The 56,085-nt window shown below is 70.6% G+C and carries 53 protein-coding genes, 7 tRNA genes and 1 pseudogene (1 of these 61 cut by a window edge); 44 read left to right on the top strand and 17 right to left on the bottom strand.

What is annotated here, in order from left to right:
- Positions 1-413 precede the first annotated feature (413 nt).
- Complete coding sequence (gene cobA / locus AB0D59_RS16150) at positions 414-1,685, top strand: uroporphyrinogen-III C-methyltransferase (RefSeq protein ID WP_362565235.1); 1,272 nt, start codon at positions 414-416, stop codon at positions 1,683-1,685.
- Between the two features lie 64 nt (positions 1,686-1,749).
- Complete coding sequence (locus AB0D59_RS16155; protein WP_362565237.1) at positions 1,750-2,568, top strand: RNA methyltransferase; 819 nt, start codon at positions 1,750-1,752, stop codon at positions 2,566-2,568.
- A gap of 6 nt (positions 2,569-2,574) precedes the next feature.
- Here the strand turns inward: AB0D59_RS16155 and AB0D59_RS16160 are convergent, their stop codons facing one another.
- Complete coding sequence (locus tag AB0D59_RS16160) at positions 2,575-3,897, bottom strand: protein kinase (RefSeq protein ID WP_362565544.1); 1,323 nt, start codon at positions 3,895-3,897, stop codon at positions 2,575-2,577.
- 196 nt (positions 3,898-4,093) lie between these two features.
- Between AB0D59_RS16160 and AB0D59_RS16165 the strand changes: the two genes are divergently transcribed.
- From AB0D59_RS16165 to AB0D59_RS16180, 4 genes are all read left to right on the top strand, one after another.
- A complete protein-coding gene (locus AB0D59_RS16165) occupies positions 4,094-4,381 on the top strand; it encodes a hypothetical protein (RefSeq protein ID WP_351320234.1) in 288 nt (95 codons plus the stop codon).
- Positions 4,382-4,576: 195 nt separating this feature from the next.
- Positions 4,577-4,753 (top strand): hypothetical protein, encoded by a 177-nt coding sequence (locus AB0D59_RS16170; RefSeq protein ID WP_362565239.1) that lies wholly within the window; start codon positions 4,577-4,579, stop codon positions 4,751-4,753.
- Between the two features lie 453 nt (positions 4,754-5,206).
- Positions 5,207-6,130 carry a phosphotransferase gene (locus AB0D59_RS16175; protein WP_362565241.1) on the top strand — a complete coding sequence of 308 codons (924 nt, stop codon included), beginning with the start codon at positions 5,207-5,209 and terminating at the stop codon, positions 6,128-6,130.
- Between the two features lie 142 nt (positions 6,131-6,272).
- Complete coding sequence (locus tag AB0D59_RS16180; RefSeq protein ID WP_362565243.1) at positions 6,273-6,572, top strand: zf-TFIIB domain-containing protein; 300 nt, start codon at positions 6,273-6,275, stop codon at positions 6,570-6,572.
- A 93-nt stretch (positions 6,573-6,665) separates the two neighbouring features.
- On the opposite strand, the gene AB0D59_RS16185 is transcribed toward AB0D59_RS16180, so the two are convergent.
- The 5 genes from AB0D59_RS16185 to AB0D59_RS16205 all read right to left on the bottom strand — a co-directional run bounded on the left by AB0D59_RS16185 (position 6,666) and on the right by AB0D59_RS16205 (position 7,154).
- Positions 6,666-6,737 (bottom strand) — tRNA-Val (locus AB0D59_RS16185).
- Between the two features lie 34 nt (positions 6,738-6,771).
- Positions 6,772-6,843: transfer RNA gene (locus AB0D59_RS16190), tRNA-Val, on the bottom strand.
- 53 nt (positions 6,844-6,896) lie between these two features.
- Positions 6,897-6,968, bottom strand: a tRNA-Val gene (locus AB0D59_RS16195).
- Position 6,969: 1 nt separating this feature from the next.
- Positions 6,970-7,043, bottom strand: a tRNA-Cys gene (locus AB0D59_RS16200).
- A gap of 38 nt (positions 7,044-7,081) precedes the next feature.
- A tRNA-Gly gene (locus AB0D59_RS16205) sits at positions 7,082-7,154 on the bottom strand.
- Between the two features lie 178 nt (positions 7,155-7,332).
- Between AB0D59_RS16205 and AB0D59_RS16210 the strand changes: the two genes are divergently transcribed.
- The 3 genes from AB0D59_RS16210 to AB0D59_RS16220 are packed head-to-tail and all read left to right on the top strand — an operon-like array spanning position 7,333 to position 10,073.
- Positions 7,333-8,376 carry a chorismate-binding protein gene (locus AB0D59_RS16210; RefSeq protein WP_362565244.1) on the top strand — a complete coding sequence of 348 codons (1,044 nt, stop codon included), beginning with the start codon at positions 7,333-7,335 and terminating at the stop codon, positions 8,374-8,376.
- Positions 8,373-9,194, top strand: a complete 822-nt coding sequence (locus AB0D59_RS16215; RefSeq protein WP_362565246.1) for an aminodeoxychorismate lyase — start codon at positions 8,373-8,375, stop codon at positions 9,192-9,194. The genes AB0D59_RS16210 and AB0D59_RS16215 overlap by 4 nt, the downstream gene beginning before the upstream one ends.
- A gap of 54 nt (positions 9,195-9,248) precedes the next feature.
- Positions 9,249-10,073 carry a GNAT family N-acetyltransferase gene (locus AB0D59_RS16220; protein ID WP_362565248.1) on the top strand — a complete coding sequence of 275 codons (825 nt, stop codon included), beginning with the start codon at positions 9,249-9,251 and terminating at the stop codon, positions 10,071-10,073.
- 38 nt (positions 10,074-10,111) lie between these two features.
- Here AB0D59_RS16220 and AB0D59_RS16225 read toward each other — a convergent pair whose 3' ends face one another.
- The gene (locus tag AB0D59_RS16225) at positions 10,112-10,633 is read right to left on the bottom strand and encodes a DsbA family protein (RefSeq protein WP_362565250.1); all 522 of its coding nucleotides are present in this window, start codon (positions 10,631-10,633) and stop codon (positions 10,112-10,114) included.
- 296 nt (positions 10,634-10,929) lie between these two features.
- On the opposite strand from AB0D59_RS16225, the gene AB0D59_RS16230 reads away from it, so the two are divergent.
- Positions 10,930-11,376, top strand: coding sequence for a hypothetical protein (locus tag AB0D59_RS16230; protein WP_362565252.1), 447 nt, complete (start codon positions 10,930-10,932; stop codon positions 11,374-11,376).
- A gap of 255 nt (positions 11,377-11,631) precedes the next feature.
- Positions 11,632-11,784, top strand: coding sequence for a hypothetical protein (locus AB0D59_RS16235; protein WP_167450005.1), 153 nt, complete (start codon positions 11,632-11,634; stop codon positions 11,782-11,784).
- Between the two features lie 155 nt (positions 11,785-11,939).
- On the opposite strand, the gene AB0D59_RS16240 is transcribed toward AB0D59_RS16235, so the two are convergent.
- The gene (locus AB0D59_RS16240) at positions 11,940-12,500 is read right to left on the bottom strand and encodes a CGNR zinc finger domain-containing protein (protein WP_362565254.1); all 561 of its coding nucleotides are present in this window, start codon (positions 12,498-12,500) and stop codon (positions 11,940-11,942) included.
- A gap of 263 nt (positions 12,501-12,763) precedes the next feature.
- Positions 12,764-13,177, bottom strand: a complete 414-nt coding sequence (locus tag AB0D59_RS16245; RefSeq protein WP_004002642.1) for an SsgA family sporulation/cell division regulator — start codon at positions 13,175-13,177, stop codon at positions 12,764-12,766.
- 191 nt (positions 13,178-13,368) lie between these two features.
- On the opposite strand from AB0D59_RS16245, the gene AB0D59_RS16250 reads away from it, so the two are divergent.
- The 12 genes and pseudogenes from AB0D59_RS16250 (at position 13,369) to AB0D59_RS16305 (ending at position 24,167) form a co-directional block, all read left to right on the top strand.
- Positions 13,369-13,833, top strand: a complete 465-nt coding sequence (locus AB0D59_RS16250; protein ID WP_362565256.1) for a TIGR02611 family protein — start codon at positions 13,369-13,371, stop codon at positions 13,831-13,833.
- A gap of 76 nt (positions 13,834-13,909) precedes the next feature.
- Positions 13,910-13,981: transfer RNA gene (locus AB0D59_RS16255), tRNA-Val, on the top strand.
- A 1,186-nt stretch (positions 13,982-15,167) separates the two neighbouring features.
- Positions 15,168-16,454 (top strand): extracellular solute-binding protein, encoded by a 1,287-nt coding sequence (locus AB0D59_RS16260; RefSeq protein WP_362565257.1) that lies wholly within the window; start codon positions 15,168-15,170, stop codon positions 16,452-16,454.
- Between the two features lie 11 nt (positions 16,455-16,465).
- Positions 16,466-17,428, top strand: a complete 963-nt coding sequence (locus AB0D59_RS16265; protein ID WP_362565259.1) for a sugar ABC transporter permease — start codon at positions 16,466-16,468, stop codon at positions 17,426-17,428.
- Positions 17,425-18,282 (top strand): carbohydrate ABC transporter permease, encoded by an 858-nt coding sequence (locus AB0D59_RS16270; protein ID WP_362565261.1) that lies wholly within the window; start codon positions 17,425-17,427, stop codon positions 18,280-18,282. Before AB0D59_RS16265 ends, AB0D59_RS16270 begins: the two co-directional genes overlap by 4 nt.
- Positions 18,283-18,286: 4 nt before the next feature.
- On the top strand, positions 18,287-18,874 hold the full coding sequence (locus AB0D59_RS16275) for a hypothetical protein (protein WP_362565263.1): 588 nt from the start codon (positions 18,287-18,289) through the stop codon (positions 18,872-18,874).
- 105 nt (positions 18,875-18,979) lie between these two features.
- A complete protein-coding gene (locus AB0D59_RS16280; RefSeq protein WP_362565265.1) occupies positions 18,980-21,718 on the top strand; it encodes a Tat pathway signal sequence domain protein in 2,739 nt (912 codons plus the stop codon).
- Positions 21,719-21,839: 121 nt separating this feature from the next.
- Positions 21,840-22,286 carry an SRPBCC family protein gene (locus tag AB0D59_RS16285; protein WP_362565267.1) on the top strand — a complete coding sequence of 149 codons (447 nt, stop codon included), beginning with the start codon at positions 21,840-21,842 and terminating at the stop codon, positions 22,284-22,286.
- 39 nt (positions 22,287-22,325) lie between these two features.
- A tRNA-Val gene (locus tag AB0D59_RS16290) sits at positions 22,326-22,400 on the top strand.
- 144 nt (positions 22,401-22,544) lie between these two features.
- Positions 22,545-22,949, top strand: coding sequence for a nuclear transport factor 2 family protein (locus AB0D59_RS16295; protein WP_362565269.1), 405 nt, complete (start codon positions 22,545-22,547; stop codon positions 22,947-22,949).
- 40 nt (positions 22,950-22,989) lie between these two features.
- A pseudogene (locus tag AB0D59_RS16300) lies at positions 22,990-23,478 on the top strand (C4-dicarboxylate ABC transporter); the annotation flags it as partial.
- 272 nt (positions 23,479-23,750) lie between these two features.
- Complete coding sequence (locus tag AB0D59_RS16305; RefSeq protein ID WP_362565271.1) at positions 23,751-24,167, top strand: ester cyclase; 417 nt, start codon at positions 23,751-23,753, stop codon at positions 24,165-24,167.
- 93 nt (positions 24,168-24,260) lie between these two features.
- Here the strand turns inward: AB0D59_RS16305 and AB0D59_RS16310 are convergent, their stop codons facing one another.
- On the bottom strand, positions 24,261-24,986 hold the full coding sequence (locus tag AB0D59_RS16310; RefSeq protein WP_362565272.1) for a 3'-5' exonuclease: 726 nt from the start codon (positions 24,984-24,986) through the stop codon (positions 24,261-24,263).
- 169 nt (positions 24,987-25,155) lie between these two features.
- Here AB0D59_RS16310 and AB0D59_RS16315 point away from each other — a divergent pair, with 169 nt between their 5' ends.
- The 3 genes from AB0D59_RS16315 to thrS all read left to right on the top strand — a co-directional run bounded on the left by AB0D59_RS16315 (position 25,156) and on the right by thrS (position 29,032).
- Complete coding sequence (locus AB0D59_RS16315; RefSeq protein ID WP_362565274.1) at positions 25,156-25,722, top strand: DUF4365 domain-containing protein; 567 nt, start codon at positions 25,156-25,158, stop codon at positions 25,720-25,722.
- The gene (locus tag AB0D59_RS16320) at positions 25,719-26,945 is read left to right on the top strand and encodes a hypothetical protein (protein WP_362565276.1); all 1,227 of its coding nucleotides are present in this window, start codon (positions 25,719-25,721) and stop codon (positions 26,943-26,945) included. Before AB0D59_RS16315 ends, AB0D59_RS16320 begins: the two co-directional genes overlap by 4 nt.
- Positions 26,946-27,055: 110 nt before the next feature.
- Positions 27,056-29,032 (top strand): threonine--tRNA ligase, encoded by a 1,977-nt coding sequence (thrS, locus tag AB0D59_RS16325; RefSeq protein ID WP_362565278.1) that lies wholly within the window; start codon positions 27,056-27,058, stop codon positions 29,030-29,032.
- A 30-nt stretch (positions 29,033-29,062) separates the two neighbouring features.
- Here the strand turns inward: thrS and AB0D59_RS16330 are convergent, their stop codons facing one another.
- Entirely contained in the window at positions 29,063-29,746 is a 684-nt protein-coding gene (locus AB0D59_RS16330; protein WP_362565280.1) for a potassium channel family protein, read from the bottom strand.
- Positions 29,747-29,813: 67 nt separating this feature from the next.
- On the opposite strand from AB0D59_RS16330, the gene AB0D59_RS16335 reads away from it, so the two are divergent.
- A complete protein-coding gene (locus AB0D59_RS16335; RefSeq protein WP_362565282.1) occupies positions 29,814-30,377 on the top strand; it encodes an HIT domain-containing protein in 564 nt (187 codons plus the stop codon).
- A 110-nt stretch (positions 30,378-30,487) separates the two neighbouring features.
- Here AB0D59_RS16335 and AB0D59_RS16340 read toward each other — a convergent pair whose 3' ends face one another.
- Positions 30,488-32,131, bottom strand: coding sequence for a hypothetical protein (locus tag AB0D59_RS16340; RefSeq protein ID WP_362565284.1), 1,644 nt, complete (start codon positions 32,129-32,131; stop codon positions 30,488-30,490).
- A gap of 231 nt (positions 32,132-32,362) precedes the next feature.
- Positions 32,363-34,561, bottom strand: a complete 2,199-nt coding sequence (locus tag AB0D59_RS16345) for an elongation factor G-like protein EF-G2 (RefSeq protein ID WP_362565286.1) — start codon at positions 34,559-34,561, stop codon at positions 32,363-32,365.
- Positions 34,562-34,841: 280 nt separating this feature from the next.
- Here AB0D59_RS16345 and pgsA point away from each other — a divergent pair, with 280 nt between their 5' ends.
- The 14 genes from pgsA (at position 34,842) to AB0D59_RS16415 (ending at position 47,890) form a co-directional block, all read left to right on the top strand.
- A complete protein-coding gene (gene pgsA, locus AB0D59_RS16350; protein WP_362565288.1) occupies positions 34,842-35,519 on the top strand; it encodes a phosphatidylinositol phosphate synthase in 678 nt (225 codons plus the stop codon).
- Positions 35,516-36,424 carry a phosphatidylinositol mannoside acyltransferase gene (locus tag AB0D59_RS16355; RefSeq protein WP_362565290.1) on the top strand — a complete coding sequence of 303 codons (909 nt, stop codon included), beginning with the start codon at positions 35,516-35,518 and terminating at the stop codon, positions 36,422-36,424. The genes pgsA and AB0D59_RS16355 overlap by 4 nt, the downstream gene beginning before the upstream one ends.
- Positions 36,421-37,581, top strand: a complete 1,161-nt coding sequence (locus AB0D59_RS16360) for a glycosyltransferase family 4 protein (RefSeq protein ID WP_362565292.1) — start codon at positions 36,421-36,423, stop codon at positions 37,579-37,581. The genes AB0D59_RS16355 and AB0D59_RS16360 overlap by 4 nt, the downstream gene beginning before the upstream one ends.
- 376 nt (positions 37,582-37,957) lie before the next feature.
- A complete protein-coding gene (locus AB0D59_RS16365) occupies positions 37,958-38,521 on the top strand; it encodes a hypothetical protein (protein ID WP_362565294.1) in 564 nt (187 codons plus the stop codon).
- Positions 38,522-38,648: 127 nt separating this feature from the next.
- The gene (pdxS, locus tag AB0D59_RS16370; RefSeq protein ID WP_362565296.1) at positions 38,649-39,554 is read left to right on the top strand and encodes a pyridoxal 5'-phosphate synthase lyase subunit PdxS; all 906 of its coding nucleotides are present in this window, start codon (positions 38,649-38,651) and stop codon (positions 39,552-39,554) included.
- A complete protein-coding gene (pdxT, locus tag AB0D59_RS16375; RefSeq protein WP_362565298.1) occupies positions 39,554-40,156 on the top strand; it encodes a pyridoxal 5'-phosphate synthase glutaminase subunit PdxT in 603 nt (200 codons plus the stop codon). The genes pdxS and pdxT overlap by 1 nt, the downstream gene beginning before the upstream one ends.
- Positions 40,157-40,208: 52 nt before the next feature.
- Positions 40,209-40,961 carry a YebC/PmpR family DNA-binding transcriptional regulator gene (locus AB0D59_RS16380; protein WP_351707251.1) on the top strand — a complete coding sequence of 251 codons (753 nt, stop codon included), beginning with the start codon at positions 40,209-40,211 and terminating at the stop codon, positions 40,959-40,961.
- Between the two features lie 149 nt (positions 40,962-41,110).
- Positions 41,111-41,650 carry a crossover junction endodeoxyribonuclease RuvC gene (gene ruvC / locus AB0D59_RS16385; protein ID WP_351707248.1) on the top strand — a complete coding sequence of 180 codons (540 nt, stop codon included), beginning with the start codon at positions 41,111-41,113 and terminating at the stop codon, positions 41,648-41,650.
- Positions 41,647-42,252 (top strand): Holliday junction branch migration protein RuvA, encoded by a 606-nt coding sequence (ruvA, locus tag AB0D59_RS16390; RefSeq protein ID WP_362565300.1) that lies wholly within the window; start codon positions 41,647-41,649, stop codon positions 42,250-42,252. Before ruvC ends, ruvA begins: the two co-directional genes overlap by 4 nt.
- 27 nt (positions 42,253-42,279) lie before the next feature.
- A complete protein-coding gene (gene ruvB / locus AB0D59_RS16395; RefSeq protein ID WP_362565302.1) occupies positions 42,280-43,347 on the top strand; it encodes a Holliday junction branch migration DNA helicase RuvB in 1,068 nt (355 codons plus the stop codon).
- Between the two features lie 401 nt (positions 43,348-43,748).
- The gene (gene yajC / locus AB0D59_RS16400) at positions 43,749-44,288 is read left to right on the top strand and encodes a preprotein translocase subunit YajC (protein WP_362565304.1); all 540 of its coding nucleotides are present in this window, start codon (positions 43,749-43,751) and stop codon (positions 44,286-44,288) included.
- A gap of 141 nt (positions 44,289-44,429) precedes the next feature.
- Positions 44,430-46,232, top strand: coding sequence for a protein translocase subunit SecD (gene secD, locus AB0D59_RS16405; RefSeq protein ID WP_362565306.1), 1,803 nt, complete (start codon positions 44,430-44,432; stop codon positions 46,230-46,232).
- 3 nt (positions 46,233-46,235) lie between these two features.
- Positions 46,236-47,345 (top strand): protein translocase subunit SecF, encoded by a 1,110-nt coding sequence (gene secF, locus AB0D59_RS16410; protein WP_362565307.1) that lies wholly within the window; start codon positions 46,236-46,238, stop codon positions 47,343-47,345.
- Positions 47,342-47,890 (top strand): adenine phosphoribosyltransferase, encoded by a 549-nt coding sequence (locus AB0D59_RS16415; protein WP_362565309.1) that lies wholly within the window; start codon positions 47,342-47,344, stop codon positions 47,888-47,890. The genes secF and AB0D59_RS16415 overlap by 4 nt, the downstream gene beginning before the upstream one ends.
- A 112-nt stretch (positions 47,891-48,002) precedes the next feature.
- Here AB0D59_RS16415 and AB0D59_RS16420 read toward each other — a convergent pair whose 3' ends face one another.
- The gene (locus AB0D59_RS16420; RefSeq protein ID WP_362565311.1) at positions 48,003-48,320 is read right to left on the bottom strand and encodes a hypothetical protein; all 318 of its coding nucleotides are present in this window, start codon (positions 48,318-48,320) and stop codon (positions 48,003-48,005) included.
- 316 nt (positions 48,321-48,636) lie between these two features.
- Between AB0D59_RS16420 and relA the strand changes: the two genes are divergently transcribed.
- The gene (gene relA / locus AB0D59_RS16425; protein ID WP_362565313.1) at positions 48,637-51,177 is read left to right on the top strand and encodes a GTP pyrophosphokinase; all 2,541 of its coding nucleotides are present in this window, start codon (positions 48,637-48,639) and stop codon (positions 51,175-51,177) included.
- 73 nt (positions 51,178-51,250) lie between these two features.
- Here relA and AB0D59_RS16430 read toward each other — a convergent pair whose 3' ends face one another.
- Entirely contained in the window at positions 51,251-52,480 is a 1,230-nt protein-coding gene (locus AB0D59_RS16430) for a DUF349 domain-containing protein (protein ID WP_362565315.1), read from the bottom strand.
- 135 nt (positions 52,481-52,615) lie between these two features.
- Complete coding sequence (locus tag AB0D59_RS16435; RefSeq protein ID WP_362565317.1) at positions 52,616-53,437, bottom strand: peptidylprolyl isomerase; 822 nt, start codon at positions 53,435-53,437, stop codon at positions 52,616-52,618.
- Between the two features lie 178 nt (positions 53,438-53,615).
- Here AB0D59_RS16435 and AB0D59_RS16440 point away from each other — a divergent pair, with 178 nt between their 5' ends.
- Together AB0D59_RS16440 and hisS are read left to right on the top strand one after the other, a co-directional pair.
- Positions 53,616-54,323 carry an MBL fold metallo-hydrolase gene (locus tag AB0D59_RS16440; RefSeq protein WP_362565319.1) on the top strand — a complete coding sequence of 236 codons (708 nt, stop codon included), beginning with the start codon at positions 53,616-53,618 and terminating at the stop codon, positions 54,321-54,323.
- Between the two features lie 12 nt (positions 54,324-54,335).
- Positions 54,336-55,598, top strand: a complete 1,263-nt coding sequence (gene hisS, locus AB0D59_RS16445) for a histidine--tRNA ligase (RefSeq protein ID WP_362565321.1) — start codon at positions 54,336-54,338, stop codon at positions 55,596-55,598.
- 30 nt (positions 55,599-55,628) lie between these two features.
- Here hisS and AB0D59_RS16450 read toward each other — a convergent pair whose 3' ends face one another.
- Positions 55,629-56,085, bottom strand: partial view of a response regulator transcription factor gene (locus AB0D59_RS16450; RefSeq protein WP_362565323.1) — the 3' portion only. 167 nt of this gene lie beyond the right edge of the window; the window shows 457 of its 624 coding nt (coding positions 168-624); the start codon falls outside the window, past its right edge — the gene reads right to left on this strand; its stop codon occupies positions 55,629-55,631.

Raw genomic sequence — 56,085 nt, forward strand, 5'->3', positions numbered from 1 at the left:
CCTGGTCTGTGCGGGGCGCTCTGCGCGGACGGGAAGCCGACCTGGTCTGTGCGGGGCGCTCTGCGCGGACGGGAAGCCGACCTGGTCTGTGCGGGGCGCTCTGCGCGGACGGGAAGCCGACCTGGTCTGTGCGGGGCGTTCCGCTCGGACAGGGAACCGGCCGTGGTCTGTGCCGTCGGTTCCGCGCCGACCGGGGAGTTGGCCGAGGTCCGTGCGGGTGCCTCAGGGGCCTGAGGCGGGTGCCTTACGGGTCTGAGGGGCGCCCCCGGGGGGAACCGGGTGGGCACGGACCGCGCACCCTCACCCGGCCACCCTGCCCAGCCCCGGGGCAGCTGAGCCGCCGCAACCCCGCGCCCCGTAAAATCTGCACGTCAGGGCATCGCACCACCGCCACACCAGGGAGCCGCACCCTCATGGCCGAACACCCCGCCTACCCCGTAGGCCTCCGCCTCGCCGGCCGCAAGGTGGTCGTCCTCGGCGCCGGCCAGGTCGCCCAGCGCCGCCTCCCCGCGCTCATCGCGGCCGGCGCCGCCGTCACCCTCGTGTCTCCGGAGGCCACCCCCTCCGTCGAGGCCATGGCGGACGCCGGCGAGATCGCCTGGGTGAAGCGCCCCTACCAGGACGGCGACCTCGGCGAGGCCTGGTACGCCCTCATCGCCACCAGCGACCCCGACGCCAACACCGCCGCCTCCGCCGAGGCCGAGCGCCACCGCGTCTGGTGCGTCCGCTCCGACGACGCCGACCAGGCCACCGCCTGGACCCCGGCCACCGGCCACAGCGAGGGCGTCACGGTCGCCGTGCTCACCACCGACGCCCGGGGCCGCGACCCCCGCCACACCGCCGCCATCCGGGACGCGGTCGTCGAGGGCCTGCGCGACGGCACCCTCGTCGCCCCGCACCACCGCACCCGCCACGCGGGCGTCGCCCTGGTCGGCGGCGGCCCCGGCGACCCCGACCTGATCACGGTGCGCGGCCGCCGCCTGCTCGCCGAGGCCGACGTGGTGATCGCCGACCGCCTCGGCCCCCGCGACCTGCTCGCCGAACTCCCGCCGCACGTCGAGGTGATCGACGCGGCGAAGATCCCGTACGGCCGCTACATGGCTCAGGAAGCCATCAACAACGCCCTGATCGAGCACGCCAAGCAGGGCAAGTCGGTCGTACGGCTCAAGGGCGGCGACCCCTATGTCTTCGGCCGGGGGATGGAGGAGGTCCAGGCGCTCGCCGAGGCCGGCATCCCCTGCACGGTCGTGCCCGGTATCTCCAGCTCGATCTCGGTGCCGAGCGCGGCCGGTATCCCGGTCACGCACCGGGGCGTCGCGCACGAGTTCACCGTGGTCAGCGGCCATGTCGCGCCGGACGACGAGCGCTCGCTCGCCGACTGGCCGTCCCTGGCGAAGCTCACCGGGACCCTGGTGATCCTGATGGGCGTCGACAAGATCGGGCAGATCGCCGAGACCCTGGTGGCCCACGGCAAGTCCCCGAACACCCCGGTCGCCCTGGTCCAGGAGGGCACGACGGCCGCCCAGCGCCGGGTCGACGCGACCCTCGCCACGGTGGCGGAGGTCGTCCGCGCGGAGGAGGTGAAGCCTCCGGCGGTCATCGTCGTCGGCGAGGTCGTGAACGTCGGCCCGCAGCCGTCCGCCGGAGGGGCACCGGCTCCGTCCGCCGGAGAGGCACCGGCGTAACCCCGGGTAACACAACCCGTTCCAGCCCGTTGGCACCACACCCAGGACAAGGCAGTATCACCCTGTGGCCGATCTCATCACCGTTGAGGACCCCGACGACCCGCGCCTGCGCGACTACACGGGCCTGACCGACGTCGAGTTGCGCCGCAAGCGCGAACCGGCCGAGGGCCTGTTCATCGCCGAGGGCGAGAAGGTCATCCGCAGGGCGAAGGACGCGGGCTACGAGATGCGTTCGATGCTGCTGTCCGCCAAGTGGGTCGACGTCATGCGCGATGTCATCGACGAACTCCCGGCCCCCGTCTACGCGGTCAGCCCCGAGCTCGCCGAGAGGGTCACCGGCTACCACGTGCACCGCGGCGCGCTTGCCTCCATGCAGCGCAAGCCGCTGCCGACGGCGACCGAACTGCTGCGCACCACCCGCCGGGTCGTCGTCATGGAGTCGGTCAACGACCACACCAACATCGGCGCGATCTTCCGCTCGGCCGCGGCCCTCGGCATGGACGCGGTGCTGTTGTCCCCCGACTGCGCCGACCCCCTCTACCGCCGCAGTGTGAAGGTCTCGATGGGCGCGGTCTTCTCCGTGCCGTACGCCCGCCTCGACACCTGGCCCAAGGGGCTGGACTCGGTCCGCGAGGCCGGGTTCACGCTGCTCGCCCTCACTCCGGACGAGAAGGCCCGCAGCCTCGACGAGGCCGCCCCGCACCGGATGGACAGAGTGGCCCTGATGCTCGGCGCGGAGGGCGACGGCCTCTCCACGCAGGCGCTGGTCGCCGCCGACGAATGGGTCCGCATCCCGATGTCCCACGGCGTCGACTCCCTCAACGTCGGCGCGGCGGCCGCGGTCGCCTTCTACGCGGTGACCACCGGCCGCCCGCAGGCGTAGGACCCGTTACTCCCTGAGGGCGGCCGACTTCGCGGGTACGGCCCCACCGGGCACGCCCATCCCGTGCGCCGGGCCGGAACAGCCCTGGGCCAGCGCGATCCCCAGCGCCACCAGCAGGGTCACCACCACGAACACGAAGAGCCGTTGGCGCAGCAGGCGGGGGTTGGCCGGGCGCCGTCCGGTGCCCGTGGGGCGCGGCGCCGGCCGTCCCGTACCACTGCGCGGCCCGGGCCGGTTCCCGTTGGTGTTCCCCGGCCGGGTGCCGTTGCCGCGCGGAGCGGGCATGGGGCGCGCGGCAACGGGCCGGGACGGCACACCGCCGTTCGCCCGTGGACCGCTGCCGCCCCGCGAGGGCGCGTTGCCCCGCACCGGCGTGCCCGGCGAGGACTGCGGTGGCCGCCGCTGGATGCGCTGCGACTCCGGGTAGGTCTCGGCGAGCCGCCCGGTGGGCCGGTCGGCCTCCGCGGCACGCGGCGCCGGCGGCCGTACGTCGGGCAGCCCCTGCGCCTCACGCGCGGCGATCTCCTTCAGCCGGAGCGACAGCTGGAGCGTGCTCGGCCGGTCCTCCGGGTCCTTCGCCAGACAGGCCCGCACCAGCGGGGCCAACGCGTCCGGCACCCCGTACAGGTGCGGCTCCTCGTGGACCACGCGGTAGAGCATCACCTCGGAACTGCCCTGCCCGAAGGGCGAGTCGCCGGTCGACGCGTACGCCAGGGTCGCGCCGAGCGAGAACACGTCGGTGGCCGGGGTGACGGCCGCGCCGCGCACCTGCTCGGGCGCCAGGAACCCGGGGGAGCCCACCGCCGTACCGACGTGGGTGAGCGTGGAGGCCCCCGTGGCCCAGGCGATGCCGAAGTCGATGATCCGCGGCCCCTTCGGGGACAGCAGGATGTTGGACGGCTTCAGGTCCCGGTGGACGACCCCGGCCTCGTGCACGGCGACCAGGCCCTCGGACAGCGCCGCCCCGACCGCCGCCGCGTCCGCCGCGCCCAGCGGGCCGTCGTCGGCGACCTTGTCGTGCAGCGAGGGACCGGGCACGTACTGGGTGGCGAACCACGGCCGCTCGGCCTCCAGATCCGCGGCGACCAGCCGTGCCGTGCAGCCGCCCCGGATCCGCCGGGCCGCCGAGACCTCACGGGCGAAACGCGACCGGAACTCCTGATCCTCCGCCAGATCGGGCCGGATCACCTTCAGCGCGACCCGCTGCCCCTTCTTGTCGGAGCCGAGATAGACCACACCCATCCCGCCGGCGCCGAGCCTCCGGTGAAGCCTGAACGAGCCGACGACGCGCGGGTCCTCGCGCCTCAGGCGCATCATCGCCATGTTCATCCCCGCTGCCCGGTCCGTGTGACGTGGCACAGCTTACGTTTCCACGGCCGCCCGCGCGCAGAGGCCGCGCCCTCTCGGCACGACGGATTGTCAGTGCCGGGTGCGAGACTTGAGGAGTGGTCAGGAAGGCGCCGGTATCGGCGCCTTTGGGTATCCGTCTGCTCCAACAAGCCGTCACAGAAGGGGGATTGAGGCTGTGAAGGGTGACCGAGTGGAGATAGTCGTCGACGCCGGCGACACGACCCGTACGTACGAGGTGGTGGCCAGCAGAGCGGGCCGCCGGGTGGAGACGGCGGTACGGCGGGGGGTGGTGGAAGTGAGCGAAGTCACGCGAAACGGCAGTGTTGTCCGGACGGCCCGTTTCATGGCGACCCGGGTCCTGGCCCTCGTCGAGCAGCCGGTGCCCCGCGAGGACAGCTCGGAAAAACCGGGAAGGACCGGGCACCCCCTCCGGGAAGACCCCGAGGCCCAGGACGAGGCGTAGGACCCGTCTCCACCCAGGGGAGTAGACCGCAGGTCACGGCTCATCCTCTCGGAGGCCCGTGATTCGGTACGAGGGCATGACGTCCGCGCAGCGCCACGCGCCTAGATTTGAGGTCAAGCGGCGGGTGCAGCACTCGTCCCCCGAGGTCAGACACCCGCCGCTGCCAACGACAACTGAACGGTCAGGAGAGGGACCATGGCTCTTACGGCACAGCGGACACACGCCACCCGTCCCCGCCGGCAGGGCCGCCGCCACCCCCTGGTGGCGACGCTGATGGCCCTTCCCCTGGCGGCCCTGCTCCTGCTCGTCTTCGACGGCTGGGAGACGGTGGCCACACAGGCGTCGTCCGTGGGAGTGATGCTGGGGCGCTGAGCGGCGACCCCAGGCCCGGAAGAGCGGTTCGGGCGGGGACATCCACCCATGAAACCCCGTGGGGACGGGGGTGCGGCGGACGGCAAAATGCCGGCGCAGCTGGGGAGCTGCGCCGGCATTGCTTTTTTCGCGGGCGCGCCGCGCCGTGAAGCCCGGGTGCGGCCCGGCGGGGGCTGATCGCGCGGTTTCCCGTGGCCCTGACGGTGCGCGTCCCAACCGTGCCCTGCATAGCTGCGGGCAGTCGTGCCTCCCCCAGTGCCTTGCGGGCCTGGGAGGTACCCCCCAGGGCGGCTCGGGTGGGCGTGGGGCACCCCCCCTCCGAGGGAGGCGCCCCGCAAGCGCGGGCGAGCGAACCCCCGGCGTCCCGGCCCCCGCTCCGCCCGACCGTGAAACCCGGCCAAGTGCACCCACGTACGCTCAGCGCAGCACGCATCCGCACACCCCGGGGGACCCTTGACGACCGCAGACGTGATACCCCAGCTGACCGCCAAGGTCAGAGCCGCCGCCCACCCCGACGCGGCCCCCTGCCACTGCGGCGCCACCACCACCCTCGCCCACCGCCCCGACACCACGGTCCTGCGGCACGCGGAAACCGTCGCCAAGGCCCACGCCCCCGGCACCGACCCCACCGCCCTCGCCCTCCGCCTGGCCACCGCCGCCCACCTCTCCGGCGTCTTCCTCGCCCCGCTCGCGCCCACCCCGGCGACCGTGCTCGGCACCCGCCCGGTCACCCTCTGGCCGTACGGCCGTCCCGTGGACCCCGAAGCCCCGGACGCCGCCCCCTGGGAAGCCGCCGCCACCCTCCTGGCCCGTCTCCATCGCACCCCGCCGCTCCCCGCCACGCCTCCGATGCGCGGCCCCGCCAAGGCCGCCCATGCGATAGCCCGCCTCCGCCAGGCGCTGGCCGCCTCACCGCTGCACCCCGCCGCCCCGCCGGTCCTCCGCGCCTGGTCCGCGCTGCCCGCCTGGGCCCGCGCCGAGGCCCCGCTGCCCGGCACCCGCACCCTCTGCCACGGCGATCTGCACCTCGGCCAGCTGGTCCGGCACCCGGCGCCGGACGGACCGTGGCGGCTCATCGACGTCGACGACCTCGGCGTCGGCGACCCGGCCTGGGACCTCGCCCGCCCCGCCTCCTGGTATGCCTGCGGCCTCCTCCCGGCCGCGGACTGGACCCGCTTCCTGACCGCCTACCGCGCGGCCGGCGGCCCGGCCGTACCGGAGGACGGCGACCCCTGGCCGACCCTGGACGTGCCGGCTCGTGCCCTCACCGTCCAGACCGCCGCCCGCTATCTCGCGAAGGCGCTCGCGGCGGACCGTGCCCTGGACGAGGTGGAGCAGTCCTTGATCGACGCTTGTGCCCGTATGGCCCCGGAATGACCCCGCGCCGCTCCCGAACGACCTCGGTCCCCGCCCGGTTGGCCCTCGATTTCCCGAAGTAGGGTGCAACCGACCGGGGTCGGACGGAGTCTGTCCTGGGAGAACGTGAAGCAGTTTTTACCGGCGAGGAGTTGAGCCGACCATGCAGTGTCCGAAGTGCCATGCGCCGATGCACACCTACAACCGCAACGGCGTCCAGATCGAGCAGTGCAGCGGCTGCCGGGGCATCTTCCTCGACTACGGCGAGCTGGAGGCGCTGACCCAGATGGAGGCCCAGTGGTCGAAGCCGGTGCCGCCGGCCCCGCAGGCCTACCCGGCGCCGCCCGCGCCGGCCTGGGGCGCTCCGCAGCAGCACCACGGGGGTCACTACGGCGGCCATGGTGGGCACCACGGCGGTCACCACGGCCAGAAGAGCTGGGCCCACATGCTCTTCTCCAGCTGAGCCCCGTGCGCCCGGCACCTCCGCCGGGCGCACGCGCAGGCCCTGGCGCACGAAGAAGCCCCGGCCGTCACGACGGCCGGGGCTCTTTGCGTGTGGACGATACTGGGATTGAACCAGTGACCTCTTCCGTGTCAGGGAAGCGCTCTCCCGCTGAGCTAATCGTCCTCGGGACCGCGATCCGAAGATCACGGGCACTGCGTGCGCGATACTGGGATTGAACCAGTGACCTCTTCCGTGTCAGGGAAGCGCTCTCCCGCTGAGCTAATCGCGCGGGATCAGATCCTCGATCCTTCGGCGAATACGTCGAAGACCACGAAGATCCAGTGGACGATACTGGGATTGAACCAGTGACCTCTTCCGTGTCAGGGAAGCGCTCTCCCGCTGAGCTAATCGTCCTTGGAGGTGGAGACGGGATTTGAACCCGTGTAGACGGCTTTGCAGGCCGTTGCCTCGCCTCTCGGCCACTCCACCAGGAGTGTAGGGGATCGGGAAGACCCCTAGTTCCTTCGAGCGGACGACGAGGCTCGAACTCGCGACCTCAACCTTGGCAAGGTTGCGCTCTACCAACTGAGCTACGTCCGCCTGTCGTTTCGGTCCGCTCTCGCGGCCCGGCGACGTGTTGAACTCTAGCGGATTCCCGGGCCAGCACAAAAACGCGTTTGCGCAGCGTGCTGCGCCTGACCCGGCAGACGACGTGGTCAGGACCCCCTTGACGACACGCCCGGGTCACCCCCAGGACACCCGCCATAGACTCGACGACGTGCTCCATCACCCTCCTCTCGCCCGGTTCGGCGCACGTCTCGCCACCGGTCTCTTCGATGTCACCAGCGATCCCACGGCCCTCGACTCCACCGGTTTCTGGGCCGTCTGCGCGGACTTCGAGGGCCGGTTTACCTGTGCCCGGTTCGGCGACGTACGGGAGGTACCGGTGCCCGCGCCGGTGCCGGGGCAGTGGCGGGGCCCTGCCGCCGGTGACTGGACGTCGTCCCTCGACCGCGTCGCGTACACGACGGCCGTGCGCCGGATCCGTACGCATATCGCGGCCGGCGAGGTCTACCAGGCCAACCTGTGCCGTGTGCTGTCCGCGCCGGCCGCCCCGGACGCCGACGTGGACGCCCTGACCGCACTGTTGGCCCGCGGCAACCCGGCGCCGTACGCCGGAACGATTCGGCTGCCGGAACACGGCGTCGAGATAGCCACCGCCTCGCCGGAGCTGTTCCTGCGCCGGACGGGGCGGACCGTCGAGAGCGGACCCATCAAGGGCACCGGCCGCACCGAGGCGGACCTCCTGGAGAAGGACTACGCCGAGAACGTGATGATCGTGGACCTGGTCCGCAACGACATCGGGCGGGTCTGCGCCACTGGCACGGTGACCGTCCCCGACCTGTGCGCCGTCGAGAAGCATCCCGGGCTCGTCCATCTGGTCTCCACGGTCCGGGGCGAGCTGCGCGTGGGGGCCGGCTGGGCCGAGCTGCTCGCCGCGGCCTTCCCGCCCGGCTCCGTCACCGGCGCGCCGAAGTCGAGCGCCCTGCGGATCATCGAGGAGCTGGAGACCGCGCCGCGCGGCCCGTACTGCGGCGGCATCGGCTGGGTCGACGCGGACCGGGGCGTCGGCGAGCTGGCCGTGGGCATCCGCACCTTCTGGATCGACCGGGGAGCGGGCGTGCTGCGGTTCGGTACCGGGGCCGGGATCACCTGGGGATCCGACCCGGAGGGTGAATGGCGGGAGACCGAGCTGAAGGCCGCCCGGCTGCTCGCGGTAGCGTCGGGTACGTACGACATGAACGAAGGGTGCCTCGGGTGAAGATCTGGCTGGACGGCGGGCTGCAGGATGTCGAGTCCGCGCGTGTCTCCGTGTTCGACCACGGGCTGACCGTGGGGGACGGCATCTTCGAGACGGTGAAGGCGACCGAGGGCAGGCCCTTCGCGCTCACCCGGCATCTCGACCGGCTGACCCGCTCGGCCCGGGGCCTCGGCCTGCCCGACCCCGACCACGACGAGGTGCGCCGGGGGTGCGAGGCCGTGCTGACGGCCAACCCGATGCCGCTGGGCCGGCTGCGCATCACCTATACCGGTGGCCACGGCCCGCTCGGCTCCGACCGCGGTGACCGCGGCCCCACCCTCGTGGTCGCCCTCGGAGAGACCGGCCGCCGCGCCGACTCCACCGCCGTGATCACGGTCCCCTGGACCCGCAACGAGCGCGGCGCGCTCACCGGCCTGAAGACCACCTCGTACGCCGAGAACGTCGTGGCCCTGGCCCGCGCCCACCAACACGGCGCCACCGAAGCCCTGTTCGCCAACACCGTCGGGCAGCTCTGCGAGGGCACCGGCTCCAACGTCTTCGTCGTCCTCGACGGCGAGATCCACACCCCGCCGGTCGCGTCCGGCTGTCTGGCCGGCATCACCCGCGCCCTGACCGTCGAATGGACCGGTGCCAAGGAGACCGACCTGCCCCTGGACGCCCTGGAGCGGGCCGACGAGGTCTTCCTCACCTCCACGCTGCGCGACGTCCAGGCCGTGCACCGGGTCGACGACCGCGAACTCCCCGGTGCCCCCGGCCCGGTGACCGCCAAGACGATGCGGATCTTCGACGAGCGGTCCGGGGCGGACCTGGATCCGTGAGAGCCCCTTCTAAATGGGCTGACGTGGGCGTCCGCGGCGGGTAGAACACCTCTGATGACCACGACTCTGCGGCCGACCGAGCCGCTTCAGCGCGAAGTCGACGGGGCGCGTTCACGCCGGTACCAGGTGTGTGTGAACAGCCGTCCCGTCGGCGCGATACACCTCGGCACGAGCCCCGACTTCGGCGACTCGGTGGGCCGGATTCTGGACCTGCGCATCGAGGAGCCGGACCGCCGACGCGGCCGGGGCACGGTCGCCGCGCTCGCCGCGGAGGAAGTGCTGCGCGGATGGGGGTGTACGCGGATCGAGACATCGGTGCCCGCGGCGGCGGAGGCGGCGCTGAAGGCGGCGACCGCCCTCGGTTACCTCCTACGCAACCGCCACATGGAGAAGCCGCTCGGCGACACCCCGCCCGGACTGCCCGTGGGGAGCCGGGGGCGGCCCATGACCCCGGCGGAGTTCGGCCCCTGGCAGGAAGAGCACCAAGAGGGCTACGCGCAGAGCTGGATCGAGCGCGGGGTACCCGTGGCGGAGGCCAGGGCCAAGGCTCTGCGGGACACCACCACCTTTCTGCCCGACGGCCTGGCCACCCCGGGAATGGTCTTCAGCGTCCTGGAGCACGAAGGGCCCGCGGTCGGCACACTCTGGGCGGGTACCCGAGAGGGCAGGGCCTTCGTTTACAAAGTCGAGACCGACGTGCGCCACCGGGGCAGGGGACATGGCCGCACGCTGATGCTCCTGGCGGAGGCGCAGGGCGTCGCGGCCGGCCGGTCCGCCGTCATGTTGAACGTCTTCGCGGGCAATACCCCCGCCGAGCGGCTCTACGAGTCACTCGGCTACCAGACGATCACCTACCACCTGTACAAGAACCTGCTCTGAAAGCCGCTCCGGAACCGGCTGCGAGGTTCGGGCGCGGGTTACTGCTCCCGCTCGGCCAGCAGCCGGTCCGCGATCTCCGTCACCCGCTCGCGCAGGCCCTCCTGGCTCTTGCCGCCGTCGAGGCGTTCGCCCCCGATGACGTAGGTCGGGGTGCCCGTCACGCCGATGGCCTGTCCCTCGGCCTGGTCGGCGTCGACGATCAGGATGTGCCGGCCGTCGACCAGTGCGGTGTCGAACTCCTCCGCGTCCAGGCGCAGTTCACGGGCCACCTGGACCAGGAACGGCTCGCCCTCGCGGTCCAGCTCCTCGACCCGGCCGAGGACCGCCTCGACGTACTCCCAGCCCTTGCCCTGCTCCAGCGCCTCCTCGGCGGCCTGTGCGGCGGCGAAGGCGTGCTTGTGCTTCTCCAGCGGGAAGTGCCGCAGCCGCAGCTCCAGCCGGTCGCCGTACCGGGCACGCAGGGCGCGGAGGTCGTCCAGGGCGCTGCGGCAGTCGGGACACTGGAGTTCGCACCAGACGTCGAGGACCGGGGCGTCGGTGGGAGCGGGGGAGTCGTTCATGGCGACCAGTCTTCCAGGCCGGGCTCCGTCGGCCCAATCGTGACGGTGGGCGGCGGCGGGTGGTCCAATCGTGACGGTGGGCGGCCGATGGTCCAATCGTGACGGTGGGCGGCGGCCGGTGGCCGGCTGTGATCACGGCTCGTACCTGGGGTGGAGACGACCCGGAGCGGACCCCGAGATGCCCCTGATTGTCGGGCCCGGGCATGGATCGCACGGGCCGGGCGGTGCACGATGGAGGGGGCGCGACACAGCGCGTGTCCGTCGCCCCGCCCGCTCGAGCCCGCCAGGAGGACCGGATGATCGCCGAGACAGTCTGTTCCGCCGCGTCCGCGGCCGGCCTGGGCATCGCCGTGGTGACCGCCTACCGCAAGCGGTACCTGTCGGCGGCCCGTATCGCTGCCTACTCACTCGTGCCCGTCGGCCTGGTCATGACGGGAGTGGTCGGCTGGCTCGCCGACACGGCGTTCAGCCCCACCGCCTGGGCGGGCTTCGCTGTGCTCGGCGCGGCCTGGGCCCTGTTCGCCTCCACGCGTGCCGTGGAGCGCCGACGCGGTGGCACCCGCGCCGAGCGCAAGGCGGCCGCCCGGGACGCGAAGCGGGACGCCGTGGCTCCCACCGCCTCGGCGCCCTCGCTTGGTCCCGCCACCCGCCCGGCGGCCGGGCCCGCGGCGGCACCCCGCGGCACCGGATCGGGTGAGGACTTCAGCGACATCGAGGCCATCCTGAAGAAGCACGGAATATGACCCACCCGCGGTGGCGGGGCCCCGTGCGGAGACGGCGGCCCGTCGCGGGGGCCCGACGCTGTTCAGGCAGGTCTCGGCGGATGCATATGACAAGCACATGAGGCATTGAAACGACACAGTGCGCCTACGGCGTGCGCGGAAGCGTTCACGGGGCGAGCGGAAGTGAACCGGACATCACGGAATTCGGCGAACTCCCGCCCATTCCGGGCGTGTTGATCGCGCGGTGGGTGCCCGCTAGGTCATCATCGCCGCGAGATGCTGGACACGAAACAGAGCGAGGCCGCGCCGCCGAAGGACGAGCCGCGCGGGTGCCTCTTCGCCCTTTCCCAGCCACCGCTGATGATCTTCCTTGCGGTGATCGGGTGTCTGCTCCTCATGGCTGCGCTGCACGACCTGCTGTGGCTGTGAGCCGTACCCGCCCGTCCCGGCGCCACCCGCCGGGACAGGCGTCGGCATCGACGAACTCCGACGACCAACTCCGACGACAACCCCGACGACGAACCCCGACGGCGGACCGAGCCGGCGGACCGAGCCGGCCGGCGGTGAGGTCCGCCTGCCAGGGATCAGCCCGCCGCCTCCTTGCGACGCGCCCGGTAGGCGGCGACATGCAGCCGGTTTCCGCAGGTCCGGCTGTCGCAGTAGCGGCGCGAGCGGTTGCGGGAGAGGTCGACGAAGGCGCGTCGGCAGTCGGGGGCCTCGCAGCGCCGCAGCCGCTCCTGCTCCCCGGCGACGACGAAGAACGCGAGTGCCATCCCGCAGTCGGCGGCGAGGTGGTCGGCCACCGAGGCGCCGGGCGCGAAATAGTGCACATGCCAGTCGAAGCCGTCATGGTCCGTGAGCTGGGGCGTGGTGCCCGCGGCCGCGACCAGTTCGTTGATCATCCCTGCGGCGACCCGGGCGTCCGGGGCGGCGAAGATCCCCGCGAACCGGCCGCGGACCTTGCGTACCGCCGACAGATCGAACTCCGAGAGCACGCCCACATCGCTCATGTCGTGGTCTCGGACGAAAACCTGGAGCGCCGCGACATCGGGCAGCCCGTCCGGCGCCGATTCGTCCTCCGGCGCGGTGTTCACCAGATCCACCACGGCATCGAGGGAACACCGGGTGTCGTGGGTGATCAGCACGTTTCGCTCCCTGGCCTGAGGGTCGGGCGGGCGCCCGCCGATGGTGGCCGATCGTAGCGACATGCGGCTCCGGCGCATCGTGCTCTGCCCCACTCGTCGCTGCCCTGGTAGAACGCGCACCGGGCGGCGGGGGTTCCCAGGGCACACCGGCGCCGCCCCCGTGACCGATCACGGTGGCGGCTCCGGTGCTGCCGTATGCGGTTGTCTAGGCCCGAGCCGTCTCCCCGAGTGGACGGCGCCGGGCGGCTTGCAGGGGCGTTGCCCTAGCTCTCCGCCAGAATGTGCGAGAGCTCCTGATCGAGATCGAAGTGCCGGTGCTCCGTGCCGGGCGGCACGGCAGCGTCAGTTCGCTTCAGGAAGGATTCCAGGGCCCGCGCGGGGGCTTCGAGCAGGGCTTCGCCCTCCGGAGAGCTCAGGGCGATGCACACGACGCCCTGACCGTGGCTGCGGGACGGCCAGACGCGGACGTCGCCGGTGCCGGTGGGGCGGTGCAGCCCCTCGGCGAGGAGGTCGCGGGCGAACACCCACTCGACGGTCTCCTCGGCTCCGGTGTGGAAGGTGGCGTGCACGGCGTAGGGGTCGGCCGTGTCATACCGCAGGCCTGCGGGGACAGGCAGGGAAGACTCGCTCGACACAACGAGGCGCAGGTGCAGCTCGCAGCTGACCGTGGTGTTCATAAGCGCCAGGGCCTTTCGCTCAGTGTGCGCTCGGGGATTCGCACGTCGGCGAAATCGACATGCCACCTACGGTGCCGTTGTAAACCCCTCTGAGTGTTTTGCGTGTGTTTACGTAACTCTTCCGGCCGAGAACCCGGACGAGAGCTACGACCATTCCGGTGACCGGAATCGCTCAGGTAGGGTTTGGTCGTATGAATACGGGGAGTAACGAACCGGGCGAGGTCGCCGTGGCCTCGGACGGGAGCGAGGTGGACGGGACGGAGACGGACGGGGCGCGCGACCAGCGGGGGCTCGGATCGCGGGCGCCCGAGTTCATCAAGGCGCGCCGGATGCTGCACCTGAGCTGGCAGGTCGGGGTCTTCGCGGTCGGCCTCGCGGTGGTGGTCGTGGGCATCGTCCTGCTGCCGTTGCCGGGACCTGGCTGGGTGATCATCTTCGGCGGCATGGCGATCTGGGCGACCGAGTTCGTCTGGGCCCAGCTGGTGCTGCGCTGGACGAAACGCAAGGTCACGGAGGCGGCCCAGAAGGCCCTCGACCCCAAGGTGCGCCGCCGCAACATCACGGTGACGGTGATCGGCCTGGTGATCGTGGCCGGCCTGGCCGGGATCTACCTCTCCAAGTTCGGCATAGTGATGCCCTGGAAGATCGAGGAGTGACCCGGCCGACGGCCGCGGACCCCCGACGACTGGTCGGGGGCACCCCCTGACATGGGGTAATGTTCTTCCTGCGTCCGGGCGATTAGCTCAGTGGGAGAGCGCTTCGTTCACACCGAAGAGGTCACTGGTTCGAACCCAGTATCGCCCACCCGGAACCGCGGCCCACCTGCCAGAGCAGGTGGGCCGCGGTCGTTTCAGGGCCCGGAGGGGCGGCTCTGGCGGCGTCGCCCACCCCGTGCGGCGTACCTGCGGCCGGCTGGTGCTCGATCGGTGCGGCTCCGGCCGGGCGTTCCCCTACACGTCCCGCTCACCGTGCGGGCAGGCTGCTGAGCCATGGTGCTCCCGCGCGGCGGTGCGAAGAGCTGTGCGGCGCCTGACGGCCCTGCGCGGCACCTGCCTGCCGTGCGGCGTGGGCCCGTGCGCCTGACGGCGCGGGCCGACGCAGCTGAGGTGTGTCGTTCGGTGCCGACGCTGTCGCGCTCCGTCATTGTCCGCGCGATGCCGAGAGGTTCGTCCGTGAGGCGCGGACGAACACGGTCGGTGCGCGGTTGTCGGTGCACGGTCCTTTCCGAACCGGCCGACGGTCGACGGTATCGGGGCGGGCACCGCCAACGGCGGACGACGATCTTCAGGGCAGGCCCGCCGGGGCGGGGCATGACAAGTCATGCCGGGGGGCCGCAGTCGTCGGAGGAATCGGCCCTGCCGTCCACCTCGGCCCGGCCACCATCCGCCGCCCGTCACCCCCCCGCCCTCGACTCGGCCCGGCCCCATCCGCCGCCCGTCGCCGCGCCCCGCCCTCGACTCGGCCCGGCCCCATTCGCCGCGCCTCACCGCGCCCCGCCCTCGACTCGGCCCGGCCCCATTCGCCGCGCCTCACCGCGCCCCACCCTCGGCTCGGACCCGCGCCAATCGCCCGCCCCTCACCGCGCCCCGTTCTCGAGGCCGACCGCCTTGGGCCCTCCGCGCGAAAGGAGATCCACGGCGCCCGCCCACCCGCCCGCGGGCCCCGCAGTGGATCTTCGTCCTTGCCCGGTCTCCGGCCCGGTCTCCGGCCCGGCCCTCCCCCCGACGGCGCCTCGAAGCCAACCCGTAACCCCGGCCACCGCAGGCCACTTCACGTTCGCCCCTCCGACCGCACGCCCCTCACCTGCGACGTCGCCCACCCTCCGGTCGTCGCGCCCGCGCCCCGCCGCGTCTCACCGCCGCTCCCGGTCACAAGAAATTCCTGTCCGAATCATTGACGCCTCACCGGCCCCTCCGTAACTTGTGCCAGCAAGCGCTTACTTGAAACGATTCATGCAGGCGTCGGCGACGCTGCGGGGAGGGGCCCGACTGTGGGAACGAGCAGGAATGTGGAGAGACGGACCGTCCTGAAGGCGGCCGGGGCCTCGGCGGCCGCGCTCGGGCTCGCCGCGACGACCGGGTGCGGAGGCGGAAGCGGTTCCGGGGACGGGACGGTGACGATCCGTTACTCGTGGTGGGGCGCCGAGGAGCGCGCCACGAAGATCAACCAGACCATCAAGCTCTTCGAGAAGAAGTACCCGAAGATCAAGGTCAAGACGGACTTCCAGACATATCAATCGTTCTGGGAGAAGTTCCAGACCCAGGCCGCCGGCGGAAATCCCCCGGACGTTTTCCAAAATGCCGTCACCTTTCTTCGGAAGTACGACAAGCGAGGAATTCTCCTCGACCTCAAGTCTCAGGTTCAGGCAGGGAATCTGAGCCTGGATCACTTCCGGGCCGACGTCACGAAGGTCGGCGAGGTCGACGGCAAGCAACTCGGAATCCCCGTCGGGTCCAACACCATGGCGCTCGTCATCGACAAGAAGGTCTTCGAGAAGGCCGGCGTCGAACCGCACGCGGGCTGGACCTGGGACGACTACTTCAAGGCCCTGAAGACCATCCACGACAGGACGAAGGTCGCGGGGGACACCGGCTACTTCGCCATCATGTACCTCTACGACCTCTACCTCCGCCAGAACGGCAAGGCGTTCTACACCGCTGACGGACTCGGCTTCGACAAGGCCGACCTGACGGAGTGGTGGACCGACGGCTACAACCGTGTGAAGGCCGGCATCGTCACGGACCCGAAGGTCGTCGCCCAGGACGCCCCCAAGTCGTCCCTTTCGGCCGGGCACGGCGCCTCGGAGTTCACCTGGGACAACTTCACCGTGCGCTACTCGTCGGAGGGTGACAGCACCTACGGTCTCGCGCCGATCCCGACCATGGACGGCAAGCACACCGGGCAGTACCTCGCCTCCCTGATGCTGAGCGCCTCCGCCCGTACCGCTCACCCCAAGGAGGTCGCGCAGTTCATCGACTTCATGGTCCACGACCCCGAGGTCGGCAAGATCATGGGATACGACCGGGGCATCCTCGCGAGCACCGAGCAGTACACGGCGTTCAAGCCGACCGACACGGTGAACAAGGAGATCGCGCAGTACGAGGACGACACCGCCAAGGCGGGCGTCCTCGGCACGATCACCCCGCACCCCTCCGGTGCCGACACCATCGAGGCCGCCTTCCTGCGTATCGGCGGCGACCTCGGACAGGGCAAGACGAAGGTCGCGGACGCGGTGAAGCAGTTCTTCACCGAGTCCGAGGCCGCCTTCCAGGCCTGATGGGACGTGCCGTGACGCTCGTCAAGGACTCCCTGCCCGCAGCGCGCGGGACGCGTTCGGCCGCCTCCGCCGGCACGGGGCGGCGGCCGGGACGCCGGCGCGAGAACCTCGCCGGCTACCTCTTCATGTCCCCGTGGATCGCCGGCTTCCTGCTGCTGACCGCGGGCCCGATGGTCGCCTCGCTGTACTTCGCGTTCACCGACTACAACCTCTTCAACACCCCGAAGTGGGTCGGGTTCGACAACTTCACCAAGATGTTCGACGATCCCCGCTGGCAGAAGTCGGTGGAGGTGACCGCGAAGTACGTGGTCATCGGCACCCCGCTGAAGCTGCTGCTCGCCCTGGGGGTGGCCCTGCTCCTCGCCCAGAGCCGGCGCGGCCAGGCCTTCTACCGGGCCGCCTTCTACGCTCCCTCGCTGATCGGCGCGAGCGTCTCGGTGGGCTTCGTCTGGCGGTCGCTGTTCTCCGACGGCGCGATCGTGGACCGTACCCAGTCCTTCTTCGGCTGGCACGTGGGCGGCTGGGTCGGCAACGCCGACTGGGTGCTGTACTGCCTGGTCGCGCTGACCGTGTGGCAGTTCGGCGCCCCCATGGTCATCTTCCTGGCGGGCCTGAAGCAGGTGCCGAAGGAGCTGTACGAGGCGGCCGAGATGGACGGCGCCGGGCCGTTCCGGAAGTTCTGGAACATCACCCTGCCGATGATTTCCCCGGTGCTGTTCTTCAACGTGCTCCTGGAGACCATCCACTCCTTCCAGATCTTCGGCTCGGCGTACGTCGTCTCCAACACGTACTGCGGTCCGGCCGACGCCACGCTCGTCTACACCTGCTACCTCTACCAGCAGGGCTTCCAGAACGCCCGGATGGGCTTCGCCGCCGCGATGGCCTGGATGCTGCTGCTCGCGGTCGCCCTGGTGACGGCCGTCCTCTTCTGGTCCCAGAGGAAATGGGTGCACTACGAGGAGGTCGCCCGATGAGTTCCCCCGCTCTCTCCCGCAAGCACACCGGCTCGCTCGCCTGGCACCTCGGCGCCCTGCTGATTCTCGCGGTCATCCTCTACCCGGTGGTCTGGGTGATCGGCGCGTCGTTCAAGCCCGGCAAGGACATCATCAACAGCCTCCAGCTGTTGCCGTCCCACCCGATCCTGTCCAACTTCAAGGGCCTCGCCGACGGCATCGCGGACATCTCGATCTGGACCTTCTTCCAGAACTCGCTCTTCTACGCGCTCGGCGCCGTCGTCGGCGTGCTGATCTCCTGTTCGCTCACCGCCTACGCCTTCGCCCGGATCCGCTTCGCCGGCCGCAATCTGCTCTTCTCCCTGATGATCGGCACCCTGCTGCTGCCGTACCACGTACTGCTGATCCCGCAGTACGTGATGTTCCAGAAGCTGGGCTGGATCAACACCTACATCCCCCTGCTGATCGGGAAGTACCTCGCCACCGAGGCCTTCTTCGTCTTCCTGATGGTGCAGTTCATGCGGAACCTGCCCCGGGAACTGGACGAGGCGGCCCGGCTCGACGGCTGCGGGCACTTCCGTATCTACTGGTCGATCGTGCTGCCGCTGTGCCGGCCCGCCCTGATCACCAGCGCGATCTTCACCTTCATCAACGCCTGGAACGACTTCATGGGCCCGCTCATCTACCTCAACGAGCCCGGCAAGTACACGGTCTCGCTGGGCCTGATGATGTTCCGCGACTCCGACGGCGTGGCCGCCAACTACGGCGGGATGATCGCCATGTCCCTGGTCGCGCTGCTGCCCGTGCTGCTGTTCTTCCTCACCTTCCAGCGCTATCTGATCGACGGAATGGCGACCTCCGGACTGAAGGGCTGAGGCCGTGGCCGACGACGTACGGGCGAAGTCCACCGCCTTCTCCGACCGGTTCGGCGTCTTCGCCGAATGTCTGCTCACCGGCGTGTGGATCGCCGTCGCGTCCCTGGGGGTCGTCACCTGTCCGGCCGCCTTCGCCGCCGGCGCCCGGCACCTGCGTCGCCGTACGGGGCAGTTGGGCGGCGGGTGGCGGGAGTTCGTGAGCGACTTCCGGGCCGCCCTGTCCGGCGGCTGGCTGGTCGGGCTCGCCGGGTGGGGTGCGGTCGCCGGCGCCTGGGTGGACGTCCAGGCCGTGCGGGCCGGGCTGCCGGGCGGGCCGCTCGTCGGGGCCGTCGGCCTGTTCGCGGTGATCGGCCTCGCCGTCGCGGGGCTGCGCGCGGCGGCCGTCTGGGCGCCAGGCGACCGCTGGCGCGCCCTGCTCGCGGCGGCCGGCCGGCGTACCGTCCTCGACCCCGGCGGATCCTTCCTGCTCGTCGGGGGAGCGGTTCTGGTGGTCTGTTCCGCCCTGCTCATCGCGCCGCTGGCGGTGCCCGTGCTGGGCGCCGTCGCGGCGGCGGCCGTCGCCGTGGAGGAGCGCCACCGGCTCCGCCGCTGACCGGCCTCGCACCAGGGGCGCCGCCTCCGGCGTCGCACCTCTCTCTGTCATGCCCCTGACTACCCCCTGACTACCCCGCACGCGTACGGAAAGGAAAGGCGGACCATGTCTCCCATCCCCCGCAGATCCCTTCTCAAGGCGGCCGCCGTCGCCGGTGCCGCCGCCCAGTTCAGCTGGGCGCTGGGCGCCAAGGAAGCGCAGGCCGCGCCCGGAGCCGAGGCCGCCGACGCGGACCCGGTGACCCTGGACTGGCTGGAGGACGGCGGCCTCGGTGCCGCGCCCGGCTCGACCGTCGGGGTGCCCTGGCCGATGGGCGCGTTCCAGGAGGACCAGACCTTCGCGCTGACGGACGAGGACGGCAAGAACGTGCCCGTCCAGTCCTGGCCGATCGGCTACTGGCCGGACGGCTCCCTCAAGTGGACCGCGCACGCGGTGAGTTCGGGCAACGGCAAGCTCACGCTCGCGGCGGGCGACCCGGCCGCCCCCGCGCAGAAGGTCACCGTCGACAAGAGCGGCGGCACGATCGACGTGTCCACCGGCGTGATCGGCGTGAAGATCGGCAAGAACGGCTCGACGCTCGTCAAGTCGGTCACCCGCGGCTCGACGGAGATCGCCAGGAACGGGCGGCTCGTCCTCATCCGCCAGCCCGAGATCGAGGACGAGGACCAGGGCACGGTCAAGTCCGAGCGCTTCGACGGGGCGATCGACGCCGTGACCGTCGAGCAGGAGGGCCCGGTCCGCGCGGTCGTCCGTATCGACGGCAAGCACCGCAAGGGAGGCCGGAGCTGGCTGCCGTTCTCGATCCGCCTCTACTTCTACGCGGGCGCCGACTCCTTCCGGATGGTCCACACGATCACCTACGACGGCACCCAGGAGCCTGGCAAGGCGAGCGGTGACTTCATCCGCGGGCTCGGCGTGCGGTTCGGCGTGCCGATGCGCGACGAGGCCTACGACCGGCACATCCGCATCGGCGGCGAGGGACCGGGCCTGCTGCGGGAGGCCGTCCAGGGCATCACCGGGCTGCGCCGCGACCCCGGCGCGGCCGTGCAGGCGGCCCAGTACGCGGGGCAGAAGCTGGCCGACCCGTCCACCTGGGACCAGCGGGTGACGACACGGTTGCAGTACATCCCGCACTGGGGCGACTACACCCTCGCCCAGCTCTCCGCCGACGGCTTCACCCTGCGCAAGCGCACCACGAAGGGGTACGGCTGGATCGCGGCCGGCGGCGGCAGACGGGCCTCCGGCTTCGGTTACGTCGGTGGCGCGAGCGGCGGACTCTCCTTCGGTCTCCGGGACTTCTGGGAGAAGTTCCCCGCCCAGCTGGACATCCGGGACGCCCACACCGACGAGGCCGAGGTCACCCTCTGGCTCTGGTCGCCCGAGGCCCAGCCGATGGACCTGCGCTTCTACCACGACGGCATGGGCCAGGACACCTACGCCGAACAGCTCCAAGGCCTCGAGATCACCTACGAGGACTACGAGCCGGAGTTCGGCACCCCCTACGGCATCGCCCGCACCTCCGAACTCCTCTTCTGGGCCAACGAGTCGACGCCGACACCGGAGGCGCTGGCCGACCAGGTCGACGCCGTCCGGGTACTGCCCCAACTCGCCGCCCCGCCCAGGCAGCTCATCAAGGCCGAGGTCTTCGGCCCCGGCCTCTACTCCGAGCCGGACCGCTCCACCGCCGCCAAGGCCAAGATCGAGGACCACCTCGACTTCCTGTTCACCTACTACAAGGACCAGGTGGAGCAACGTCGTTGGTACGGCTTCTGGGACTACGGCGACTTCATGCACACCTACGACACCGTGCGCCACCAGTGGCGGTACGACGTCGGCGGCTACGCCTGGGACAACTCCGAGCTCTCGCCCGACCTGTGGCTCTGGTACGCGTACCTCAGAAGCGGGCGCGCGGACATCTTCCGGTTCGCGGAGGCGCTCACCCGGCACACCGGCGAGGTCGACGTCTACCACCTCGGCCAGTGGGCCGGCCTCGGTACCCGGCACGGCGTCCAGCACTTCGCGGACAGCGCCAAGCAGCAGCGCATCTCCAACACCACCTACCGGCGCTTCTACTACTTCCTCACCGCCGACGAACGCGTCGGCGACCTCATGGCGGCCAACGTCGACTCCGACGAGACCTTCCTCGTCCTCGACCCGCTCCGCAAGATCCGCACCGACCCCTACACACCCGACCGGCACGCCCTCTCCATCGGCTTCGGCACCGACTGGAGCGGTCTGGTGTCGGCCTGGCTGACCGAGTGGGAACGCAAGGGCCCCAAGTGGGAGAAGGCCAAGGCGCGCGTGCTGTCGACCATGGAGGGCATCGCCGCCCAGCCCAACGGCTTCGTGCAGGGCAGCGGCCTCTACGACCTCGACACCGGGAAGTTCGCCACCGCCGCCACCCCGGTCGTCTCCGTGTCCCACCTGTCGGCGGTCTTCGGCCTGAACGAGCTCTGCGCCGAACTCATCCACCTGACCGACATGCCGAAGTTCAACGAGGTGTACTTCGACTACTGCCGCTACTTCAACGCCACCAAGGCCGAACAGGCGGCACGTTACGGCGCCAACTTCGGCACCCTGCTGCTCTTCCAGGGCCACTCCCGGCTCGACGCGTACGCCGCCGTGAAGACCGGCGACGAGACGCTCGCCAAGCGCGCGTGGACGAAGTTCTACAGCTCCGACGGCTACACGGAGTCCTCGCCATGGAAGACCGAGCCGCTCTCCGGCCCGGTCACACTGGTGGCGGGCAGTGAGGCGAGCTGGGTGTCCTCCAACGACACCGCGCTGTACGGGCTCGCGGCCATCGAGAACCTCGCCCTGCTGGGCGACAAGATGCCGTCGTAACGGGTGAGAGGGGGAGCGCCGTCGCACGGGCGGCGGCGCTCGCACCCAAGAGTGTGGTCCAGGTCACTCCGTACGGCATGAGTACGCGTACTCAGATCAATCCGGTGGGCAGACTCCGCCCATGGACTGGACCCACTACCGCTTCCGCAGCCTGTGGCCGTTGCCCGCCGACCGCGCCGCCGTCTACCGGGCCCTTGAGCGGGTCGAGGACTACCCGAGCTGGTGGCCGCAGGTGCGTGCGGTCAGCCGGCTGAACGACACCACCGGCGTCATCACCATCCGTTCGGTCCTGCCGTACGACATGACGTTCACCGCACGCGAGGCACGGCGCGACCCGGCCGCCGGGGTGCTGGAGATCGTGATGAGTGGTGACATCGAGGGCTGGTCCCGCTGGACGATCACCGCCGACGGCACCGGCACCCTGGCCCGCTACGACCAGGTCGTCGACGTCAGCAAGCCGCTGCTGCGCCGACTGGCGGTCCCCGGGCGGCCGTTCTTCCGCGCCAACCACCGGCTGATGATGTGGGCGGGACGGCGCGGACTGCTCGGGCACCTGCAAGCGGTTTGAACGAAACCCGCCGGTCCCTGTATCGTTCACTGCGTTCCCGGGCGATTAGCTCAGTGGGAGAGCGCTTCGTTCACACCGAAGAGGTCACTGGTTCGAACCCAGTATCGCCCACCACCGGGAAGGCCGGTCCGCCTGTGCGGACCGGCCTTTTTGCGTGTGGTCCGGCCGAATGGTGGACCCGACTGCCCGCGCCCGCCTGCCCTCGGCCGGCCGCGGTCAGGGGTGCCTAGGCTGTCACCGCTGCGGAAAGGTGGTGCCATGGACGCTGATTCCCGGATCAGGGCGGCGATCGAAGAGCATTGGCGGGCATCGGAACGTGGGGACATCGAAGCCGAGCATGCCGTCTACGCCGAGGACGCGATCCTGGACTACCCGCAGTCCGGTGAGCGTTTCCGGGGGCGCGAGACGATCGCCGCGCAACGCGGCGGGCACCCCGCCGACCGGCACTTCACCGTCCTGCGGATCACCGGCCACGCGCAGGTATGGGTGAGTGAGTGCGTCATCACCTACGACGGTGTGCCCTCGTACTCGGTGAGCATCATGGAATTCGCCGACCAGCACGTGGTGCACGGGACCCAGTACTTCGCCGGCCCGTTCGGCTCACCGGCCTGGCGGGCCGCGCTCGCCGAGCCGATGCCGGGACGGACCATCACGAGCGCCTGACGGTCGCCCTCGCCGGTCGGTCAGCCTCGTCCCGCGGGCGCCGGCCGGGCAGCCACGGCTGGCCCTGCTGCTGGGCTGCTTCGCGATGCTCGGGCTCGGGCTGCTGGCGGTCCTGCTGGTGCTGGCCATGGTGTACAGCCGTCTGGTGCATCATGACGCGCCCAGCGGTGCGACGGTGCCCACCGTGTGGATCGGCGTGGGGGCGCTGGACCAGGCGGTGACGGCGCTGGGCGCGCTGGCCACGGCGGCGCCGAGCACGCTGCCCGCCCCGTACGCGCGTGGGAGTGCGGTCGCCGCGCTCCTGGGCGGGATCGGTATTTGGGGCTTCGCCACGCTGTGGCTGGTGCTCGCCACGGCGCTGACCGTGCGGGAGGTCCGAGGGGGACTGCCCTTCGCACCCACCTGGTGGTCCTTCATCTTCCCGCTCGGCGCCTGCGTCACCGGTACCAGCGCCCTCGCCGCCCGCACCGGCTCGCAGCTCTTCGTCTGGAGCGCCGTCGTCCTGTACGTACTGCTCGTGGTCGCCTGAGCGGTGGTCGCCTGGCACTCCCTGCGGCACGCGACCCGCCGGTGACACCGCCCCTGCGGGTGCGCGAGACCGGTGTCCTGGTCCGAGGACTTCGTGGCCTTCCGGCCCGCCATCGGATCGCTGGGCCTGTCCACGGACGGGCCCGGCGTCGTCGGGGCCTGCCGTGCGGGCATGCCGGGGGCGAGCGGCGGAGGTACGGTCGAGGAACGGCATGGATGCGGACCTCTCAGCCGACGCACAGGCCGGTGCCCGAGACACGCCCGGGAGGGCCCATGGCTCAGCAAGCGAACATCGCCGCGCAGACCGCCTTCGGAGAGGCCGTCGTCTCCGGCAACCTCGACGCCCTCGACGAGATCGTCGCCTCCCACTCGGTCGACCATGACCCCGCCCCGGGGCAGGGGCCGGGGCCCGAGGGGTACAAGGGCATGTTCGGCGAGTTGCGCGAGGCCTTCCCTGACTTGAACGTCCAGGTGGAGCACCTGATGGCCACCGACGACGAGTTGGCCTTCGCCTACGTCATCACCGGGACGCATCTGGGGCCGCTCCTGGGGCGGCCGGCGACCGGCAGGAAGGTGAGCTACCGGGGCATGCAGATCAGCCGCTTCGACAGCGACGGCAAGCTCGTCGAACGCTGGGGCAGCAGCGACGAACTCGGCATGCTGCGGCAACTCGGCCTCGCCGCGATATGAAGCCGTGACGCCGTGAAGTGAAGCCGTGAGGCTCTGAAGTGAAGCCGTGAAGCCGTGATGTGGCGGGGCGCCGGGTGGCCGGCGCCCCGCCCCTCACGCTGCCGTCGGCAGTTCCGGCCGTAGCGGCCAGTACGTGTTCACCGTCTCCGGTGTGCCGCTGCGCGCGAACCAGGCCTGGAGCCCGCGCGCCTGCGCCGCGTGCCACGTCGTCTGCAATGTGTGCAGTTCGGCAGGGCTCAGGCGCTCCAGCCGGGCCGCGAAACGGCGGCCCAGCGCCCGTACCAGATCCAGTGAGGCCAGTGCGTCGGCGGCCGCGTCGTGCGCGCCCTCCAGGGTGACCTCGTAGTGCGCGCAGAGGTCGGTCAGGGTGCGGCGGCCCTTGCGGTAGCGGTCCAGATGCTTGTCCAGGACCCGCGGATCGAGGACGAGCAGGGGGCTCGCCTCGAACCAGCGGTCCAGTGCGGACGCCCGGTGCCGCCGCAACTCGCGGTCCAGGAGCGTCAGATCGAACGGCGCGTTCATCACCACCAGCGGGCGGTGCATCGCCGCGTGCTCGGCCAGTTCCTCGGCTATCTCGTACATCACCGGCGCCGGCCAACGGCCGTTGTGCTGCAGGTGTTCGTCCGTCAGCCCGTGCACCGCCGTCGCCGCTTCCGGCACCGGTATGCCCGGGTTCACCAGCCATCGGGTCACCCGTGGCCGGGTGCCCGGGGCGTCCTGGACGACGACCGCGGCGGACACGATGCGGTCGGTCTCCACGTCCACGCCCGTGGTCTCCGTGTCGAAGGCCGCCAAGGGCCCCTCGTACCAGCACGTCATGCCAATACAACTCCTCGTTCACCCACGGCAGCTGACGTTCCGTCTTCTGCCCGTTTGGTGATACCCGGGCCGTTTGCGGCGTACGCCGGAAGGACACAACAGGAGTGCGGGTCTTTGCAGTTCAGCGGCCCGCCACGGGGAAACTCTTTGGCTGGGAAGGCTATTGGTCATGGCGATAGCGCAGCCCGAGCGGGGCGGGCTGCTGCCCGAACGCACGGGCCCCCATCGCGGCACACTCGCCACCACCGCCTGCATGGAGACACTGCAGGTGGGATATCTGCACGCCGTCGCCGCGGCGGCCGGCTGCTCGCTCTCGCAGCCGTTCCCGGACAACGGCATCGACTGGCACGTCAGCCATGGCTCACCCGGGCACACCGTCGACGACGAGGTGACCATCAAGGTGCAGCTCAAGTGCACGTACCAGATCGCAGCCAACCCGCCGGGACGTTTCTTCTCCTTCACGCTGGACAACGACCACCTGCGCAAGCTCGCCCGCACACCGGTGTCGGTGCACAAGATCCTCGTGGTGATGCTGGTTCCGCGCTCCCAGGACGACTGGCTGCGCGCCAGCCACGACCGGCTCGATCTGCGCCACTGCTGCTACTGGGTCAACCTGGCAGGGCACCCGATCACCGGCCGCAACCGGACCACCGTGCGGGTTCCGACCGCGCGCATCTTCGACGACCGGGCGCTCTGCGAGATCATGACGCGGGTCGGGACGGGAGGACGACCATGAGGCACCGTCCGTACGAGGAGCAGCTGCGGGAAGTCCGGCCGCATCCGGTGGACCCCCACTGGAACCATCCTCCCGAGCCCACCGAGGTCGACCCCGTGGTGCTCGGCGCCCTGCTGCGCCGGCACGGCTGGCAGCGGCGCGGGGGAGCCCCGGGGCGATACGGCCGCTGGACCCCACCCGGGCCGGGCAACACCGGCACCAGCCTGCTCGTACCGGAGAGCCGCGCCTTCCCGGACAGTGACGATCTGCTCGGGGAGGCGCTCACGGCTCTCGTGCGCAGCGGTACGCCCGCCGCGCGTGAGGTGCTGGTCGGGCTGGCGGTGCCCAGCGACGAGATCCGCTGGTGGCGGGACGTGCCGAGCGGTCCCGCGGACGCCACGCCCTGGACGGTCGAGGAGCAGTTGCGCACCGCGGCCCGGGGGACCCTGCTGGCCGGCGCGCTCGCCACGCGCGCGCGTGCCGGTTACTACGGCGCCCGGCACAAGCGTGCGGCCGCCGCCATGCTGGAGTCCGTCCTCGTGGGCTCGGCGGAGGGCGGCCGCGGCCTGACCGCCTTCGTGCCCGTCGGCACCGGGCGGCCCCTCGCCGTACGCCTCCACCAGGCCCTGTTCGCCGCCCGCGAGGCCATCGACTACCAGCGGGCCACCGGTGGCATGGACGCCTTCGACGGAGCCGTCGAGGCGGGCGTGAGCCGTGAATTGACCGACGCCCTGGTCACGCTCGTGCGCGGCACCGAGGGCGCCCGGATCTCCGTGGAGTGGGCTCCGGGTGCCGGGGTCCCCAATGACTGCGCGTCCACCGTCGAGCCCGTCGAGTTCTCACCCGGCGACCTGCCCGTGCTGCGCGAGGCCGGCGCCCGCTTCCTGCGCGACGAACCCTCCGTACCGGTCCGGATCACCGGCACCGTGGTCCGGATGCGCCGCTCGGAGCCGCGTGGCGAGGGCGCGGTACGGCTGCGGGTCATCGCGGGCGCCGAGGTGCCGTACGTCCGGGTCACCCTCGACGAGGAGGACTACCGGATCGCCGGGCAGGCCCACCTCGTCGGGCTCCCGGTGCGGGTGCACGGGCGGCTGGAGAGCCGGGGCGGGTTCCGGCGGCTGTCCGGCGCCTCCGGGGTCGTACCGGTGCAGGTGGACGAGGCCGAGCGGGACCGTCTGGTGAAGTCGCTCCAGGAGAACCTCGACTTCTTCGAGGAGGCGTGCAGCGGGGACGACTGTGACTGACCGCGGACTGTGGGTGACCGTTTAGCGGTCGGTGGGGCCGGGTCGGTACGATCCGGTATTGCGCGCGCTCCTGGTATGGCGCCGCATCCACCTTCAGGCAGGAGAGACCGGTGTCAGACGTCCGTGTGATCATCCAACGCGATTCCGAGCGGGAAGAACGCGTGGTGACGACGGGCACTACGGCCGCCGAGCTCTTCGCCGGCGAGCGCTCGATCATCGCCGCGCGTGTGGGCGGCGAGCTCAGGGACCTCGCGTACGAGCTGAAGGACGGCGAGACCGTCGAGGGTGTCGAGATCGCCTCCGAGGACGGTCTGGGCATCCTGCGCCACTCCACCGCGCACGTCATGGCGCAGGCCGTGCAGGAGCTCTTCCCCGAGGCCAAGCTGGGTATCGGCCCGCCGGTCAAGGACGGCTTCTACTACGACTTCGACGTCGAGAAGCCCTTCCATCCCGATGACCTCAAGGCCATCGAGAAGAAGATGCAGGAGATCCAGAAGCGCGGGCAGAAGTTCTCCCGCCGCGTGGTGACCGACGAGGCCGCCCGCGAGGAACTGGCGGACGAGCCCTACAAGCTGGAGCTGATCGGCCTCAAGGGCTCGGCGTCGAGCGACGACGGCGCGGACGTCGAGGTCGGCGCCGGTGAGCTGACGATCTACGACAACCTGGACGCAAAGACCGGCGAGCTGTGCTGGAAGGACCTCTGCCGCGGTCCCCACCTGCCGTCCACCCGCCTCATCCCGGCGTTCAAGCTGATGCGCAACGCGGCCGCCTACTGGCGCGGCAGCGAGAAGAACCCGATGCTCCAGCGCATCTACGGCACCGCCTGGCCGTCCAAGGACGAGTTGAAGGCGCACCTGGACTTCCTCACCGAGGCCGAGAAGCGCGACCACCGCAAGCTGGGCAGCGAGCTGGACCTGTTCTCCATCCCCGAGCAGATCGGCTCCGGGCTCGCCGTCTTCCACCCCAAGGGCGGCATCATCCGCCGCGTGATGGAGGACTACTCGCGCCGCCGGCACGAGGAGGAGGGCTACGAGTTCGTCTACACCCCGCACGCCACGAAGGGGAAGCTCTTCGAGACGTCCGGGCACCTGGACTGGTACGCCGACGGCATGTACCCGCCCATGCAGCTCGACGAGGGCGTGGACTACTACCTCAAGCCCATGAACTGCCCGATGCACAACCTGGTCTTCGACGCGCGCGGCCGTTCCTACCGTGAACTGCCGCTGCGGCTCTTCGAGTTCGGGACCGTGTACCGCTACGAGAAGTCGGGCGTCGTGCACGGCCTGACCCGCGCCCGCGGCTTCACCCAGGACGACGCGCACATCTACTGCACCAAGGAGCAGATGGCGGACGAGCTCGACAAGACGCTCACCTTCGTCCTGAACCTGCTCCGCGACTACGGTCTCACCGACTTCTACCTGGAGCTGTCCACCAAGGACCCGGAGAAGTTCGTCGGCTCCGACGAGGTCTGGGAGGAGGCGACCGAGACGCTCCGCGCGGTCGCCGAGAAGCAGGGCCTCCCGCTCGTCCCCGACCCGGGCGGCGCCGCCTTCTACGGTCCGAAGATCTCCGTGCAGACCAAGGACGCCATCGGCCGCACCTGGCAGATGTCGACCGTCCAGCTCGACTTCAACCTGCCCGAGCGGTTCGACCTCGAGTACACCGCTGCCGACGGCTCCAAGCAGCGCCCGGTGATGATCCACCGCGCCCTGTTCGGCTCCATCGAGCGGTTCTTCGCGGTGCTCCTGGAGCACTACGCGGGCGCCTTCCCGGCGTGGCTGGCGCCGGTCCAGGCGGTCGGCATCCCGATCGGCGACGGACACGTCGAGTACCTGCAGAAGTTCGCGGCCGAGGCCAAGAAGAAGGGCCTGCGCATCGAGGTCGACGCGTCGTCGGACCGGATGCAGAAGAAGATCCGCAACGCCCAGAAGCAGAAAGTGCCCTTCATGGTCATCGCGGGCGACGAGGACATGACGGCCGGCTCGGTCTCCTTCCGCTACCGCGACGGCTCGCAGGAGAACGGCATCCCGTTCGAGGAGGCCATCGCCAAGATCGCGCAGGTGGTCGAGGAGCGGGCCCAGGTCTGATTCCGCACCCTCGCGGGAGGCCCTCGGAGATCACTTCTCCGGGGGCCTTTTCGCTGTCCTGCCCTCCAGCGCGTCCTCCTCGTCCTCCAGCGCGAACCGTTGCAGCAGCATCGAGGAGAACGAGCCGGTGACCGCGCCGAGCAGGGCGATCCCGCAGGCCATCAGCCCCACCGCGATGGTCCGGCCGAGCGTGGTCACCGGGGTGACGTCGCCGTAGCCGACGGTCGACAGGGTCGAGCAGGTCCACCACACGGAGTCGCCGAAGGAGCGGATCGTGGCGTTCGGGGCGCCGCGCTCGGCCTGGTAGACGGCGAGTGCCCCGGCGAAGCCCAGCAGGGCGATCGACAGGCTCGCGTAGGTCATCACGCGGGCCTGCAGCACGAGCCGGGGGTGCCCGTGCCTGCGCTGCATCGCTTCGTAGGTACGCACGATCCGCACCGGCCGCAGCAGGGGCAGCAGCAGGACGAGCGTGTCCAGCCACTGCCGTCGTACGAAGCGCGGGCCCTCACCGCTGATCCGCCAGCGCACCGCGTAGTCGACGACGAACAGCCCCCACGCCCCGTAGGTCAGCGACAGGAACAGGTCGTGTACGGCCCTGGGCAGGCCGGGCGCCAGCACGTGCACCGCGTACGAGCCCAGGAACACCAGGGACGCGATGCCGAGCAGAAGGTCCGTCCCCTGCTCCCAGCGGTCCAGGCGGCTCTCGTCGTCCATTCGCCCAGCTTCGCCGCCCGGCGGTTTCCGCTGGCCCCGGCGACACGCCGCGAACGGGCGAAGCCATATGCTGCCTAGCATGACGAGTGAGCCGGAGCAGCAGATCGGAGTGGGGACGCAGGACGCGTTCCAGCGCCTGTGGACGCCCCACCGGATGGCCTACATCCAGGGCGAGAACAAGCCGACCGGCCCGGGGGCCGACGACGGCTGTCCCTTCTGCTCGATCCCGGCCAAATCCGACGAGGACGGTCTGATCGTCCGGCGCGGCGAGCACGTCTACGCGGTGCTCAACCTCTACCCGTACAACGGCGGCCATCTGATGACGGTCCCGTACCGCCACGTCGCCGACTACACGGACCTGACCGGCCCGGAGACGGCCGAACTGGCCGAGCTGACCAAGCAGGCGATGACGGCGCTGCGCACGGCCTCGGGCGCGCACGGCTTCAACATCGGCATGAACCAGGGCACGGTGGCCGGCGCGGGCATCGCGGCCCACCTGCACCAGCACATCGTCCCGCGCTGGGGCGGCGACACGAACTTCATGCCGGTGGTGGGCCACACCCGGGTGCTGCCGCAACTGCTGGCCGACACCCGCAAGATGCTGGCCGAGGCCTGGCCGACGCCGGCGTGATCAGCCCGTCCGGCGTCTGAGGCCGAGGCCGTTCAGGCCGAAGCGGGGGTGGGGGCGGCAGCCCCCGGGCGGCGCCTGCGGCCCCTCTCTTCGGCTCTGCCGCCGCAGGCTCACGCGTCGTACTTGTCCGCCTTCTTCGGCGACGCGTCCTGGACCGCTCCGCTGAGGTTCCCCGCCCGCGAGTTGAACTTGTCGATGTCGACGTCGTGCTCCTTGAGGACACTGAGCGCGGCCCGGTGCACGGCACGGAGTATCGGCGTGGCGGCGCGCAGCGCGTCGTCGGCCATGAAGCGATGGTCCCAGGGCTGGTCGGCCCAGGCGTGCCGCAGTCCGAACGGCTCGGGCAGTCCTATGGAGCCGCCGAGCCACTTCAGCAGCGGCGGGTACCAGCTGATGGTGGCACGGGCGCCGAGGCGGACCACCTCGTCGGCGGTGACCAGCGGCAGCTTGACGGTCCGGGTCTCCCAGAACCGCACGGTCTTGGCGACCGTCTTGGTGGGGGCCTCGGGCTTGCCGTTGAACAGGCCGTTGACCGGGCCCAGGGCATGTCCGGTGACCTCGATGCGGAGGGTCTCCTTCAGCACGGTCACGGTCGCCATCATCGTGATGATCAGGTCGCCGTTCCACAGGTACGGCCACTGCACGCCCAGGTAGTGCCGTTCGCCCTTGTCGAAGTGGTTGCTGTTGCAGATCCGCTCCACGTCCGCCGGCCCGACCTTGTAGTCGGTGCCCTCGGGCCTGGACACCGCCTTGGCGCCCGCACCGACATGGGTGACGATCCAGTGCTTGACCTGGGGTTCCGGGAAGCCGCCGGTCTTCAGGTGCTGCCGGTGCAGCACGCTCAGCTCCTTCTCGATCTCCCGGACCACCGTCCAGGCCCGGAACTCGTGGACGCCCTTGACCGGGTCGAGGGGGACCAGTTCCTCCGCGAGCACCCAGGAACCCCAGCGGGTGCCCATGCCGAGTATCCCCTTGGTGCCGGCGTAGAAGACCGCGTTGGACTGCTGCTCGGCGCTGAGCCGGGCCAGCGACTGGCGCAGTTGCTCGGCCGCGGCCTGGTCGGGGCTGGTCGGCACCGCCTCGGGGACCTTCGCGCCGACGCTGCCGCCGGAGAGCAGACCGTCCCAGGCCCCGCGCAGGTCGTTCGCGGTGCTCTCGCAGAGCCGCTTGGCCAGGTACCAGCCGACGACGGGGAGCACGATGCAGCCGCGCGCGTACCAGCCCCAGAAGCCGGTGAGCGGCATCCGGATCAGGAAGATCACCGCAAGCACGCCGACGGCGGCCAGCAGGGCGCTGCCGAGCCCGGAGACCCGCTTGTCGCCGGCCTTCAGCATGGTCGCGCGGAGCTGGAAGACCAGCAGCCAGACCACCAGGCCGGGCAGGAACAGCACGCCGCACAGGAGCATGATGGCGGTCAGGCGCTGGTCGCGTTCCTTGCGGATGCGGTTGGCGGCGAGGCAGTGCTCGACGACCACCTGGGGTTCGCTGCCGAAGGACTGGACGAGCGGTTTGCGGCCGACGCCCAGCATGCGGTCGATGACCGCCTGGGAGTACGCCTCACCGAAGTTGGGCCGGAAGATCTTCGCCCACTTGCGGCCCTCGTTGACCGTGGACTGGTGCCACTCGTTGTCGGCCTTCTTGATCTCCTCCATCGGCGTGTCCCGGTAGGCCGCCGAGGCCAGGGCATAGGTCGGGGCCTGCGCCTCGCCGCCCGGCCTGGGCACCTGTGGCCCGAAGAAGTCCTCGAAGCTCATTCCCGCCCCCACTTGCCGCCGTCCCGCTTCTGCGGCCTTCCCGACTTCCGTACTCCGCACACCTGTTGATCAAGTACTCAGGGTATCCCCGGCCACCGACAACCGTCGGCGGACGGCCGAAGCCGTCCGCCGAACACCCTTGTCGTCGCCTGTGACGACTCACCGCCTGTGACGCCTGGGGCGCCTGTGACGACCCACCGCCCAAGACGCCTATGACGACTATGACGCCAACTACGAGGCCTCCTTGACCTGTTCGCGAATCTTCTCGGCGATCTGCGGTGGCATCGGCTCGTGACGGGCGTACGAGCGGCTGAAACGCGCCGTGCCGTGCGAGAGGGAGCGCAGGTCGACCGCGTACCGGCCGATCTCGAACTCCGGCACCTCGGCCTTGATCAGCGTGCGCCCGCCGCTGGTCTGCTCGGTGCCGAGGACCCGGCCGCGCCGCCCCGACAGGTCGCTCATCACCGCACCCACGTAGTCGTCGCCGACCAGCACGGACACCTCGGCCACCGGCTCCAGGAGATGGATCCGGGCATCCGCGGCCGCCTCCCGCAGCGCCAGCGCGCCCGCCGTCTGGAAGGCGGCGTCGGAGGAGTCCACCGAGTGCGCCTTGCCGTCGAGGAGGGTGACCCGCACGTCGACGAGCGGGTAACCGGCCGCGACGCCCTTGGCTGCCTGGGCCCTGATGCCCTTCTCGACGGACGGGATGAACTGCCGGGGCACGGCGCCGCCGACCACCTTGTCGACGAACTCGATGCCGGAGCCGCCGGGCAGGGGTTCCACCTCGATCTCGCAGATCGCGAACTGCCCGTGCCCGCCGGACTGCTTGACGTGCCGGCCGCGCCCGGCTGACCGGCCGGCGAACGTCTCGCGCAGGGACACCCGGTGCGGTACGACGTCGACCTGGACGCCGTACCGGCTGCGCAGCCGCTCCAGGGCGACGTCCGCGTGCGCCTCGCCGAGGCACCACAGGACGACCTGGTGGGTGTTCTGGTTCTGTTCGAGCCGCATGGTCGGGTCCTCGGCGACCAGGCGGGACAGGCCCTGCGAGAGCTTGTCCTCGTCCGCCTTGCTGTGCGCCTGGATGGCCAGTGGCAGCAGCGGGTCGGGCATCTCCCACGGCTCCATGAGCAGCGGGTCGTCCTTGCCGGAAAGGGTGTCCCCGGTCTCCGCGCGGCCGAGCTTCGCCACGCACGCGAGGTCACCGGCGATGACATGGGTGACCGGTCGCTGCTGCTTGCCGAACGGCATGGACAGGGCGCCGATCTTCTCGTCGACGTCATGGTCCTCGTGGCCGCGGTCGGCGAGGCCGTGCCCGGAGACGTGGACCGTCTCGTCGGGGCGCAGGGTGCCGGAGAAGACCCGGACCAGCGAGACCCGGCCGACGTACGGGTCGGAGGCGGTCTTCACCACCTCGGCGACCAGCGGACCGCCCGTGTCGCACGGCTTGATGTCGCGCGGCTCGCCGTCGATGGTGGTGACCCCGGGCGTGGGGTGCTCGAACGGGGTCGGGAACCCCCGCGTGACCAGCTCCAGCAGCTCCACCGTGCCGAGCCCCTGGCGGGCGCCGTCGGTGGCCGGGGCGGCGGCCAGCACGGGGAAGAACGCCCCGCGCGCCACGGCCCGCTCCAGATCCTCGATCAGCGTCTTGAGGTCGATCTGCTCGCCGCCCAGATAGCGGTCCATGAGCGTCTCGTCCTCGCTCTCCGCGATGATCCCCTCGATCAGCCGGTTGCGGGCCTCGTCGATGTCCGGCAGCTGGTCGGGCCCGGGCTCGGACTCCTTGCGCTCCCCGGAGGAGTAGTCGAACAGCTTCTGCGTGAGCAGCCCGACAAGACCGGTCACGGGCGCGTGCCCGTCCGGACCCTGCGGGCCGTGCAGCGGCAGGTAGAGGGGGAGTACGGCGTCGGGGTCGTCCGCGCCGAACGCCTCGGCGCACACCCGGGTCATCTCCTCGAAGTCCGCGCGGGCGGCCTCCAGGTGCGTGACGACGATCGCCCGGGGCATCCCGACGGCCGCGCACTCCTCCCACACCATCCGGGTCGAGCCGTCCACCCCGTCCGAGGCCGAGACGACGAAAAGGGCCGCGTCCGCCGCGCGCAGACCGGCCCTCAGCTCACCGACGAAGTCGGCGTATCCCGGGGTGTCCAGGATATTGATCTTGATTCCGTCCCAGTCGACCGGTACCAGCGACAGCTGTACGGAGCGCTGCTGCCGGTGCTCGATGTCGTCGTAGTCCGAGACCGTGCCGCCGTCCTCCACCCGGCCCGCCCGGTTCACCGCTCCCGCGGTCAACGCGAGAGCCTCCACCAATGTGGTCTTGCCCGATCCGGAGTGGCCGACCAGTACCACATTCCGTACGGACGCGGGGTGGTCGGCCGCTGTAGCCCTGCCGGCGGCTCCGGGGTGTTCCTTGACCTTGTCGCCCATGGCTTTGCCTCCCGTGCACGGTGAGGTCTGTGTGGGCGCGGGCGAGCATGCCGGGCCGCGTGCGGCGGCGGCTCCGATGACGCCCGCGGTTATTCGAGCTTTCCACTCCCGTCACGGTGCGTCCATACGAAGGACGTGATCGAGCCCGCGAGCCCCTCCGCGCGGCGCCACCGGTCCCGTCCGCGAGTGCCCGGCCGTCGCACACACACGCGCGTGGCTACGATGGGCCAGCCGGGGTGGCCAGCAGGGGCCGCACAGCGCAACGACCGTCGGGAAGGCCATGCTGAACAAGTACGCGCGTGCATTTTTCACGCGTGTCCTCACACCGTTCGCCGCGTTTCTCATCCGCCGGGGTGTGAGCCCGGACACGGTCACGCTCCTCGGCACGGCCGGAGTGGTCGCGGGCGCGCTGGTCTTCTTCCCCCGGGGCGAGTTCTTCTGGGGCACGATCGTGATCACGCTGTTCGTGTTCTCGGACCTGGTGGACGGCAACATGGCCCGCCAGCTGGGCCGCACCAGCCGCTGGGGCGCCTTCCTGGACTCCACCCTGGACCGGGTCGCCGACGGCGCGATCTTCGGCGGCTTCGCCCTTTGGTACGCGGGCAACGGGAACAACGACGTGCTGTGCGCCGTCTCCATCTTCTGCCTGGCCAGCGGCCAGGTGGTGTCGTACACCAAGGCGCGCGGCGAGTCGATCGGGCTGCCGGTGGCCGTCAACGGTCTGGTCGAGCGTGCCGAGCGCCTGGTGATCTCGCTGGTGGCGGCCGGTCTGGCCGGTCTCCACAAGTTCGGTGTGCCGGGCATCCAGATCCTGCTCCCGATCGCCCTGTGGGTGGTCGCCGTGGGCAGCCTGGTCACCCTCGTCCAGCGGGTCGTCACGGTCCGCCGGGAGTCCGCCGAGGCGGAGGCCGCGGCCGAGCGGGAGACGGCCTCCCACGGGAGCGAGGCCGGGCAGTGACCACCGCCGACCGGCTCACCGACGGTCTGTACGGGCTCGGCTGGAGCACCGTCAAGAAGCTCCCCGAGCCGGTCGCCGTGCGCCTTGGCCGGACCGTCGCGGACCTCGCCTGGCGGCAGCGCGGCAAGGGCGTCCAGCGCCTGGAGTCCAACTACGCGCGCGTGCTGCCCGACGCGAGCCCGGAGCGGCTGCGCGAGCTGTCGCGTGCGGGCATGCGGTCGTACCTGCGCTACTGGATGGAGTCCTTCCGGCTGCCGGCCTGGAGCGAGGACCGGATCCGGACCGGGTTCGCGCCCAAGGACGTCCACCACCTCACCGACGGCCTGGCCTCCGGCAAGGGCGTGATCATCGCGCTGCCGCACCTGGCCAACTGGGACCTGGCCGGGGCCTGGGTCACCACCGAGCTGAAGACCCCGTTCACCACGGTCGCCGAACGCCTCAAGCCTGAGACGCTCTACGACCGTTTCGTCGCCTACCGCGAGGGCCTCGGCATGGAGGTCCTGCCGCACAGCGGCGGCTCCGCCTTCGGCGCCCTGGCCCGCAGGCTCCGCGACGGCGGCCTGATCTGCCTGGTCGCCGACCGTGACCTGTCCGAATCCGGCGTCGAGGTCGACTTCTTCGGCGACACCGCGCGGATGCCCGCCGGGCCGGCCCTGCTGGCCCAGCAGACCGGCGCTCACCTGCTCCCCGTGACCCTCTGGTACGACGACTCGCCGGTCATGAAGGGCCGGGTGCACGCCCCGATCGAGGTACCCGAGTCAGGTGACCGGACGGCGAAGACGTCTGTCATGACACAGGCGCTGGCCGATGCCTTCGCCACCGGGATCGCCGACCATCCGGAGGACTGGCACATGCTCCAGCGCTTGTGGCTCGCCGACCTCGACCCCGCGAAGGGACCGTCGTGAGGATCGGCATCGTCTGCCCGTACTCCTGGGACGTGCCGGGCGGCGTCCAGTTCCACATCCGCGACCTCGCCGAGTACTTCATCCGCCTCGGCCACGACGTCTCCGTCCTCGCCCCCGCCGACGACGACACCCCCCTCCCGCCCTACGTCGTCTCGGCCGGCCGCGCGGTCCCGGTGCCGTACAACGGCTCGGTGGCCCGCCTCAACTTCGGCTTCCTGTCCGCCGCTCGGGTACGCCGCTGGCTGCACGACGGCGCCTTCGACGTGGTCCACATCCACGAGCCGACCTCGCCCTCGCTCGGCCTGCTGACCTGCTGGGCGGCGCAGGGCCCGATGGTCGCGACCTTCCACACCTCCAACCCGCGCTCCCGCGCGATGATCGCCGCGTACTCGATCCTGCAGGCCGCGCTGGAGAAGATCAGCGCCCGGATCGCGGTCAGCGAGTACGCCCGCCGCACGCTGGTCGAGCACCTCGGCGGGGACGCGGTGGTCATCCCCAACGGCGTCGACGTCGACTTCTTCGCCCAGGCCGAGCCGCGCCCCGAGTGGCAGGGCGACACCATCGGCTTCATCGGCCGGATCGACGAGCCCCGCAAGGGCCTCCCGGTGCTGATGAAGGCCCTCCCCAAGATCCTCGCCGCCCGCCCGGAGACCAGGCTCCTGGTGGCCGGCCGCGGCGACGAGGAGGCCGCCGTCGAGTCCCTGCCCGCCGAGCTGCGCTCCCGCGTCGAGTTCCTCGGCATGGTCAGCGACGAGGACAAGGCCCGCTTCCTGCGCAGCCTCGACCTGTACATCGCGCCCAACACGGGCGGCGAGAGCTTCGGCATCATCCTGGTCGAAGCCCTCTCGGCCGGGGCGCCCGTCCTCGCCTCCGACCTCGACGCCTTCGCCCAGGTCCTGGACCAGGGGGCGGCGGGCGAGCTCTTCGCCAACGAGGACGCCGACGAACTGGCGGAGGCCGCGGTACGGCTCCTGGCGGACCCGGAGCGCCGGGCCGCGCTGAGTGCACGCGGCAGCGTGCACGTACGCCGCTTCGACTGGTCGACCGTGGGCGCGGACATCCTGTCCGTCTACGAGACGGTGACGGCGGGCGCGGCCGCGGTGGCGACGGACGAACGCCCCGGCCTGCGAGCGCGATTCGGACTGGCCCGGGACTGAGTCGCCGGGCGGGGGTCGTGTTGGCGTGGGGGTGAGTCGCCGGGCGGGGGTCGTGTTGGCGTGGGGGTGAGTCGCTGGGCGGGGGTCGTGTTGGCGTGGGGGTGAGTCGCTGGGCGGGGGTCGTGTTGGCGTGGGGGGCGAGTTCCGGTGACGCGGTTCGGAATGCGGGGGATTGAGCCCTGGGGCGTGGTTCGTGCCGGCGCGTGTGGTTCGTGTTGGCGTGGGGCTGGGTCGCCAGGCGGGTTTCGTGCCGGCGTGGGGCTGAGTTCTGCGCGTGCGGTTCCGGTTGGCGCGGGTGGGGTTCCGCGGGCGCGGTTCCGGTTGGCGTGGGGCTGAATTCCGCGGGTGCGTCGGCGGGCCGCTAGCGTGTGCGCCCGTGACCGCAACCCTCATCTGGACGCTCTGGATCCTCGCCGCCCTGGTCGTGATCGGCCTCTATCTGAGCTGGACCGCGGGGCGCCTCGACCGGCTGCACGCGCGCATCGACGCCGCCCGCGCCGCCCTCGACGCCCAACTGCTGCGGCGCGCCTCCGTCGCCCAGGAGCTGGCGACCTCCGGAGTGCTGGATCCGGCCGCCTCGATCGTGCTCTACGAGGCCGCGCACGCCGCCCGGCAGGCCGAGGAGGACCAGCGGGAGGTCGCCGAGAGCGACCTGAGCCAGGCCCTGCGCGCGGTCTTCGAGCACCCCCAGCAGGTCGAGGAGGTCCGCGCGGCCCCCGGCGGCGAGGCCGCGACGAGCGAGCTGGCCGAGGCCGTACGCCGGGTGCCGATGGCCCGCCGCTTCCACAACGACGCCGTCGGCGCGGCCCGCCGGCTACGCGAGCACCGCAAGGTCCGCTGGTTCCGGCTGGCCGGACACGCCCCCTTCCCGATGGCCTTCGAGATGGACGACGAGCCGCCCGCGGCACTCGTGGACCGGAGCACCGGACCGGCCGCCTGAGCTGCGCCGGCCCGACCCCGGCAGGCCAAAAGGATCCACCGGCTTGCCATTGGCCCTTGCTGTGGACTGGTCCACTCACGTTTCCTCGGTGTTTGCAGAAACCCTCTTTCACCCAGTGAGGTCACCCGTGTCCACCGTTGAGAACCAGGCCCCCGAGACCGGCACCGCCCGCGTGAAGCGCGGCATGGCCGAGCAGCTCAAGGGCGGCGTGATCATGGACGTCGTCACGCCGGAGCAGGCGAAGATCGCCGAGGACGCGGGCGCCGTCGCCGTCATGGCCCTGGAGCGGGTCCCGGCCGACCTCCGCAAGGACGGCGGAGTGGCCCGGATGTCCGACCCGGACATGATCGAGGGCATCATCGACGCCGTCTCCATCCCGGTCATGGCCAAGTCCCGGATCGGCCACTTCGTCGAGGCCCAGGTCCTCCAGTCGCTCGGTGTCGACTACATCGACGAGTCCGAGGTCCTCACCCCGGCCGACGAGGTCAACCACTCCGACAAGTGGGCCTTCACCACCCCCTTCGTCTGCGGCGCCACCAACCTCGGTGAGGCCCTGCGCCGGATCGCCGAGGGCGCCGCCATGATCCGCTCCAAGGGCGAGGCCGGCACCGGCAACGTCGTCGAGGCGGTCCGCCACCTGCGCCAGATCAAGGGCGAGATCGCCAAGCTGCGCGGCTGCGACAACAACGAGCTGTACGCCGCCGCCAAGGAGCTGCGCGCCCCCTACGAGCTGGTCAAGGAGGTCGCCGAGCTGGGCAAGCTCCCGGTGGTGCTGTTCTCCGCCGGTGGCGTCGCCACCCCGGCCGACGCGGCCCTGATGCGTCAGCTCGGCGCCGAGGGCGTCTTCGTCGGCTCCGGCATCTTCAAGTCCGGCGACCCGGCCAAGCGCGCCGCCGCCATCGTCAAGGCGACCACCTTCTACGACGACCCGAAGATCATCGCGGACGCGTCCCGCAACCTCGGCGAGGCCATGGTCGGCATCAACTGCGACACCCTCCCCGAGACCGAGCGCTACGCGAACCGGGGCTGGTGATGACCACTCCGGTGGTCGGAGTGCTCGCGCTCCAGGGCGACGTACGGGAGCACCTCGTCGCCCTGGCCGCGGCCGACGCCCTGGCCAGGCCGGTCCGGCGCCCCGAGGAGCTCGCCGAGGTGGACGGCCTGGTCATCCCGGGCGGCGAGTCCACCACCATCTCCAAGCTGGCCGTCCTGTTCGGCGTGATGGAGCCCCTCCGCGCGCGCGTGCGGGCCGGAATGCCCGTCTACGGCACCTGCGCGGGCATGATCATGCTCGCCGACAAGATCCTCGACCCGCGCTCGGGCCAGGAGACGATCGGCGGCATCGACATGATCGTGCGCCGCAACGCCTTCGGACGGCAGAACGAGTCGTTCGAAGCGGCGGTCGACGTCAAGGGCGTCACGGGCGATCCTGTAGAGGGCGTGTTCATCCGCGCCCCCTGGGTGGAGTCGGTCGGCGCCGCGGCCGAGGTGCTCGCCGAGCACGACGGTCACATCGTCGCGGTCCGCCAGGGCAACGCTCTCGCCACGTCGTTCCACCCCGAGCTGACCGGCGACCACCGCGTGCACTCCCTGTTCGTCGACATGGTGCACGCGAACCGGGCGACGGAGTCCTAGTAGGATCTCTGGCGTTCGTTGCAGAGATGGGTTACGCGAAGGAGACAGGCAGATGTCCGGCCACTCTAAATGGGCCACGACGAAGCACAAGAAGGCCGTGATCGACGCCAAGCGCGGCAAGCTCTTCGCGAAGCTGATCAAGAACATCGAGGTCGCCGCGCGTATGGGCGGCGTCGACATCGAGGGCAACCCGACGCTCTACGACGCCATCCAGAAGGCGAAGAAGCAGTCGGTCCCGAACAAGAACATCGACTCCGCGGTCAAGCGCGGCGGTGGTCTTGAGGCCGGCGGTGCCGACTACGAGACGATCATGTACGAGGGCTACGGCCCGAACGGCGTCGCGGTGCTCATCGAGTGCCTCACCGACAACCGCAACCGCGCGGCCTCCGACGTCCGCGTCGCCATGACCCGCAACGGCGGTTCCATGGCCGACCCGGGCTCGGTGTCGTACCTCTTCAACCGCAAGGGCGTCGTGATCGTCCCCAAGGGCGAGCTGACGGAGGACGACGTGCTGGGCGCGGTGCTCGACGCGGGCGCCGAGGAGGTCAACGACCTGGGCGAGTCCTTCGAGGTGCTCAGCGAGGCCACCGACATGGTCGCGGTCCGCACCGCCCTCCAGGACGCCGGCATCGACTACGACTCCGCCGAGGCCAACTTCGTCCCGACCATGCAGGTCGAGCTGGACGAGGAGGGCGCCCGGAAGATCTTCAGGCTGATCGACGCTCTTGAGGACAGCGACGACGTGCAGAACGTCTTCGCCAACTTCGACGTCAGCGACGAGGTCATGGAGAAGGTCGACGCGTAACGCGCGCACCGGCTGGACGGACCGAACGGGCCGACGGGACACACCCGTCGGCCCGTCGTCATGTCGGCCGTTGTCGGTGGCACCGGATAGCCTGCACAAACTGGGGGCACCGCCCAGCGGTAGCTGGGGGAGACCGAAGGGAGGGGCGCGTGCGCGTACTGGGGGTGGATCCCGGGCTGACCCGATGCGGTGTCGGGGTCGTCGACGGCGTCGCCGGTCGGCCGCTGACCATGGTCGGTGTCGGAGTCGTGCGCACGCCCGCGGACGCCGAACTCGGCCGGCGCCTCGTCGCCATCGAGCAGGGCATCGAGCAGTGGCTGGACGAGCACCGGCCCGAATACGTCGCCGTGGAGCGGGTGTTCAGCCAGCACAACGTCCGGACGGTGATGGGCACCGCCCAGGCCAGCGCCGTCGCCATGCTGTGCGCCGCCCGCCGGGGCATCCCGGTCGCCCTGCACACCCCCAGCGAGGTCAAGGCCGCCGTCACCGGCTCAGGGCGCGCCGACAAGGCACAGGTCGGCGCCATGGTCACCCGGCTGCTACGGCTCGACGCGCCGCCCAAGCCGGCCGACGCCGCCGACGCCCTCGCGCTCGCCATCTGTCACATCTGGCGGGCGCCCGCCCAGAACCGGCTCCAGCAGGCCGTCGCCCTGCACGCAGCCAACGCAACGAAAGGCCGTACGGCATGATCGCCTTCGTGAGCGGCCCGGTCGCCGCCCTCGCCCCGGACTCCGCGGTCGTCGAGGTGGGCGGGATCGGCCTCGCGGTCCAGTGCACGCCCAACACCCTGTCCGGGCTGCGGATGGGCCAGCAGACCAAGCTCGCCACCTCCCTCGTCGTCCGGGAGGACTCGCTCACCCTGTACGGCTTCGCCGACGACGACGAGCGCCAGACCTTCGAACTGCTGCAGACAGCGAGCGGGGTCGGTCCCCGGCTCGCCCAGGCCATGCTGGCGGTGCACAGCCCCGACGCCCTGCGCCGGGCCGTCGCCACCGGCGACGAGAAGGCCCTCACCGCCGTCCCGGGCATCGGCAAGAAGGGCGCCCAGAAGCTGCTGCTGGAGCTGAAGGACCGGCTCGGCGAGCCCCTCGGCGCCCCCGCGATCGGTGCGCCGGTCAGCCAGGGCTGGCGCGACCAACTGCACGCCGCGCTGATCGGTCTCGGCTACGCGACCCGGGAGGCCGAGGAGGCCGTCACCGCCGTCGCCCCGCAGGCCGAGGCCGCCGGGGGCACCCCCCAGGTCGGCCAGCTGCTCAAGGCGGCCCTGCAGACCCTCAACCGCGCCCGCTGACCCCACCACCGCTGAGGCACATCACTTATGAACTGGGACGACACGACCGACACCGGCGCCGACGCGGAGCGGCTGGTGGGTGCTGTCGCCGACCGTGAGGACCAGGCCGTCGAGGCCGCCCTGCGCCCCAAGGACCTCGGCGAGTTCATCGGCCAGGAGAAGGTCCGCGAGCAGCTCGACCTGGTCCTGCGGGCCGCACGCGCGCGGGGCGCCACCGCCGACCATGTGCTGCTCTCCGGCGCGCCCGGCCTGGGCAAGACCACACTCTCCATGATCATCGCGGCGGAGATGGGCGCGCCGATCCGCATCACCTCGGGCCCTGCCATCCAGCACGCCGGCGACCTGGCCGCGATCCTCTCCTCCCTCCAGGAGGGCGAGGTCCTCTTCCTCGACGAGATCCACCGGATGTCTCGGCCCGCCGAGGAGATGCTGTACATGGCGATGGAGGACTTCCGCGTCGACGTGATCGTCGGCAAGGGCCCCGGTGCCACCGCCATCCCCCTCGAACTCCCCCCGTTCACCCTGGTCGGCGCCACCACGCGGGCCGGCCTGCTGCCCCCGCCGCTGCGCGACCGCTTCGGCTTCACCGGGCACATGGAGTTCTACGAGCCGCGGGAGCTGGAGCGGGTGGTGCACCGCTCGGCGAACCTGCTGGACGTCGAGATCGACACCGCCGGCGCCACCGAGATCGCCGGCCGGTCGCGCGGCACGCCCCGGATCGCCAACCGACTGCTGCGCCGCGTCCGCGACTATGCCCAGGTCAAGGCGGACGGACTGATCACCCGCGAGATCGCGCACGCGGCACTGGCCGTCTACGAGGTGGACGAGCGCGGCCTCGACCGGCTCGACCGCGCGGTCCTCGAGGCACTGCTCAAGCTGTTCGGCGGCGGCCCGGTCGGTCTCTCCACGCTCGCCGTCGCGGTGGGGGAGGAGCGCGAGACGGTCGAGGAGGTCGCCGAGCCCTTCCTGGTCCGCGAGGGCCTGCTCGCCCGCACCCCGCGCGGCCGTGTCGCCACCCCCGCCGCCTGGGCCCACCTGGGCCTGACCGCCCCGCGGGCGACGGGACCCGGCCAGCAGGACCTGTTCGGCACGTGACACCGGGCCGGCGTCCGGCTGCCACCACAGGCCGCCCCACCGGCTCACCAGCGCCGCCACGGTAGACGGCCTCCCATACCCGGCGCCCGGCCTTCAGAGATGGCGACGGACGCGCGGCGCCGGGGTCTCGTGTCCGGCCCCGGGCGCGCCCCGTCCCGACCCTCCTTTACCCCTGGTCCCCGGTCTCCCGCCGCCCGCCGCGCAGGCTCCGTGGGCAGACGTGATCTCTTCGTGACGGCGGGGCATTGGCGGGCGCAGGAACCCAGGTGCCATGCTGAGCGTTGTTCCATGCGCGCGGACTCGCTTAGACTCCGCCGATGCTGCCTTTGCGGGCGGCGCCGACCACACCCCCATCATCCAGGCCGCTCACTGCCGCGGCTGCGCGAAGGAAATTCCGTCTCGTGAATACCTTGCCTCTTCTTTTCTTCATCGTTCTTATCGCGGCCATGTTCCTGATGACGCGTTCCAACAGGAAGCGCCAGCAGCAGGCGAAGCAGATGCGGAACGAGATGCAGCCCGGCAGTGGCGTCCGCACCATCGGGGGCATGTACGCGACGGTCAAGGAAGTCAACGAGGACACGGTCCTCCTCGACGCCGGCCCGGGCATCGACCTCCTCTTCGCGAAGAACGCGATCGGCGCCGTGCTCACCGACGACGAGTACAACCGCATCGTGCACGGCATCGAGCACGACCTGAAGTCCGACACCGACATCGTCCCGGACGACGCCTCCTCCCTCACCGAGACCGACGACGAGCCCGCCGGCACCGCCGCCGCCTCCGGCGACAAGACCGTCGATTTCGGAAAGAAGGACGTGGCCGAGGAGAAGGCCGACGAGAAGGCCGAAGACACGGTCGAGGACAAGGCCGAGGAGGCGGAGCCCACCGAGGCGAAGGCCGACGAAGAGCCGAAGAAGACCGACGGCGACTCCGACGCGAAGTAGCCGTGTCCCGGGGAGCACGGCGCGCATCACCCGCGTCGGCCGCACCCCGGGCGCGTCTGTTTCCCGGACGGGATCCCGACACCATGTCATGGCCGACCGCACCGACCAGGCGCGCGGCGGCCCGAGAGGGAGTACGAGAAGGTGGCAGCACCTAAGAGGGGCCGGAGCGCGAGCGCCCAGAGCAAGCCAGGGCGCTCGCTGGCCTTGATCCTGATCGCCATCGTGGCGCTCACCGGAGGGATGTTCCTCTCCGGAAACACCACTCCGCGTCTCGGTATCGACCTGGCCGGTGGTACGAGCATCACGCTTCAGGCGAAGAACGAGCCGGGCCAGCCCAATGCGATCAACAAGACCAACATGGACACCGCGGTCGCCATCATGAACCGCCGTGTCAACGGTCTGGGCGTATCCGAAACGGAGGTTCAGACCCAGGGCACCAGCAACATCATCGTCAACATCCCCAAGGGCACGAACTCCGCAGAGGCCCGTCAGCAGGTCGGCACCACCGCGAAGCTGTACTTCCGCCCGGTCCTGGCCCAGGAGGCCAGCGCGGGCGCCGCGTCGAGCGCCTCCCCGAGCGCGTCCTCCAGCGGCAGCGCCGGCGCCTCCCCGAGCACGACCGCGAGCCCGTCGAGCAGCGCGTCGGCGTCCGAGAAGGCGACCGGGTCGTCCTCCGCCACGCCGTCCTCCTCCGCCACCTCGCAGGGCCGCGCCGTCACCGACGCCCTGAAGGCCGGCTCCACGCCGTCGTCCTCGGCGTCCGCCTCCTCGTCGGCGAGCCCCTCCGCCTCCTCCTCGGCCGACGCGAGCGCCTCCGCCGCGGCCTCGAAGCTGGAGGCCGAGTACACGGCGCTGGACTGCTCCAAGGCCGCCCAGCGCGCCACCGCCGGCAAGGCCGCCAAGCCCACTGACACCACGGTGGCCTGCGGCCAGGTCAACGGCGCCTGGTACAAGTACGTGCTCGGCCCGGCCCGCGTCGACGGCACCGACGTCAAGAAGGCCCAGGCCGTCTTCGACACGCAGGGCGCCTCCGGCTGGCAGGTCCAGATGACCTTCACCTCCGGCGGAGCCAAGAAGTTCGCGGACGTCACCGGTGAACTCGCGAAGAACGCCCAGCCGCCGCAGAACGAGTTCGGCATCGTCCTCGACGGCGAAGTCGTCTCCAGCCCGACCGTGAGCCAGTCCATCACCGGCGGCCAGGCGGAGATCTCCGGCAGCTTCACCCAGCAGGAGGCCCAGAGCCTCTCCAACGTGCTGTCGTACGGCGCGCTCCCGCTCTCCTTCAGGACGGAGAGCGTCACCACCGTCACCGCCGCCCTCGGCGGCCAGCAGCTGCACGCCGGTCTGCTGGCGGGTGCCATCGGCCTCGCCCTGGTCATCATCTACCTGGTGGCCTTCTACCGCGGTCTGTCGCTCGTCGCGATCCCCTCGCTGCTGGTGTCCGCGATCCTCACCTACACGATCATGGCGCTGCTCGGCCCCACGATCCACTTCGCGCTGAACCTGCCGGCCGTCTGCGGTGCGATCGTCGCGATCGGCATCACAGCGGACTCGTTCATCGTGTTCTTCGAACGCATCCGGGACGAGATCCGCGAGGGCCGCACCCTGCGCCCCGCCGTCGAGCGGGCCTGGCCGCGCGCCCGGCGCACCATCCTGGTCTCCGACTTCGTGTCGTTCCTCGCCGCCGCCGTGCTGTTCATCGTGACCGTCGGCAAGGTCCAGGGCTTCGCGTTCACCCTCGGTCTGACCACCGTGCTCGACGTGGTCGTCGTCTTCTTCTTCACCAAACCGCTGATGACGCTCCTCGCCCGGCGTAAGTTCTTCGCGAGCGGCCACAAGTGGTCCGGGCTCGACCCGAAGGGCCTGGGCGCCAAGGCGCCGCTGCGCCGTACCCGCCGTCCCGCCGGTCCCGTCTCCGGCCCTGCCGACCCGAAGGAAGCGTGAGCGATGTCGAAACTCGGCAACCTCGGCGCCCGGCTCCACCGCGGCGAGATCAGCTACGACTTCATCGGCAAGCGCAAGATCTGGTACGGCATCTCCATCCTGATCACCATCACGGCCATCGTCGGCCTGGCGGTGCGCGGCCTGAACATGGGCATCGACTTCCAGGGCGGCGCCGTCTTCACCACCTCGAAGACCAGTGTCTCGGTGGCCCAGGCCGAGACCTACGCGTCGCAGGCCTCCGGCCACGAGGCGGTCGTGCAGAAGCTCGGCACGGGCGGTCTGCGCATCCAGATCGCCGGCATGGACACCGCGAAGTCGGACGCGACCAAGGCCGAGCTGGCCAAGGACATGAAGGTGGACCCGGAGTCCATCAACTCCGACCTGGTCGGCCCGAGCTGGGGTGACGAGATCGCCAACAAGGCCTGGGAGGGCCTCGGCATCTTCATGGTCCTCGTGGTGATCTACCTGGCGATCGCCTTCGAGTGGCGGATGGCGCTCGCGGCCCTGGTCGCGCTGATCCACGACATCACCATCACGACCGGTATCTACGCCCTGGTCGGATTCGAGGTCACGCCCGGCACGGTCATCGGTCTGCTGACGATCCTCGGTTACTCGCTCTACGACACGGTCGTCGTCTTCGACAGCCTCAAGGAGCAGACGAAGGACATCACCAAGCAGACCCGGTTCACCTACAGCGACATCGCCAACCACTCGATCAACGGCACCCTGGTCCGTTCGATCAACACCACGGTGGTCGCGCTGCTGCCGGTCGCGGGCCTGCTCTTCATCGGCGGTGGCTTCCTCGGCGCGGGCACGCTCAACGACATCTCGCTGTCGCTGTTCGTCGGTCTGGCCGCCGGTGCCTACTCGTCGATCTTCATCGCCACGCCGCTCGTCGCCGACCTCAAGGAGGCCGAGCCGCAGATGAAGGCGCTGAAGAAGCGCGTCCTCGCCAAGCGGGCCCAGGCCGCCGCCGAGGAGGAGATGGCCGAGTCCCGGGTCGGCGGCCCTGAGGGACCCGAGGACGCCACTCCGGCCGTCGTCGGCCCGCGCAACCAGCCCGCGTCCCGTAACCGGGGCGGCCGCGGCCGCCCCTCGGGGAAGCGCCGATGACCGAGCTCGCGGACATCAGGGAGCTGCTGCTCAGCCGCATCCGGGACGTCCAGGACTACCCGGAGCCGGGCGTGATGTTCAAGGACATCACCCCGCTCCTGGCGGACCCGGCTGCGTTCACGGCGCTCACCGACGCGCTGGCCGGCCTCGCGGTCGCCAGCGGCGCCACGAAGATCGTCGGCCTGGAGGCCCGCGGCTTCATCCTCGGCGCCCCGGTCGCCGTGCGGGCCGGACTCGGCTTCATCCCCGTACGCAAGGCGGGCAAGCTCCCCGGAGCGACCCTCAGCCAGGCGTACGAGCTGGAGTACGGCTCCGCCGAGATCGAGGTGCACGCCGAGGACCTGTCCGCGGGCGACCGCGTCATGGTCGTCGACGACGTCCTCGCCACCGGCGGCACCGCGGAGGCCTCCCTCCAGCTCATCCGCCGGGCGGGCGCCGAGGTCGCGGGTCTCGCCGTCCTCATGGAGCTGGGATTCCTGGGCGGCCGCGCTCGCCTGGAACCGGCCCTCAAGGGCGCCCCCCTGGAGGCCCTGCTCATCGTCTGAGACAGAGTTTCTGAAACGACAACGACGCAGCCCCGAGTGCGACCTTCTTGCACACTCGGGGCTGCGTCGTTTTGTTTCCGCGCTTATTTATGCCATTCGAGCGACTGCGAAATCAGCAGTTCTCGATGTCCTGGGACTTGATGGTGCCAGGCTCCTTGAGGTGACCCTTCGCGCCGCCCGCGGCGGTGATGCGATGCAGGTTGTTCTCCTGGCCGTCCTTCCACCACACGCACAGGTGCTGTGTCGTGCTGCAGGTGTTGTGGTAGTAGATGGTGGCCGTGGTGCTCCCGTCGGCCCAGGACCAGTTGAAGCACGTCACGCTACCCCTGTGCGTGGACATCGGGGTCACGCTTGCCGCCTGGGCGGGGAGCGCGAAGGCCGCGCCCAGGCCCACCGTCAGGGCTGCGGTCGCAAGTGACTTTCCGAGCATCTTCAATGTTCTATCCCGTTTTTTGTTTTCTTTTGAAGCGAAAATTGGTCAATTCTTCCGCTTCTGGTCGAAGTTGATCTTAGGTGGCGTCCGATGTTCGAGTCAATGGAATTAATGGCCCAGACTTTTCCGTTCCGTCCAATTGGGACTTTTTAGGAAAAGGTAGGTCTGATGGTTCACGTTGACGGGACGGTTACCGGGTGGTGACGTCCGGGCGGCCGTCCGGACGGACTCCGCACGTTCGGCGGCGGCCGGATCGCTACCATGGTTGTCCGGGGCCTGACTGGGGGACCCGGATCGCGCACGAGGAGTCCTCTTGCCAGACGAGGCCCAGCACCTCACCGCCGCCAAGCCCGAGTCCGCCTCGGCGGCCGCGGCCAAGCCCGCGCCGAGCACGCCGCACGCGAAGAACGACGCACGCGGGCCGGTGGAGCACGCCCAGTCCGCGCCCGTCGACAAGTCGGCCGAGCAGTCCCGCCCCAAGCCGGCCCCGCCCGAGCGCCCCGAGACGGCCCCCGCGGTCCGTCCGAACTCCGGCCAGCCCGCACGCACCGGCTCCTCCAACCGCGTCCGCGCCCGTCTCGCCCGCCTCGGCGTGCAGCGCGCGAATCCGTACAACCCGGTCCTCGAACCGCTGCTGCGCATAGTCCGCAGCAACGACCCCAAGATCGAGAACGCCACGCTGCGCCAGATCGAGCGCGCCTACCAGGTCGCCGAACGCTGGCACCGCGGCCAGAAGCGCAAGAGCGGCGACCCGTACATCACCCACCCGCTCGCGGTGACCACGATCCTCGCCGAGCTGGGCATGGACCCGGCGACGCTGATGGCGGGGCTGCTGCACGACACCGTCGAGGACACCGAGTACGGCCTGGAAGACCTGCGCCGCGACTTCGGTGACGTCGTCGCGCTGCTCGTCGACGGCGTGACCAAGCTGGACAAGGTCAAGTTCGGTGAGGCCGCGCAGGCCGAGACCGTGCGCAAGATGGTCGTCGCCATGGCCAAGGACCCGCGCGTCCTGGTCATCAAGCTCGCCGACCGCCTGCACAACATGCGCACCATGCGCTACCTCAAGCGCGAGAAGCAGGAGAAGAAGGCGCGCGAGACCCTGGAGATCTACGCGCCGCTCGCCCATCGCCTGGGCATGAACACCATCAAGTGGGAGCTGGAGGACCTCGCGTTCGCGATCCTCTACCCCAAGATGTACGACGAGATCGTCCGGCTGGTGGCCGAGCGGGCACCGAAGCGTGACGAGTACCTGGCCATAGTGACCGACGAGGTCCAGACCGACCTGCGCGCCGCCCGCATCAAGGCGACCGTCACCGGCCGCCCGAAGCACTACTACAGCGTCTACCAGAAGATGATCGTCCGCGGCCGGGACTTCGCGGAGATCTACGACCTGGTGGGCATCCGCGTCCTGGTGGACACCGTCCGCGACTGCTACGCGGCCCTGGGCACCGTCCACGCGCGCTGGAACCCGGTTCCGGGGCGTTTCAAGGACTACATCGCGATGCCCAAGTTCAACATGTACCAGTCGCTGCACACGACGGTCATCGGCCCCAACGGCAAGCCGGTCGAACTCCAGATCCGCACCTTCGACATGCACCGCCGCGCCGAGTACGGCATCGCCGCGCACTGGAAGTACAAGCAGGAGGCCGTCGCCGGTGCCTCCAAGGTCCGTACCGACGTGCCGAAGTCGTCCGGCAAGGGCAAGGACGACCACCTCAACGACATGGCGTGGCTGCGGCAGTTGCTGGACTGGCAGAAGGAGACCGAGGACCCCAGCGAGTTCCTGGAGTCCCTGCGCTTCGACCTGTCCCGCAACGAGGTCTTCGTCTTCACCCCCAAGGGCGATGTCATAGCGCTCCCGGCCGGGGCCACCCCGGTCGACTTCGCGTACGCCGTGCACACCGAGGTCGGCCACCGCACGATAGGCGCGCGGGTCAACGGCCGCCTGGTCCCGCTCGAATCCACCCTGGACAACGGCGACCTGGTCGAGGTCTTCACCTCCAAGGCACCCGGCGCGGGCCCGTCCCGCGACTGGCTCGGTTTCGTCAAGTCACCGCGCGCCCGCAACAAGATCCGCGCCTGGTTCTCCAAGGAGCGCCGGGACGAGGCGATCGAGCAGGGCAAGGACGCCATCGTCCGCGCGATGCGCAAGCAGAACCTGCCGATCCAGCGCATCCTCACCGGCGACTCGCTGGTCACGCTCGCCCACGAGATGCGCTACCCGGACATCTCCTCGCTGTACGCGGCGATCGGCGAGGGTCATGTCGCCGCGCAGAACGTCGTGCAGAAGCTGGTGCAGGCGCTCGGCGGCGAGGAGGCGGCCACCGAGGAGATCGACGAGTCGGTCCCGCCGGCCCGCGGCCGCCGCAACAAGCGCCGCAGCAGCCAGGACCCCGGTGTGGTCGTGAAGGGCGTCGACGACGTCTGGGTCAAGCTGGCCCGCTGCTGTACGCCCGTACCCGGCGACCCGATCATCGGCTTCGTGACGCGCGGTAGCGGTGTATCGGTTCACCGCAGCGACTGCGTCAACGTGGAGTCACTGTCCCGGGAGCCGGAGCGCATCCTCGACGTCGAGTGGGCGCCCACCCAGTCCTCGGTCTTCCTGGTCGCCATCCAGGTCGAGGCCCTGGACCGCTCCCGGCTGCTGTCGGACGTCACCCGCGTCCTGTCCGACCAGCACGTCAACATCCTCTCCGCGGCCGTCCAGACCTCCCGCGACCGGGTGGCCACCTCGCGCTTCACCTTCGAGATGGGCGACCCCAAGCACCTGGGCCACGTCCTGAAGGCCGTACGCGGCGTCGAGGGCGTCTACGACGTCTACCGGGTCACGTCGGCCCGCAACCGGTCGTAGCGCGCGGCACAACGACGAGAGGGGCCCCGTACACGGCGTACGGGGCCCCTCTTGTCGTAATCGCCTCCGCCGGCTAGCCGCCGAACTCCTGGAGGCCCTTCAGAGCCTGGTCCAGGAGCGCCTGGCGGCCCTCCAGCTCACGCTCCAGCTTCTCCGCCTTGGACGTGTTGCCCTGGGCGCGAGCCTGGTCGATCTGCGTCCTCAGCTTGTCCACGGCGGCCTGGAGCTGGCCGGTCAGACCCGCGGCACGCGCGCGTGCCTCCGGGTTGGTCCGGCGCCACTCGGCCTCCTCGGCCTCCTGGATGGCCCGGTCGACCGTGTGCATCCGGCCCTCGACCTTGGGACGCGCGTCGCGCGGCACATGGCCGATGGCCTCCCAGCGCTCGTTGATCGAGCGGAAGGTGGACCGCGCGGACTTCAGGTCTCTGATCGGCAGGAGCTTCTCGGCCTCGGCGGCCAGCTCCTCCTTCAGCTTCAGGTTCTCGGTCTGCTCCGCGTCCCGCTCGGCGAACGCCGAGCCGCGGGCCGCGAAGAACACGTCCTGGGCGCCGCGGAAGCGGTTCCACAGGTCGTCCTCGTGCTCGCGCTGGGCGCGGCCGGCGGCCTTCCACTCCGTCATCAGCTCGCGGTAGCGGGCGGCCGTCGGACCCCAGTCCGTCGAGTCGGACAGCGACTCGGCCTCGGCGACCAGCTTCTCCTTGGCCTTGCGGGCGTCCTCGCGCTGCGCGTCCAGCTGCGCGAAGTGCGCCTTGCGGCGCTTGGAGAACGCCGACCGGGCGTGCGAGAAGCGGTGCCACAGCTCGTCGTCCGACTTGCGGTCAAGGCGCGGCAGCCCCTTCCAGGTGTCCACCAGCGCGCGCAGCCGCTCACCGGCCGACCGCCACTGGTCGGACTGGGCCAGCTGCTCCGCCTCGACGACCAGGTCCTCCTTGGCCTTGCGGGCCTCGTCGGACTGCTTGGCACGCTGTGCGCGACGCTCCTCGCGACGCGACTCCACGGTCTTCACCAGCTCGTCGAGCCGGTTCCGCAGCGCCTGCAGATCACCGACCGCGTGGTGCGCCTCCACCTGCTCGCGCAGATGGTCGATGGCGGCCTGGGCGTCCTTCGCGGACAGGTCGGTGGTCCGTACTCGCTTCTCGAGGAGGCCGATCTCGACAACCAGGCCCTCGTACTTGCGCTCGAAGTAGGCCAGCGCCTCGTCAGGGGAGCCGGCCTGCCAGGAACCGACGACCTGCTCGCCGTCGGCCGTACGCACGTACACGGTCCCCGTCTCGTCGACGCGGCCCCACGGGTCGCTGCTCACAGCGCCTCCTCCACATGATGCCCGCGAGGGGCCTCAGCGCCCCCGGGCATCGTCCACAGTTTCGTCACGGCCAACATAGGCGACCGGCGGGTTGCCTGTCCGCATCCCGCGCGACCGAAGTTTCGCAGTTGGACCTCAGGATTTCGTGACCGTCGCCTTGTTGATGACGACCGTCGCGTTCGGGGCTCCGTCACCGGCTCCGGTGCTCTCGCCGGCGGCGGCGATCTTCTTCAGGACCTTGAGTCCGGCCGCGTCCACCGTGCCGAACGGGGTGTAGCTGGCCGGCAACTGGCTGTCCTGGTAGACCAGGAAGAACTGGCTGCCGCCGGTGTGCTTCTGGCCGGTGTTGGCCATCGCGATCGTGCCCGCGGGGTAGACACCGCCCTTCAGGCTTTTGTCCTTCAGGTTCTCGTCCGGAATCGTGTACCCGGGACCGCCGCTGCCGGTCGCCGTCGGGTCGCCGCACTGCAGCACGTAGATGCCGTTGGTGGTGAGCCGGTGGCACTTCGTGTGGTCGAAGTAGCCCTTCGAGGCGAGGAAGTCGAACGAGTTCACCGTGTGCGGGGCGGCCGCCGTCTTCAGCGCGACGTCGATGTCACCGCAGGTCGTCGCCAGCTTCATGGTGTAGTCCGCCGACGTGTCGATCGTCATCGCCGGCTCCTTCTTCCAACTCAGCTTCTTCACCGAGCCGGCGGCGGCCTTCTCACAGGGGTCCGGCGCCTTGCTGGGGCTGGGCGCGGCGCTGGGCGTCGTCGCCGAGCTGGCGTTCGCCTTGTCGTCGTTCTTCAGCGCGCCGGTCGTGTACAGCACGACGCTGCCGATCACGATCACGCCGAGCACGGACGCGATCACGGAGTTGCGCATGCGTGACTTGCGGCGGGCACTGGTACGCCGCTGCTGCTGCCGCAAGAACTTCTCCCGGGCGAGCTGACGCCGCCGCTGCTCCTGGGTGACCACCGGGTTCTCTCCTCATGCGTGTCGTATGTCGACCGGTACGCGTGCGTCCTGTGCGCTGTGTGAGCCGACCACTGCGTGTAGCCCCGTACCGTATATGGGTTCGCTGAGGAAACGGCAGCGCCGGTAGGCTCTGGACCACAGCTTGTAGCCACCCGAATCGACACAACGAAGGACGATCGTGCTCATTGCCGGGTTCCCCGCCGGGGCCTGGGGGACGAACTGTTATCTCGTCGCCCCCGCCGCCGGTGCGGAGTGCGTGATCATCGACCCCGGCCACCAGGCCGCCGAAGGCGTCGAGGAAGCACTGAGGAAGCATCGGCTCAAGCCCGTCGCCGTCGTCCTCACCCACGGCCACATCGACCACGTGGCCTCGGTCGTCCCGGTGTGCGGCGCGCACGACGTGCCGGCCTGGATCCACCCCGAGGACCGGTACATGATGAGCGACCCCGAGAAGGCGCTCGGCCGGTCCATCGGCATGCCGCTGATGGGCGAGCTGACGGTGGGGGAGCCCGACGACGTCTTCGAACTGACCGACGGCGCGAAGCTGGAACTGGCCGGACTCGAACTCTCCGTCGCGCACGCGCCGGGCCATACCAAGGGGTCGGTGACCTTCCAGATGCCGGAGACGGCCGACATCCCCTCGGTCTTCTTCTCCGGTGATCTGCTCTTCGCCGGCTCCATCGGACGCACGGACCTGCCGGGCGGCTCCATGGACGACATGCTGGCCTCGCTGGCCCGCGTGTGCCTGCCGCTCGACGACTCCACCGTGGTGCTGTCCGGCCACGGCCCCCAGACGACCATCGGCCAGGAGCGCGCCACCAACGCCTATCTGCGGCAGGTGGCGGCCGGCCTCGGGAGCGCGGACGCTCCCCGACGAGGAATGTGACGAGAGAGCTTCGTGAGTACCTTCCAGGCCCCCAAGGGCACCTACGACCTGATCCCGCCGGAGAGCGCCAAGTACCTGGCCGTCCGTGAGGCGATCGCCGCGCCGCTGCGCGACTCCGGCTACGGCTACATCGAGACCCCCGGCTTCGAGAACGTCGAACTGTTCGCGCGCGGGGTGGGCGAGTCGACCGACATCGTCACCAAGGAGATGTACGCGTTCGAGACGAAGGGCGGCGACAGGCTGGCGCTGCGCCCCGAGGGCACCGCGTCCGTCCTGCGCGCCGCCCTCGAGGCGAACCTGCACAAGGTCGGCAACCTTCCCGTCAAGCTCTGGTACTCGGGCTCGTACTACCGCTACGAGCGTCCGCAGAAGGGCCGTTACCGTCACTTCTCGCAGGTCGGCGCCGAGGCCATCGGCGCGGAGGACCCCGCGCTGGACGCCGAGCTGATCATCCTGGCCGACCAGGCCTACCGCTCGCTGGGCCTGCGCGACTTCCGCATCCTGCTGAACAGCCTGGGCGACAAGGAATGCCGTCCGGTGTACCGGGCCGCCCTCCAGGACTTCCTGCGCGGCCTGGACCTGGACGAGGACACCCTCCGCCGAGCGGAGATCAACCCGCTCCGGGTCCTGGACGACAAGCGTGAGTCGGTCCAGAAGCAGTTGGGCGGCGCCCCGCTGCTCCGCGACTACCTCTGCGACGCCTGCAAGGCGTACCACGAGGAGGTCCGCGAACTGATCACGGCCGCGGGCGTCGCCTACGAGGACGACCCGAAGCTGGTCCGGGGCCTCGACTACTACACGCGTACGACCTTCGAGTTCGTCCACGACGGTCTGGGCTCCCAGTCCGCGGTGGGCGGCGGCGGCCGCTACGACGGCCTCTCCGAGATGATCGGCGGCCCCGCGCTGCCGTCGGTGGGCTGGGCGCTCGGCGTCGACCGCACCGTCCTCGCCCTGGAGGCCGAGGGCGTCGAGCTGAACCTCCCCTCCGCCACCAGCGTCTTCGCGGTACCGCTGGGCGAGGAGGCCCGCCGGATCCTGTTCGCCAAGGTCACCGAGCTCCGCCGGGCGGGCGTCGCGGCGGACTTCTCCTACGGCGCCAAGGGCCTCAAGGGCGCGATGAAGAACGCCAACCGCAGCGGGGCCCGCTACGCGATCGTCGCCGGCGAGCGTGACCTCGCCGAGGGCGTCGTCCAGTTGAAGGACATGGAGTCCGGCGAGCAGACGTCGATCGGCGTGAACGAGATCGTGGCGGAGCTGGAGTCGAGGCTGGGCTGAGCCCGGCGGAGTGAGGGGACGCGAGTCCCCTCACTCCAGCAACCCGAACCGCATCGCGCGCGTCACCGCTGCCGTTCGGTCGTCCACTTCGAGTTTGGTGAAGGCCCGCAGCAGGTGCGTCTTCACCGTCGACTCCCCGATGAAGAGCCGGCGCCCGATCTCCGCGTTCGTGCAGCCGTCGGCCACCAGGCGCAGGACCGCAACCTCCCGCTCCGAGAGGCGTGGGCGCTCCGGCCGGACCCTGAGCTGATCGACCAGCCGGGCCGCCACCGACGGGGCCAGCACGGTCTCGCCCCGCGCGGCCGCCCGTACCGCGTCGGCCAGTTCACCCCGGGGCAGATCCTTCAGCAGGTAGCCCGCCGCACCCGCCTCCACGGCGCGCAGAATGTCCCGGTCGTCCTCGTACGTCGTCAGGACGACCACCCGGCAGCGCAGCCCCGCCTCGGACATGCGGACGATCGAGTCGACGCCCCCGCCGCCAGGCATC

The organism is Streptomyces sp. NPDC048417 (assembly GCF_040651615.1).
GTDB lineage: Bacteria > Actinomycetota > Actinomycetes > Streptomycetales > Streptomycetaceae > Streptomyces.

Excerpts from the sequence above, each read along its gene's own strand:
- cobA (WP_362565235.1), top strand. The coding sequence starts at position 414 with ATGGCCGAACACCCCGCCTACCCCGTAGGCCTCCGCCTCGCCGGCCGC.
- AB0D59_RS16160 (WP_362565544.1), bottom strand. The coding sequence starts at position 3,897 with ATGAACATGGCGATGATGCGCCTGAGGCGCGAGGACCCGCGCGTCGTC.
- AB0D59_RS16170 (WP_362565239.1), top strand. The coding sequence starts at position 4,577 with ATGGCTCTTACGGCACAGCGGACACACGCCACCCGTCCCCGCCGGCAG.
- AB0D59_RS16180 (WP_362565243.1), top strand. The coding sequence starts at position 6,273 with ATGCAGTGTCCGAAGTGCCATGCGCCGATGCACACCTACAACCGCAAC.
- AB0D59_RS16220 (WP_362565248.1), top strand. The coding sequence starts at position 9,249 with ATGACCACGACTCTGCGGCCGACCGAGCCGCTTCAGCGCGAAGTCGAC.
- AB0D59_RS16225 (WP_362565250.1), bottom strand. The coding sequence starts at position 10,633 with ATGAACGACTCCCCCGCTCCCACCGACGCCCCGGTCCTCGACGTCTGG.
- AB0D59_RS16230 (WP_362565252.1), top strand. The coding sequence starts at position 10,930 with ATGATCGCCGAGACAGTCTGTTCCGCCGCGTCCGCGGCCGGCCTGGGC.
- AB0D59_RS16235 (WP_167450005.1), top strand. The coding sequence starts at position 11,632 with ATGCTGGACACGAAACAGAGCGAGGCCGCGCCGCCGAAGGACGAGCCG.
- AB0D59_RS16245 (WP_004002642.1), bottom strand. The coding sequence starts at position 13,177 with ATGAACACCACGGTCAGCTGCGAGCTGCACCTGCGCCTCGTTGTGTCG.
- AB0D59_RS16250 (WP_362565256.1), top strand. The coding sequence starts at position 13,369 with ATGAATACGGGGAGTAACGAACCGGGCGAGGTCGCCGTGGCCTCGGAC.
- AB0D59_RS16270 (WP_362565261.1), top strand. The coding sequence starts at position 17,425 with ATGAGTTCCCCCGCTCTCTCCCGCAAGCACACCGGCTCGCTCGCCTGG.
- AB0D59_RS16280 (WP_362565265.1), top strand. The coding sequence starts at position 18,980 with ATGTCTCCCATCCCCCGCAGATCCCTTCTCAAGGCGGCCGCCGTCGCC.
- AB0D59_RS16285 (WP_362565267.1), top strand. The coding sequence starts at position 21,840 with ATGGACTGGACCCACTACCGCTTCCGCAGCCTGTGGCCGTTGCCCGCC.
- AB0D59_RS16295 (WP_362565269.1), top strand. The coding sequence starts at position 22,545 with ATGGACGCTGATTCCCGGATCAGGGCGGCGATCGAAGAGCATTGGCGG.
- AB0D59_RS16305 (WP_362565271.1), top strand. The coding sequence starts at position 23,751 with ATGGCTCAGCAAGCGAACATCGCCGCGCAGACCGCCTTCGGAGAGGCC.
- AB0D59_RS16310 (WP_362565272.1), bottom strand. The coding sequence starts at position 24,986 with ATGACGTGCTGGTACGAGGGGCCCTTGGCGGCCTTCGACACGGAGACC.
- AB0D59_RS16315 (WP_362565274.1), top strand. The coding sequence starts at position 25,156 with ATGGCGATAGCGCAGCCCGAGCGGGGCGGGCTGCTGCCCGAACGCACG.
- AB0D59_RS16320 (WP_362565276.1), top strand. The coding sequence starts at position 25,719 with ATGAGGCACCGTCCGTACGAGGAGCAGCTGCGGGAAGTCCGGCCGCAT.
- AB0D59_RS16330 (WP_362565280.1), bottom strand. The coding sequence starts at position 29,746 with ATGGACGACGAGAGCCGCCTGGACCGCTGGGAGCAGGGGACGGACCTT.
- AB0D59_RS16335 (WP_362565282.1), top strand. The coding sequence starts at position 29,814 with ATGCTGCCTAGCATGACGAGTGAGCCGGAGCAGCAGATCGGAGTGGGG.
- AB0D59_RS16340 (WP_362565284.1), bottom strand. The coding sequence starts at position 32,131 with ATGAGCTTCGAGGACTTCTTCGGGCCACAGGTGCCCAGGCCGGGCGGC.
- AB0D59_RS16345 (WP_362565286.1), bottom strand. The coding sequence starts at position 34,561 with ATGGGCGACAAGGTCAAGGAACACCCCGGAGCCGCCGGCAGGGCTACA.
- pgsA (WP_362565288.1), top strand. The coding sequence starts at position 34,842 with ATGCTGAACAAGTACGCGCGTGCATTTTTCACGCGTGTCCTCACACCG.
- pdxT (WP_362565298.1), top strand. The coding sequence starts at position 39,554 with ATGACCACTCCGGTGGTCGGAGTGCTCGCGCTCCAGGGCGACGTACGG.
- AB0D59_RS16380 (WP_351707251.1), top strand. The coding sequence starts at position 40,209 with ATGTCCGGCCACTCTAAATGGGCCACGACGAAGCACAAGAAGGCCGTG.
- ruvA (WP_362565300.1), top strand. The coding sequence starts at position 41,647 with ATGATCGCCTTCGTGAGCGGCCCGGTCGCCGCCCTCGCCCCGGACTCC.
- ruvB (WP_362565302.1), top strand. The coding sequence starts at position 42,280 with ATGAACTGGGACGACACGACCGACACCGGCGCCGACGCGGAGCGGCTG.
- secF (WP_362565307.1), top strand. The coding sequence starts at position 46,236 with ATGTCGAAACTCGGCAACCTCGGCGCCCGGCTCCACCGCGGCGAGATC.
- AB0D59_RS16415 (WP_362565309.1), top strand. The coding sequence starts at position 47,342 with ATGACCGAGCTCGCGGACATCAGGGAGCTGCTGCTCAGCCGCATCCGG.
- AB0D59_RS16420 (WP_362565311.1), bottom strand. The coding sequence starts at position 48,320 with ATGCTCGGAAAGTCACTTGCGACCGCAGCCCTGACGGTGGGCCTGGGC.